The sequence below is a fragment of the Janthinobacterium sp. 1L-D-8-B-C4 genome, from assembly GCF_057291295.1.
In genome coordinates, this window is sequence record NZ_JBXAVX010000013.1 from 57,672 (window position 1) to 115,342 (window position 57,671).

At 62.8% G+C, this 57,671-nt stretch carries 47 protein-coding genes and 1 tRNA gene (2 of these 48 cut by a window edge); 9 read left to right on the top strand and 39 right to left on the bottom strand.

Features of this window, described 5'->3' with window-relative positions; all coding sequences use genetic code 11:
- From AC0Z42_RS20855 to AC0Z42_RS20915, 13 genes are all read right to left on the bottom strand, one after another.
- On the bottom strand, positions 1-1,376 hold the 5' portion of the coding sequence (locus AC0Z42_RS20855) for a heparinase II/III domain-containing protein (protein WP_485470099.1). Its footprint begins 880 nt before the window's first position; only the first 1,376 of its 2,256 coding nucleotides appear in the window; it begins with the start codon at positions 1,374-1,376; the stop codon falls past the left edge of the window.
- A gap of 184 nt (positions 1,377-1,560) precedes the next feature.
- A complete protein-coding gene (locus tag AC0Z42_RS20860; RefSeq protein WP_485470100.1) occupies positions 1,561-2,505 on the bottom strand; it encodes a glycosyltransferase family 2 protein in 945 nt (314 codons plus the stop codon).
- Entirely contained in the window at positions 2,505-3,923 is a 1,419-nt protein-coding gene (locus tag AC0Z42_RS20865; RefSeq protein ID WP_485470101.1) for an O-antigen ligase family protein, read from the bottom strand. The genes AC0Z42_RS20860 and AC0Z42_RS20865 overlap by 1 nt, the downstream gene beginning before the upstream one ends.
- Complete coding sequence (locus AC0Z42_RS20870) at positions 3,920-5,467, bottom strand: lipopolysaccharide biosynthesis protein (protein WP_485470102.1); 1,548 nt, start codon at positions 5,465-5,467, stop codon at positions 3,920-3,922. Before AC0Z42_RS20870 ends, AC0Z42_RS20865 begins: the two co-directional genes overlap by 4 nt.
- Positions 5,468-5,513: 46 nt before the next feature.
- Positions 5,514-6,200, bottom strand: coding sequence for an exosortase-associated protein EpsI, B-type (gene epsI, locus AC0Z42_RS20875; RefSeq protein ID WP_485470103.1), 687 nt, complete (start codon positions 6,198-6,200; stop codon positions 5,514-5,516).
- Positions 6,197-7,105, bottom strand: coding sequence for an exosortase B (xrtB, locus tag AC0Z42_RS20880; protein ID WP_485470104.1), 909 nt, complete (start codon positions 7,103-7,105; stop codon positions 6,197-6,199). Before xrtB ends, epsI begins: the two co-directional genes overlap by 4 nt.
- Positions 7,105-7,980, bottom strand: a complete 876-nt coding sequence (gene epsG, locus AC0Z42_RS20885; protein ID WP_485470105.1) for a chain length determinant protein tyrosine kinase EpsG — start codon at positions 7,978-7,980, stop codon at positions 7,105-7,107. The genes xrtB and epsG overlap by 1 nt, the downstream gene beginning before the upstream one ends.
- A 13-nt stretch (positions 7,981-7,993) precedes the next feature.
- The gene (gene epsF, locus AC0Z42_RS20890) at positions 7,994-9,400 is read right to left on the bottom strand and encodes a chain length determinant protein EpsF (protein ID WP_485470106.1); all 1,407 of its coding nucleotides are present in this window, start codon (positions 9,398-9,400) and stop codon (positions 7,994-7,996) included.
- A 41-nt stretch (positions 9,401-9,441) separates the two neighbouring features.
- Positions 9,442-10,230, bottom strand: coding sequence for a polysaccharide export protein EpsE (epsE, locus tag AC0Z42_RS20895; RefSeq protein ID WP_485470107.1), 789 nt, complete (start codon positions 10,228-10,230; stop codon positions 9,442-9,444).
- 52 nt (positions 10,231-10,282) lie between these two features.
- Positions 10,283-11,257, bottom strand: a complete 975-nt coding sequence (locus AC0Z42_RS20900; RefSeq protein WP_485470108.1) for an EpsD family peptidyl-prolyl cis-trans isomerase — start codon at positions 11,255-11,257, stop codon at positions 10,283-10,285.
- A gap of 551 nt (positions 11,258-11,808) precedes the next feature.
- Positions 11,809-13,191, bottom strand: coding sequence for an undecaprenyl-phosphate glucose phosphotransferase (locus tag AC0Z42_RS20905; protein WP_485470242.1), 1,383 nt, complete (start codon positions 13,189-13,191; stop codon positions 11,809-11,811).
- A gap of 9 nt (positions 13,192-13,200) precedes the next feature.
- The gene (gene epsL, locus AC0Z42_RS20910) at positions 13,201-14,370 is read right to left on the bottom strand and encodes an XrtB/PEP-CTERM-associated polysaccharide biosynthesis outer membrane protein EpsL (protein WP_485470109.1); all 1,170 of its coding nucleotides are present in this window, start codon (positions 14,368-14,370) and stop codon (positions 13,201-13,203) included.
- 527 nt (positions 14,371-14,897) lie between these two features.
- On the bottom strand, positions 14,898-16,787 hold the full coding sequence (locus AC0Z42_RS20915; RefSeq protein ID WP_485470110.1) for an ATP-binding cassette domain-containing protein: 1,890 nt from the start codon (positions 16,785-16,787) through the stop codon (positions 14,898-14,900).
- Between the two features lie 174 nt (positions 16,788-16,961).
- Here AC0Z42_RS20915 and AC0Z42_RS20920 point away from each other — a divergent pair.
- A tRNA-Arg gene (locus AC0Z42_RS20920) sits at positions 16,962-17,036 on the top strand.
- Positions 17,037-17,050: 14 nt separating this feature from the next.
- Here AC0Z42_RS20920 and AC0Z42_RS20925 read toward each other — a convergent pair.
- From AC0Z42_RS20925 to AC0Z42_RS20965, 9 genes are all read right to left on the bottom strand, one after another.
- Positions 17,051-18,205 (bottom strand): acyltransferase family protein, encoded by a 1,155-nt coding sequence (locus AC0Z42_RS20925; protein WP_485470111.1) that lies wholly within the window; start codon positions 18,203-18,205, stop codon positions 17,051-17,053.
- Entirely contained in the window at positions 18,202-18,924 is a 723-nt protein-coding gene (locus AC0Z42_RS20930) for a PEP_CTERM-anchored TLD domain-containing protein (RefSeq protein WP_485470112.1), read from the bottom strand. The genes AC0Z42_RS20925 and AC0Z42_RS20930 overlap by 4 nt, the downstream gene beginning before the upstream one ends.
- Positions 18,925-19,026: 102 nt before the next feature.
- Entirely contained in the window at positions 19,027-19,734 is a 708-nt protein-coding gene (locus AC0Z42_RS20935) for a response regulator (protein WP_485470113.1), read from the bottom strand.
- An 89-nt stretch (positions 19,735-19,823) separates the two neighbouring features.
- A complete protein-coding gene (locus AC0Z42_RS20940; protein WP_485470114.1) occupies positions 19,824-24,041 on the bottom strand; it encodes a hybrid sensor histidine kinase/response regulator in 4,218 nt (1,405 codons plus the stop codon).
- A 74-nt stretch (positions 24,042-24,115) separates the two neighbouring features.
- Complete coding sequence (locus AC0Z42_RS20945) at positions 24,116-25,285, bottom strand: patatin-like phospholipase family protein (protein WP_485470115.1); 1,170 nt, start codon at positions 25,283-25,285, stop codon at positions 24,116-24,118.
- Positions 25,286-25,372: 87 nt separating this feature from the next.
- Positions 25,373-26,602, bottom strand: coding sequence for an FkbM family methyltransferase (locus AC0Z42_RS20950; RefSeq protein WP_485470116.1), 1,230 nt, complete (start codon positions 26,600-26,602; stop codon positions 25,373-25,375).
- Between the two features lie 32 nt (positions 26,603-26,634).
- Positions 26,635-28,410, bottom strand: coding sequence for a gamma-glutamyltransferase (gene ggt, locus AC0Z42_RS20955; protein ID WP_485470117.1), 1,776 nt, complete (start codon positions 28,408-28,410; stop codon positions 26,635-26,637).
- A 62-nt stretch (positions 28,411-28,472) separates the two neighbouring features.
- Positions 28,473-29,231, bottom strand: coding sequence for a 3-hydroxyacyl-CoA dehydrogenase (locus AC0Z42_RS20960; RefSeq protein WP_485470118.1), 759 nt, complete (start codon positions 29,229-29,231; stop codon positions 28,473-28,475).
- 106 nt (positions 29,232-29,337) lie between these two features.
- Positions 29,338-29,751, bottom strand: coding sequence for a hypothetical protein (locus AC0Z42_RS20965; protein ID WP_485470119.1), 414 nt, complete (start codon positions 29,749-29,751; stop codon positions 29,338-29,340).
- A 291-nt stretch (positions 29,752-30,042) separates the two neighbouring features.
- On the opposite strand from AC0Z42_RS20965, the gene AC0Z42_RS20970 reads away from it, so the two are divergent.
- The gene (locus AC0Z42_RS20970; RefSeq protein ID WP_485470120.1) at positions 30,043-32,094 is read left to right on the top strand and encodes a TonB-dependent receptor domain-containing protein; all 2,052 of its coding nucleotides are present in this window, start codon (positions 30,043-30,045) and stop codon (positions 32,092-32,094) included.
- Here the strand turns inward: AC0Z42_RS20970 and AC0Z42_RS20975 are convergent, their stop codons facing one another.
- From AC0Z42_RS20975 to AC0Z42_RS21005, 7 genes are all read right to left on the bottom strand, one after another.
- A complete protein-coding gene (locus tag AC0Z42_RS20975; protein WP_485470121.1) occupies positions 32,095-34,218 on the bottom strand; it encodes a sodium-translocating pyrophosphatase in 2,124 nt (707 codons plus the stop codon). It abuts the gene before it with no gap.
- Positions 34,219-34,374: 156 nt separating this feature from the next.
- Positions 34,375-35,031 (bottom strand): adenylate kinase, encoded by a 657-nt coding sequence (gene adk, locus AC0Z42_RS20980; protein ID WP_485470122.1) that lies wholly within the window; start codon positions 35,029-35,031, stop codon positions 34,375-34,377.
- A 239-nt stretch (positions 35,032-35,270) separates the two neighbouring features.
- Positions 35,271-36,020, bottom strand: coding sequence for a 3-deoxy-manno-octulosonate cytidylyltransferase (kdsB, locus tag AC0Z42_RS20985; protein ID WP_485470123.1), 750 nt, complete (start codon positions 36,018-36,020; stop codon positions 35,271-35,273).
- Positions 36,021-36,023: 3 nt separating this feature from the next.
- The gene (locus tag AC0Z42_RS20990) at positions 36,024-36,200 is read right to left on the bottom strand and encodes a Trm112 family protein (protein WP_082988760.1); all 177 of its coding nucleotides are present in this window, start codon (positions 36,198-36,200) and stop codon (positions 36,024-36,026) included.
- A complete protein-coding gene (lpxK, locus tag AC0Z42_RS20995; protein WP_485470124.1) occupies positions 36,181-37,233 on the bottom strand; it encodes a tetraacyldisaccharide 4'-kinase in 1,053 nt (350 codons plus the stop codon). The genes AC0Z42_RS20990 and lpxK overlap by 20 nt, the downstream gene beginning before the upstream one ends.
- Positions 37,234-37,366: 133 nt before the next feature.
- Complete coding sequence (locus tag AC0Z42_RS21000; RefSeq protein ID WP_485470125.1) at positions 37,367-37,810, bottom strand: ExbD/TolR family protein; 444 nt, start codon at positions 37,808-37,810, stop codon at positions 37,367-37,369.
- A complete protein-coding gene (locus AC0Z42_RS21005; protein ID WP_485470126.1) occupies positions 37,807-38,409 on the bottom strand; it encodes a MotA/TolQ/ExbB proton channel family protein in 603 nt (200 codons plus the stop codon). Before AC0Z42_RS21005 ends, AC0Z42_RS21000 begins: the two co-directional genes overlap by 4 nt.
- Before the next feature lie 1,282 nt (positions 38,410-39,691).
- Between AC0Z42_RS21005 and xseA the strand changes: the two genes are divergently transcribed.
- Positions 39,692-41,053, top strand: a complete 1,362-nt coding sequence (gene xseA, locus AC0Z42_RS21010; protein ID WP_485470127.1) for an exodeoxyribonuclease VII large subunit — start codon at positions 39,692-39,694, stop codon at positions 41,051-41,053.
- A 12-nt stretch (positions 41,054-41,065) separates the two neighbouring features.
- Here xseA and AC0Z42_RS21015 read toward each other — a convergent pair whose 3' ends face one another.
- The gene (locus AC0Z42_RS21015) at positions 41,066-42,265 is read right to left on the bottom strand and encodes a benzoate/H(+) symporter BenE family transporter (RefSeq protein WP_485470128.1); all 1,200 of its coding nucleotides are present in this window, start codon (positions 42,263-42,265) and stop codon (positions 41,066-41,068) included.
- Between the two features lie 100 nt (positions 42,266-42,365).
- Between AC0Z42_RS21015 and pdxR the strand changes: the two genes are divergently transcribed.
- Positions 42,366-43,907, top strand: a complete 1,542-nt coding sequence (pdxR, locus tag AC0Z42_RS21020; RefSeq protein WP_485470129.1) for a MocR-like pyridoxine biosynthesis transcription factor PdxR — start codon at positions 42,366-42,368, stop codon at positions 43,905-43,907.
- 16 nt (positions 43,908-43,923) lie between these two features.
- Here the strand turns inward: pdxR and AC0Z42_RS21025 are convergent, their stop codons facing one another.
- From AC0Z42_RS21025 to AC0Z42_RS21050, 6 genes are all read right to left on the bottom strand, one after another.
- Positions 43,924-46,410: a TonB-dependent receptor gene (locus AC0Z42_RS21025; protein ID WP_485470130.1), complete on the bottom strand. Its 2,487-nt coding sequence runs from the start codon at positions 46,408-46,410 to the stop codon at positions 43,924-43,926.
- A gap of 111 nt (positions 46,411-46,521) precedes the next feature.
- Positions 46,522-47,562 (bottom strand): ABC transporter ATP-binding protein, encoded by a 1,041-nt coding sequence (locus AC0Z42_RS21030; protein ID WP_485470131.1) that lies wholly within the window; start codon positions 47,560-47,562, stop codon positions 46,522-46,524.
- A 1-nt stretch (position 47,563) separates the two neighbouring features.
- Positions 47,564-48,940: a GH1 family beta-glucosidase gene (locus tag AC0Z42_RS21035; protein ID WP_485470132.1), complete on the bottom strand. Its 1,377-nt coding sequence runs from the start codon at positions 48,938-48,940 to the stop codon at positions 47,564-47,566.
- A 35-nt stretch (positions 48,941-48,975) separates the two neighbouring features.
- Positions 48,976-49,818, bottom strand: coding sequence for a carbohydrate ABC transporter permease (locus AC0Z42_RS21040; RefSeq protein ID WP_485470133.1), 843 nt, complete (start codon positions 49,816-49,818; stop codon positions 48,976-48,978).
- A complete protein-coding gene (locus AC0Z42_RS21045; RefSeq protein ID WP_485470134.1) occupies positions 49,815-50,807 on the bottom strand; it encodes a carbohydrate ABC transporter permease in 993 nt (330 codons plus the stop codon). Before AC0Z42_RS21045 ends, AC0Z42_RS21040 begins: the two co-directional genes overlap by 4 nt.
- Before the next feature lie 8 nt (positions 50,808-50,815).
- Positions 50,816-52,108 (bottom strand): ABC transporter substrate-binding protein, encoded by a 1,293-nt coding sequence (locus tag AC0Z42_RS21050; protein WP_485470135.1) that lies wholly within the window; start codon positions 52,106-52,108, stop codon positions 50,816-50,818.
- A gap of 311 nt (positions 52,109-52,419) precedes the next feature.
- Between AC0Z42_RS21050 and AC0Z42_RS21055 the strand changes: the two genes are divergently transcribed.
- The 3 genes from AC0Z42_RS21055 to AC0Z42_RS21065 all read left to right on the top strand — a co-directional run bounded on the left by AC0Z42_RS21055 (position 52,420) and on the right by AC0Z42_RS21065 (position 54,442).
- Positions 52,420-53,439 carry a LacI family DNA-binding transcriptional regulator gene (locus AC0Z42_RS21055; RefSeq protein ID WP_485470136.1) on the top strand — a complete coding sequence of 340 codons (1,020 nt, stop codon included), beginning with the start codon at positions 52,420-52,422 and terminating at the stop codon, positions 53,437-53,439.
- Positions 53,440-53,572: 133 nt separating this feature from the next.
- Positions 53,573-54,151, top strand: a complete 579-nt coding sequence (gene sodB, locus AC0Z42_RS21060) for a superoxide dismutase [Fe] (protein WP_485470137.1) — start codon at positions 53,573-53,575, stop codon at positions 54,149-54,151.
- 48 nt (positions 54,152-54,199) lie between these two features.
- Complete coding sequence (locus AC0Z42_RS21065) at positions 54,200-54,442, top strand: hypothetical protein (RefSeq protein WP_485470138.1); 243 nt, start codon at positions 54,200-54,202, stop codon at positions 54,440-54,442.
- 71 nt (positions 54,443-54,513) lie between these two features.
- On the opposite strand, the gene AC0Z42_RS21070 is transcribed toward AC0Z42_RS21065, so the two are convergent.
- Positions 54,514-54,900, bottom strand: coding sequence for a hypothetical protein (locus AC0Z42_RS21070; RefSeq protein ID WP_485470139.1), 387 nt, complete (start codon positions 54,898-54,900; stop codon positions 54,514-54,516).
- A gap of 13 nt (positions 54,901-54,913) precedes the next feature.
- On the opposite strand from AC0Z42_RS21070, the gene fos reads away from it, so the two are divergent.
- Positions 54,914-55,324 carry a fosfomycin resistance glutathione transferase gene (gene fos / locus AC0Z42_RS21075; protein ID WP_485470140.1) on the top strand — a complete coding sequence of 137 codons (411 nt, stop codon included), beginning with the start codon at positions 54,914-54,916 and terminating at the stop codon, positions 55,322-55,324.
- Between the two features lie 178 nt (positions 55,325-55,502).
- On the opposite strand, the gene AC0Z42_RS21080 is transcribed toward fos, so the two are convergent.
- On the bottom strand, positions 55,503-56,054 hold the full coding sequence (locus AC0Z42_RS21080) for a hypothetical protein (RefSeq protein ID WP_485470141.1): 552 nt from the start codon (positions 56,052-56,054) through the stop codon (positions 55,503-55,505).
- 93 nt (positions 56,055-56,147) lie between these two features.
- The gene (locus tag AC0Z42_RS21085; RefSeq protein ID WP_485470142.1) at positions 56,148-56,438 is read right to left on the bottom strand and encodes a hypothetical protein; all 291 of its coding nucleotides are present in this window, start codon (positions 56,436-56,438) and stop codon (positions 56,148-56,150) included.
- Positions 56,439-56,618: 180 nt separating this feature from the next.
- Here AC0Z42_RS21085 and AC0Z42_RS21090 point away from each other — a divergent pair, with 180 nt between their 5' ends.
- Positions 56,619-57,671, top strand: the start of a protein-coding gene (locus AC0Z42_RS21090; RefSeq protein ID WP_485470143.1) for a sensor histidine kinase. 1,935 nt of this gene lie beyond the right edge of the window; only the first 1,053 of its 2,988 coding nucleotides appear in the window; the start codon lies at positions 56,619-56,621; its stop codon lies off the right edge, out of view.

A 57,671-nucleotide genomic window follows, 5' to 3' on the forward strand; every position in this document is an offset into this window, starting at 1 on the left:
CGCGTCAGGTTTTTCACATACCAGGCCGCCTGCGGCGTGGCGTAGCGCGACGCGAAGCCCTTCATGAAGCGATATTCAGGCGCCGTCTCGTGGCCGTCGCCGAACACGTGGGTCTGCTGGCCGGGCGGCACGAAATGCATCAGGAACTGCGCAAAACCGCGCGACCAGGGTTTGTCGAACATGTTTACGCCGGTCGCCTGCGCCAGCGCGGGCCAGATCTGCAGCGCAAAGTCGGCTTCATATTCGGCATATGCGGTACCGTTGGCAAAACCGCCTTCCGGGCCGCTCCACACGCTGAACGAACTGACAAAGGCGCGGAACGAGAAATCGAACCAGGCCTGGGCTTCCGGAATATCGCCCAGCGCCAGGGTCGACGTCAGCGTCAGGTAAGCCATGCTGGTGGCCGCATGCGAATCATAGGGCATCTGGTCGAGGCGGCCGCCGCCGGCCGACAAGTCCGCATACAGGGCGCTGGTGCGCGTCGACACCACCGACAGCCACTTGGCGCGGCGCGTGGTGTCGCCGTTGACCACCAGCGCGTCGCCCAGGAAGTCGATTGCCTTCATCAGGCTTTGCGCGATCACGCGGCTGCCCATGTCCTGGTTGGCGTAGCTGGTGGGGCCGTTCACGTCCAGCGCCGCGAACTGGTCGCCGCGGCGGATCGCTTCATCGAGGTAGATCTTGTTGCCCGTCAGGCGGTACAGCAGCGCAGCGCCTTCGAGCTGGCGCGCATTCGGGTTGACACGCTGCATGATGTTCGATTGCTGCGCCACCAGTGCTGCCGTGCGCACCTTGCTTGGCGGCAGTGGCCATTCCTTGTCGGCCACGGTGGCCAGCGACGAGACATAGTAATTGACTTCATTGGTCAGGCCCGTCAGCGCCAGCTGGCGGTCGGCGCGCATGGCGGCGCTCCACGACGCGAACGGCTTGACGCCGCTCGGCAGCGAACGCGGACGCACCTTGCGCAAGATGGTGTTGCGCAGATAGACATTTTCGCCGACTTCGAACACCGTCGAGCCAGTACCAAGAACGAAGCTGCGTGGCGTCGACCACTCCTGCGAAGTCGAGGGACGCACACGCCACGTGTAGTTACCAACAGGCAATGCTTTTGCTGGCAAATACCAGTTGCGATCGGTCTTGAATGTACGGTTCAGCACGCCGTTCAGATGGACCTGGATAATGTATTCCGGCGGCGCCGACGGGTGGCGCGACCACGAGAACGTGGGCGGGTTCTGCACCTGTGTCTGCATGTTGTCGGGCAGCGCGCGGATGGCCAGCGGATCGGTCGCCTGCACCCAGTCTGCCCGGGCAGCACCGCACAATGGCAGCAATAATAGCAATCCAGCGCGCAGCAGGGGGCGTTTGCTTGAATTCATGGAGGAAGTTCCTTGGACGGGTGTCAGGTTGAGCGCTGCTCGGACCTCACGGCGGCGTCGCGCGGGGCGATGGCAACGCAAGCGGGGGGTCTTTTCGCAATGGCATAGGTGCAGGATTTTGTAACCAAGAAGAACTTGGGCAATTGTGTCAATTATACCGAAATGCCCACAGGCAACGTCGACATTAAGCGCCGATGCGTGATTTTCGCCACAGAGTCCAGCGCTGCGTCATGCCTGATGTAAACAACAAGCACATGGCCGCCGTGCTCCACCAGTGGCGCGTGATGCCGTTGCGCGTGGCGCGCGCCAGTTCGGCCAGCGCGGCGCCGCGGCGCCCTGCTTCGAGTAATTCGCGCGCCACCACCACGCGTGCATTCGACACCAGCAGCAAGGCGTGCCGGCGGGCCGGATTGTCGCGTGGCCAGCTGCGTGCGCGCAACTCCAGGCGGGCAAATACGGGCAGCACCTGGTCGCGACCATGGGTGGCACTCAGGCTGCCGCCCACTTCCAGCCGGTAAGCCACAAGCGGTGCTGCCGCCAGCACCAGGCGGTGCCGTTCCGCCAGCCTGAACCACAGGTCGAGATCTTCACCGAACTGCTCGCCCTCCGGGAAACACGGCTGCAAGGCCCACAGCGCGGCGCGCCTGACGGCAACCGAACTGGTAAAGAAGGATATCCAGACACGATTGCAACGCGCAAAGAAATCATCGACCAGCGTGACCTGCTCCGGCGTGGCCGGGGCATCGGCCAGCGCCGCATCGCCACCGGGCGTGACGCGCTTGAAACTGGTGGCGAAGTAGGATTCGGCCGGATAGGCTTGCGCCAGGGCGACCTGCGTGCGCAGATAGTCTGGCGCGTACCAGTCATCAGCATCGAGGAAACACACCAGCTCGCCTCGCGCCTCGGCAATGCCGCGGTTGCGCGCGCGCGACACGCCGCCGTTGGCCTGGCGCACCAGGCGCACGCGCGGATCAGCACAGGCCAGCACGCGCGCCGCGCCATCGTCGGTGGAGCCATCGTCGACCACCACCACTTCCCAGTCGGCGTGCGTCTGCGCCAGCACCGACGCCAGTGTCGCCTCGATATAGGGCGCCTTGTTATACAGCGGAACAATGACTGAGCACAGCATCACGCCATCCCCGGTATGCGCGCCTTGCGCGCCCTCACCGCCTGCCTGTCGGCCACCGGATAATTGGCCGTGATAATGATCAGCAACAGCACATGGGTCAGCGCCTCGGCAGCAAAGCCCGTCATCACCAGCGGCACCTCACTGAAGGAACGGCTGGCGATCAGCACGAACAGCGCCATCGACAAGCCCTGGCTGGCGCTGGCCGTGCGCGCCGAAGCGTACAGCAGCACCACCACATACAGCACCAGGCCGATGGCGCCGATGGTGCCGGCGCTGGCCAGGCTCTGGTAAAACTGGCTGTGCGCGTGCGTGGCATACGGCATGCCGATGCTGGCGCGGAAGGCGTCATCCCACAACAGCAAGCCGTAGCCGAAAACCGGACTCTTGTGCCACTCCTGCAGCGCCACCTGCCAGATCACGTCGCGGCCCGTCAGGCTCATCAGTTCAAATCCCTCATCGCTGGTGGCAAAGCGCGCCAGCTTGGCGTCGAGACCGCCGAACATCAAGACCAGCACGACCGTCGTGCACAGCAGGATGAAACACAAGATGGCGACGATCGACAATTGCGGCCGGCGGTAATCGAACAGGCGCAGCTTGATCTGCGCGCGAAAGCCGAAATACCCGATACAGGCAAAGCACAGGATGCAGGCGATCCAGTTGGTCTTCGATTGCGCCAGCAGCAGGCTGGCCAGGCCCACGACCCAGGCGAACACATTCAGCGCACGCCATGCAAACGGCTTGCGCCACAGGCACAGCAGGAATACCACCACCATCGGCCCGAGCACGTTGGCATGGCTGGCCAGCCCCGCGTAGCGGATATTCAGGAACGGCAGCAGGCCATGGTAATTCTTCATGATGACCATGTTCGGTTTCCAGGACACCATGGCCGCACTCAGCAACAGGAACAGCAGGTTGGCGTTGCGCATCGCCACCACGCTCATGTCCACTTCGCGCGACGTCATCAGCAGGGCGGCACAGCCGGCCAGGAACATGTACAGGTATTCATGCGACAGTTCCGTATGGCGGCCAAACAGGGCCGGGCTGACGATATTGCTCAGGAAATACAAGGTGAAGGCCCAGAACAGCAGCATCGGTATGGGCTGCGTTTTTTCGCGGGTTGTCAGTCGGTGCAGGATGCGCTCGCCGCAGGCAAAGATCACGAACAGGGAAGTGAGGCGGCCGGCCCAGACACTGGCCGGATGGCGCGCCACGGCCTCGACTCTCAACAAGACCTCGCTGACCGAAAAATCACGGCCGGACAACATGGCGGTGATGGCGATCGACAGCAGCACCGGATAAAACACATAGGGCACCAGACCGGTCGCGCGCTTGTTACCCCAGTGAATGCTCAAGGCGATGACGAACACCACCACCAGCGCGGCCATCAACACAACCAGGCCAAACAGTATTTCACTCATGTCGTTTCACTCATGTCATTCTCGGGTTTGATCAGATGGTCGTCCGCGCCGCAGCGTGCGCGCAAACGGCGGATGGCGCTGGCCGGCAGCGGCGGACTGAAACGGCCCAGCATGCCAACCACGCGGTTGCCCAGCAACGCCGGCCAGGCCAGCACGGCGGCCAGCAGCACCACGCCACCGAGCGAGGCGCCGCCCAGGAAAGCGGCCAGCGGATGGCTGCCGGCCATGGCGCCCAGCAGGGTGCCGACCCAGCTGCCGGCACCGGCCAGCAACCCCATGCCGATGCCGCGCGCCGCCAGCGGCACCAGCTCGCGCAGGCCCACCTTCAGGCGCCAGCAGGCCGCCGTGCCGATCACCAGTGCGCGCGCCAGCAAAGTGGTGGCGGCGATCAGCGCCACCATCGCCGCGCCCTGCCCCGCCAGCAGGAACAGCGCGGCGCCGGCGGCCACGATCAGCGGCAGCTGCAGCAGGCTTTCCAGGTGCTTGCCGCCGGTATTCCACAAGATCGGCGTCGACATGCCCCAGGTGATATAGGCCGGCATGGCCAGCGCCAGGATCGCCAGCACGATGCCGGACTCTTGCCAGATCTTGCCGTACAACACGCCGATCAGGGCCGGCGCCGTCACGGCCAGCAGCACGAACAGCGGCAGGATGACGATCCAGATCGTCGCCAGCACCGACACATACATGTCGCGCAGGCGCGGCAGGTCGTCCTGCAGCTTGGCGCCGGTGGCGAGAAACGCCGGCTGCAAGGCGTTCAGGAACAGCCCGTTGGGGGTATTGGCCAGGTTGTAGCCGACCGCGTACACGCCAACCGCATGGGCAGTGAGAAAGCGGCCCAGGAAGACCCGGTCCAGGTTGTTCAGGAACCAGTTGCACAGATTGGTCACGAACACCGTCAGGCCCACATGGGTCGAGCGGCGCGCGCCCTCGTACCACAGCAGCGGACGCAGTGAAAAGCGCGTGCGCGCATAGGTCAGCAGCAAGGCCGTGGCTGCCTGGCCCAGCCATGCCGCCACCAGCGTCCACACGCCGGCGCCGGCGTACGCCATCGACAGGCCGATCATCAGATAGCCGACGATGTAACTGGTCAGCTGGATGATGTTGAGGGCGCGGAAATCGAGCTGGCGGCGCAGCAGGCCGCTGCCGGTGGCCGTCAGTGCATTGAGCACGCAGGTCAGGCTCATCCAGGCGACCACGGGACCGATGCGCGGCTCCTTGAAGTAGAGTGCAACCAATGGCGCGACGAAGTACAGCAGCAGCATCGCCGCCAGCCCCGTCAGCGCCTGCCAGGTCACGGTGAAGCGCACATCTTCCTCGCTCAGGGTCTGGTTCTGCACCAGGCCCCAGGAAAAGCCGAAGTCGGCGAGAAAATTGCTGAACGTCATGACGAGCAAGCCCATCGCGAACAAGCCGTAGCTTTCCGGTCCCAGCAGGCGCGCCAGCAGCACTTGCGTGACCAGCTGCAGGCCGAACATCGCGACCGTACCCATTGCCGCCCATTTGACGGCGCTGACGCTTTTTTGATTGATATCGCTGCCCATGATTCTCACTATCTGCCCGGTGCGCAGCGCGCATCCGGGTCATGCCTCAACCCGGCGGTGTGCCGATCAGGCGGCTGCGCTCGGCCACTGGCATGCTGGCCAGCAGGCTGTTGACGAAATTGGCCTGCAACTGATACGAGTGCGGCAAGTCGGTGTCGATATTGGAGACGCGAAACAGCATGGCATCGGCAACCGTGCCCGTCAGTCCGTAGCGCAACTGCTCCAGGCGCTGCTGCAGGCCGACCTTGCTGATCTTGTTGCCAACCGTGATCCAGTACGTGATCGGTTCGCTGCGGTTGCCGGTCACCGCCAGCAGGCGCTTGACGGGCAGCTTGCCGTACGAGGTAGCGAGTTCGCCGTATTCGTCGCGCTCGACCTGGAAGCCCTGCGCGGCGTAGCACACTTCGGGCTTGTGCACGCTCATGTTGTCGCTCTGGTCGCCGCCATAGGCGATCGACAGCATCACCCGTTCGCCGCGCGCATTGACGTAGGTGCGCGACAGGGTCTGGTTATAGATCTTGTTCAGGCGCGACTGGGTGTCCGGATCGACCTGCAGCGGCACCAGCGTATTGTCGAGGCGCCATTCGCCAAACGCCTGCGGTATCGCCGTTTCCAGCGAAAAGCTGGGGCGCTGGTCCGACATTTTTACGCCCGGCGCCACCGCGCGGCTGAGGATCGCCGCGCCCAGCATCAAGGCGCCCAGCAGCAAGTTCATGCGTAGCGCAGCATTCATGGCGCCACTCCTTTTGCTGGCGCCGGTCCGCCGCCGCGCCTGCGCACGATCCATTGCAGCAGGGAATCAACGGCGAGGATCAGCAGCAGCGCGCTGATGAACAGCACCATGCCGGCAAAGCCGTGCAAAAAGCCCTGGCCGGCGGCGTCGCCGAAATAATAGGTGATCAGGGTCAGCGTCATGACGCGGATGACGTTGGCGGTAAACGAAATCGGCACGATCAGCAGCGCCAGCACGATATTGCGAAATGGCGAAGTGTGGCGTACCAGGTTCAGGTAGAACAGCCCCAGCGCTTCGAGCGTCAGCAAGGTCTGCAGGCCGGCGCAGGCATCGGCCACCAGCAGCTGGTACTGGCCGATCTGCAGGATCACGCCGGTGCGCGCGATCGGATAACCGGCCAGGAACAGCAGGTGTTCGGTGACATACGACACGGCCATCTTCATCGGCATGGTCAGGGTGGTCACCAGCGGCAGCGGCAGCGGCACCATGAACAGCATGAAAAAGAACGGAAACCACAGCATGCGGGCGGCAGGACGGCCGCGCTTCCTCAACAACAGCGCCAGGCCGGTGCCGATCAGGGCCAGGATTTCAAGCGACAATATCTGTTGCGAACGGCCCAGCACGTACAGCAGCAGGGACACTACCAGCAGCGGCCAGCCGGCGCGGCTGCCGGGCGCGCCGGCGCTGCCGGCCAGCATCTCGGGCCACTTGCGGTAGATCAGCCACAGCGACAGGGCCAGGATGATCGGGCCGTGGGCCTGCTCTTCGGTCGACCAGATGCCGCGAAACAGGCCGACCAGGCTGGGCACCAGCATGGCCAGGAAGCCGAGCGCCAGCGGCAGCCAGTCGGGCAGCACGAAGCGGCCGGTGCGGGCCGGCGGCATGGCGTGGCCGTGCGCAGCCATCAAAAATCAACCATCACGGAGCCGACCACCTGGGCGCCGCTTTGCGTCATCTGTTCGGACATGGCGGCCACTTCCGCCATCGGCGTCTTGTTCTTGCGCGCCACCAGCAGCACGCCACCGGCGCGCGCGGCCACCGCGATCGCGTCCGAGCCGGTGGCATAGGCCGGCACGTCATACAGCACCGCGTCGTAGCGGCTTTCCAGCTGCTTGTTGAGCGTGACGAAGGAACTACGGCTGAGCAATTCCTGCGGATTCGGCGGCAAGGTGCCCGCCGCCAGCACCGACAGGGCGACAAACGATTCCACCTTGGCGATGATGTCGAGCTCGGCGCGCCCGGCCAGCACGTCGGACAGGCCCTGGCGTGTTTTCAGGTCGAAGATTTCCTGCTGGCGCGGCTTGCGCAGGTTGGCGTCGACCAGCAAGGTGTGTTCGCCCAACTGGGAAAACACCACCGCCAGGTTGGCCGCGAACAGGCTGGCGCCGTCGCCCGGCTCCATGCCCAGCACCACCAGCGACTTGCTGCCGCGGGCAAACCAGCGCAGCATCAGCTGGCTGCGCACGGCGCGCAGGGTTTCCACCTGCGGGCTGAACGGTTGATAAGCCGCCACCAGTTCCTGCGGATACTTGCCGGCGCCCGGCTGCAAATAGGGATAGTCGAACTGGCGCGCCAGCACCTGCTGGATGTCCGCTTCCGTGATCAGGCCCAGGCGCTGGGCCGCTTCGCCGAAGCGGATGCCCAGTTCCTTTTGCATGCGCAGCACGCGCTCGGCATTTTCAGGCGTGATCTTGCCCGATTCGAGCAGCAGGCCGCCGATGCTGGAATCGGCGCCACGTGGCTGGGGTGTGCTGTTTGACAGAGGTGCAGTTGATGTCATCTTCGTTTCCATCTCAATTGAGTCGCAGGCGGCGCGGCAACAGGCCACGCAAGCCGCGCGGGCGGCGCTGTTTCTGCTTCCAGTCGACCACGCCGAACACCGGGATCTGCAGCACGTCGCTCAGGTCCTGGTCAGAACGGATGCGGCGGTCCAGCAGTTCAGCCAGCAAGGCGATACCGCAGCCGAGCATGATGCCAAGGAAGATCGACAGCAGCACATTGCGCGCAATATTCGGGCTGTCCGGCTGGATCGGCGCGACGGCCGGGTTGAGCATGGCGATATCGGACTGCTCGGCCTGGCCTTCGATGCGCGTTTGCGACAGGCGCTGCGACGTCACGTCAAAGGCGCGCTGCGCGCTTTCCACATCCTTGCTCATGACGCCCATTTCATCGCGCGTGCGGTTCAGTTCCAGTACCTTGGCCTTTTGCGCGGCCAGGGCGGCGCGGATCGACGCTTCGCGCTGCTGCAAGATTTGCGCATTGTTGCCCACGCTTTGCGAGGTGGCGCGGGTCTGCTCGGCCAGGTCGCGGCGCAGCTTGTCGACTTCGGCCTTGGCGCTCTGGTACTGCGGGTGGTTGCGGTCCAGGCGCTGGCCCAGTTCAGCCAGCTTGCCTTCGGCATTGCCCAGGCCCAGCTTCAGGCTCTGGATCAGCGGATTCGAGGCCACGTCGGGCGACTCGGACAAGTTGCCGCCGGAGGCCATGCGCTGGCGCGAGGTCGCTTCCATCGATTGTCCCTGGGCGATCACCAGCTGGGCCGACAAGTCGTTCAGGCGGTTCGATTCCACATCGAGGCGATTGTCGAGGCTGACGATGCCATTGTCCTGCTGATACTTCGACAAACGGCTTTGCGCCTGTTCGACATTGTCGCGCAGCAGTTTGGTCTGGTCGTCGAAATAGGTGGTCGCCTTGCGCATCGGATCGACCTTCAGCTGGATGCTGACTTTCTGGTATTGCTCGGCGAACGCATTCGACACGGCCGCCACGAATTGCGGGTCGGCGCCCTTGAAGCTGATGTCGACCACGCTGCTTTCGCGCGATGGCATCACTTCGAGTTTTTTCAGCAGCAGGTCGGCCAGCCAGTCGCGCACCGTGCCCTTGCCTTTCGCCGCTTCGTTGAACTGGGCGATGACGGCCGGACTACGGGCCAGTTCGAGCTGGTCGACCACGCGCAGCGCCACGTTCTTGCTGCCGATGATGTCGACCTGGGTCGCCATGTAGCCAGGCAGCAGCTGGCCCGGCAGGGTGACGCCGGTCAGGGGATCGATCCCCTTGTAGTTCATCAGCAAGGTGCTGGTGGCCTTGTAAGTCTTGGGCAGGACCAGGCTGACGCCAAGCGCCAGGGCGACGGTGATCAGCAAGGCCAGCAAGACAATTTTCTTGCGCGCCCGAAGGATCAGCAATAGTTGGGACAGATTCATGGCGAGACTTTCAATACTTGACAATAGGCGCAGGCGCGCGCTTAGAAGAGGCTTTCCTGTACATACACGACATCGTCGACCAGCAGCAGGTCGTCGTGCCTGGCCTGGATCACTTCGACCTGGCCGGCCGCATTGCGGCGCTTGATGCGCACGCCACGCTCGGTGCCGCGCTGGGTCAGGCCGCCGCCGACGGCCAGCGCTTGCACCACGGTCATGTTGCGTTCCAGGCGAAAGGCGCCCGGGCGCTGCACTTCGCCATAGATATAGAAGCGCGGCGCGCGCTCGACGTAGATGATATCGTTGCCCGACACCTCCATGTCACCCTTCAGGTCGCCACTGCGCACGATGTCGAGGATGTCGATCACTTCACGCGACGTGCTGCCGGCGCGCTTGCGGATCAGGCTGACCTGGTCGGATCCTTCGGGATTCATGCCGCCGGCCATCGCCAGCATGTCCATCACGGTACGCTTGCCTTCCAGCGGATAGCGGCCCGGGCGGTTGACCTGTCCCAGCACCGAAGCCTGCTGGCTTTGCAGGCTGGTGACGATGATGTTCACTTGCGCCTTGCGCAGGTAGCCGCCGCTCTCCAGCAGGCCACCGAGTTTCTTTTCCGCTGCCGAGGCCGACAGGCCGCCGACCTCGACTGCCCCCACCAGCGGGAAGGTGATCTGGCCCGCCTCGCTCACGCGCGTTTCCAGACCCAGGTCCGGGTTGCCGTAGACGGAGATTTTCAGCACATCACCGGCGCCGAGCGGCACGTCGGCAGCCAAAGCCATGCCTGCGGCCAGGGTCAGCAAGGCCGCCATCATCCAGTTTGCGAGTCGTTTCATGATTACTGATATCCCTTGGTTATTGCTGATGTAGAACGACGAATGGCCACGCTTATTTCAAACCGGCCACGCCGCGTTCAGTCGATTCGTTCGTGCTGCCGGCCGGCGCTGCCGTGGCGGCGGGCGCCGCTGGCGCGCCAGCCGGGGCTGTGGCGGCAGCGGCCGGGGCCGGGACCGGGACCGGGACCGCGTCCTTGTTGAAATACTCGATCTTGGCGCTGGCGCGCAGGCGTTTCAATTCGGCGTCGGCGGCGTCCTTGCTTTTCTTGTTGGCGAGAAATTGCTCGATTTGCGGCGTGGCCACATCCAGGCCGACCGGACTGTCCTTTACATCGGCCAGCGACACGAGCAGGCTGCGCTCGCCTTCGCGCACGATGAACAACTGCCCTTTCGTCATCGACGCGAGCTTGCTGCTCAGTTCAGGTGCCAGGTCGGCGCTGGTGCGCGACACCTGGCTGCGGGCATAGGCAACCTTGTGGCCGTCGAGCCATTGCGCCACCTCTTCGAGCGACCTGGCGCCATCGATCACGGCTTTCAGTTCATCGTTGAGCGCGCTGGTGGGCAGGATCAGCTGGCGCATGTCGAACTGCTTGCGCTGGGTGAAAAACTGCGGATTTTGCGTGAAATAGGCCTCGACTTCCGGCTTGCCCGGATGCACGGCGGCGCCGATGCGCTTCTGCATGTAAGCCTGCGCCAGGATCAGGGCCTTGGCCCGTTCGATCGCCTGCATGACTTTCGGATCGCGATCGACTTTTTCCTTTTCCGCTTCATTTTGCAACAACTGGCGGTCGATCAGCGACTCGAGCAGCTGCTTGCTGGCAGCGGCCTGCTGCGTCGACTGCACGCCGGCGCGCTGCAGCTCTTCATTGAGCTGCAAGATGGTGATTTCCTTGCCATTGACGCTGGCCAGCGACTGGCCAGGCTTTTTTTCCTTGTCGCCGCAGGCGGACAGGCCTGCCGCAGCCAGCAGGACCAGCGCAGCGCACAGCAGGCGTGGTGCAGGACGGGAATGGATAAAATGACTCAAGCGTGCTCCTTAGCAATAACCAGCAGGAAAATGCCTATCTCGCTGCGGAGATCAGGTGGCGGCCCGGCGCTGGCATGCGCGGTCATCGCCAGATGTTTTCCACAATTTATAGATATGCATCAACAAATTAACAATCTTGCAAATATAATACAGCTGACATAACTCAACAAGTGAAATATTTGCCTAAATATCTACTAATAAGATAAAAAAACAACTTTTTCCAGCGTCTGTTGATTGCAAATGATTATGCATCAGACACGGCGATAATGCTTGTTGATGATGAGTCGAGTTGCCTTGCAAGTTACCATTTACGGTAACGCAAGGCCGGCAGGGGCAAGGCCGTAAGAGGAAGAACATGACTGCGGCCTTTCCACAAGGAAGGCAAACTGCCGCAGCAGGCGGCCAGGCAATCACGCGCCTGGCGCACCTGTCGCGATCGGACGGCGCGCTCGGAAGCACGATGCGCCATTTTAACGCGTATTAATACCGCGCAACGTTTATTCAACCGTATTTTTAGCATGGGTGCGATGGTGCAACGGCCGAAGCAGGCGTCAATGCGCATTATCGCGCGCCAGCACCACTTTCACGGTGCGGATAATAATCCACAAATCGAGCCACAGCGACCAGTTGCGCAGGTAGTCGAGGTCGAAATGGATGCGCGCTTCCATCTTGTCGAGCGTCTCGGTTTCTCCGCGCAAACCGTTCACCTGCGCCCAGCCGGTGATGCCGGGCTTGACCTTGTGGCGCAGCATGTAGCCTTTGATCAATTTGCGGTATTGCTCGTTATGCACCACCGCATGCGGGCGCGGGCCGACGATGCTCATGCGCCCTTGCAAGACGTTGAGAAACTGCGGCAGTTCGTCGAGCGAGCTGCGGCGCAGGAAAGCGCCGACCCGGGTCACCCGCTGGTCATCCCTGGTCGCCTGTACCACCTTGTCGCCATCCTCGTGCACCGTCATCGAACGGAACTTGTAGACCACGATTTCTTCGCCGTACAGGCCATAGCGGCGCTGGCGGAAAATCACCGGCCCTTTCGAGCTGACCTTGACGGCGATGGCGATCAGCAGCATTACCGGTAGCAACAAAACCTGGATCAGCAAACCCAGCAGGATATCGCTGCCGCGCTTGATCATGCTGTTATAGCCCGTAAAGGGCGACTCGCGGATGGCGATCACGGGCATGCCGCCCACATTGTCGAAACGCGCCTGCATCAGGTCGAAGATATAAATATCGGGCAAGAAATACACCGACGCCGTCGTGTCTTCGAGGTCGTCGAGCATCTTGCGGATGCGCGGCTGCGCCGAAATCGGCTGGCTGATGAAAATCATCTTGATCTGGTGTTCGCGCACGTAAGCGGCGATGTCATCCATGCGCCCCAGCATCGGTTCGCGCATTTTCTCGGGCCATCGGTCGTCGGTACGGTCGTCGAAAAAACCATGCACGTTCATGAACAGGTTCGGATTGCGCGCGACGGTGGCGGCAAACTTCAGGCTGGCGTCATTGGCGCCGATGATCACCACCGAGCGCACTTCGCTCTCGCCATCGGGGCGCAGGCTGAACTTGCGCGCCGCCAGATGGCAGGTCAGCAACACGAACGGCGTCAGGACGAACCAGGCCAGCACCACCTCGGTATCGAAATGATAGGCCAGGCCGGTGGCCGAGCCGAGGAAGGTCAGGATCAGGACGGTAAGGCTCCAGCCGATCAGGATGTCGCGCGCATACGCCAGCATGCGCCCGCTGCGCCAGGTACGGTAGGGGTCGATATGTTGAAACACGGTCGACGAAATGAAGATGGCCAGTATCATCAGCACCAGCATATAGCCGGTAAATGGCGAACCGGAGGCGAACGCCAGCAGGTAAAGCAGGCCCATGATCACCAAAGGATCGAGGACCCGCTGAAAGAAAGAGATCAGGGGAATATCGTTGACCGTCATGTCCATGGTTTAAAACTGTATGCTGCCATTGAAAGAAACGCCTTTGGCGCGGTAGTTGCCGCTATCGATGATGGCCACGCCGCTGCGTTGCTCACGGAACACGCGGGCGCCCAGTTGCACCTTGGGATGCGGGGCATAGGTCAGCCCCAGCGATGCGGTGTTGGTGCTGTCGCGGCCATCGCCGGGCAGGGTCAGGCCGCTGGCGGCGGCAAAATCGCGCCGGACGCGGCGCAGCTGCGCTTCGGCGCGCACCTTGGCCGAAGCCGTCCATACGCCGCCCAGGCTGGCGCCCGTATTGAGGCTGCTGGTGACCAGCGAGTTGTCGACCGAACCGAATTCGCGCCAGAGCATGCCGGTAAAGCGCACCTTGCCCAGCGGCTGCCAGTACACGCTGAGGCGTCCGTTGCGTCCGCTGGTGTCGCGGCCGGACAACAGCTTGTTGCTGCGGCGTACCCAGCCCCCCAGGAACTCGAGCTGCGTCATGCCGCTCAGAGTCCAATAGATATTGGCCTTGATCTCGTCCTGGCGATAGCCGTTGCCATAAGTGCCAGCCGCAGCGCCAACGCGGTCAGGGTAATCGCCGTCGAGATGGCGCAGCTGCAGGCCAACCCGGCTTTCGCTGGGCGCCAGGTAATCGAGTCCCAGCTCGGCGGCGTTTTCGATCCAGTTGGAAAACGCCTGCTGTGGCAGGTCATACGAATAACGGTCACGCGTGTAGCCGCTGCGCACGCGCCAGCTGGGATGAAAGCGCCAGGCGCCGTCGACATACTCGCGGCGCTCGGTGCGCAAATTGCGTACCGAGCTCTGGAAATCGCTGAACGGCGTCAGCGTTTGCGAATAGCTGGCGCCCACATGGCCTTCCAGATGATTGCCCAGATGCCATTCAAGATCGGCCAGGAAATCCTTGCCGTCGTAATCGAACTGGCTGAAACGGTTGAAGCTCACCTTCGACCACTTGGCCTGGCCGGTGAGGATCTGCCGGCCGATCGGGCGGTTGAACAGAAAGCCGGCCTGCAGCATGCGCGAGGTATCGGAACGGGCTCCCGTAAAGCCGGGCACCTCGTCCGGCAGGCGCATCAGATTGTCATCATAGGAATAGGCAGCAGCGGCAAACGGCTTGACCGTATCACTGATATCGGCCAGCGCAGCACTGCTGGAAAGCGTTACGGCTAAAAACATCAACGCCCGCAGATCCGGCCTGACCGAGAGCGATTTGGCAAATGACTTTTTTTGCAAAAAATTCAACATGGATTTAGTCTTTGACAAGGCAAACAGTTGACAGGGCAATACTACCAGCAATTCCAGTGCCCACCAGAAATTATCCTGAAGCCAGGCAAGCGCTTCGCTACGCCAGGCACAAGGATTGGCGAGCACAGCCACTGGCGGGCGCAACAGCATCAGGCTGCAGTCGATTGGTCACAGCAGAAAAACAACAACCCCCGTCACAATGGCCGCGGCCAGTCCGCCAGAAATATGAAGTAGAGGTAGGCCAGGAATGGCGCTACCCTGGGCATGCCGTGCGGTCAGGCATGTGGCCGCGTGCAAGGAGGGGCTGGCAGCGCGGGACGCACCGGCCCGGAGTGCGAGATTTCAATAATAAACATGCATCTCTCGATGTAAAAAATATAATCAATTGATTATATCAAGCACGACCGTTTCCGTGGGAAACAATCGTGCTTTGAATGACAACAAGCGATGAAGAAGCATCAACTATTGGCGCGCGCCTCGATCAGTTCCCATTTCTCCAGCGCGTCCAGCAGTTCGCTTTCGATCTCGGCCACGCGCGCGTTCAGGCGCTTGCCCTCGGCCGGCGTCTTCTTGTAGAAGTCGGGATGCGACAACTCGGCGGCCAGCACCGATTGCTCGTCTTCCAGTTTGGCAATCAGCTTCGGCAATTCATCGAGTTCGCGCTGCTCCTTGTAGCTGAGCTTTTTCTTGGCGGCAAGTGCGGCGGCCTCGGCCTTGACGGCAGGCTTGCTGGCAGGGGCGGCGGCCACCGGCAAGGTGCGCACGCGCTCCCAGTCGGTATAGCCGCCAACGAATTCGCGCCACTTGCCGGCACCTTCGGCGACCACCACCTGCGTGACGACGTTGTCGAGGAAGGTGCGGTCGTGGCTGACCAGGAACACGGTGCCCTTGTAGTCTTCCAGCAACTCTTCCAGCAATTCCAGCGTATCGATATCCAGATCGTTGGTCGGTTCATCGAGCACCAGGCAGTTGGCCGGCTTGGCGAACAGGCGCGCCAGCAGCAAGCGGTTGCGCTCGCCACCGGACAGGGTCTTGACCGGCGAGCGTGCACGCTCGGGCGAGAACAGGAAATCGTTCAGATAGCTCATCGAGTGCTTGCGCTGGCCGTTCACTTCCACCCAGTCGCTGCCCGGCGAAATCGTTTCGATCAGGCTTGCTTCTTCATTGAGCTGGGTGCGCATCTGGTCGAAGTACGCCACTTGCAGCTTGGTGCCGAGCTTGGCCGTGCCGGTATCGGGCGCCAGCTCGCCAAGTATCATCTTGAGCAAAGTGGTCTTGCCGGCACCGTTGGCGCCGATCAGGCCGACCTTGTCGCCGCGCAGGATGGTGCCGGTGAAGTTGTCGATGATCACGCGGTCGCCAAAGCGCTTGCTGACATTTTCCAGCTCGGCCACGATCTTGCCCGAGCGTTCGCTCGAACCGACTTCCAGCTTGACCTGGCCCTGCTGGTCACGGCGCGCAACACGCGTCAGGCGCAACGCTTCGAGGCGGCGCACGCGGCCTTCGTCGCGCACGCGGCGTGCCTTGACGCCCTTGCGTATCCACACTTCTTCCTGCGCCAGGAATTTGTCGAACTTGGCGTTTTCCACTTCTTCGTTTTCCAGCTGCTCGGCCTTGCGGGTCTGGTAGGTGGTGAAGTTGCCCGGGTACGACAGCAGTCGGCCACGGTCGAGCTCGATAATCCGCGTCGACACATTGTCGAGGAAGGAGCGATCGTGGGTAATGAACAACACGCTGCCACGGAAGTCGCGCAGCAGGCCTTCGAGCCACAAAATCGAGGTGAAATCAAGATGGTTGGTCGGCTCATCGAGCAGCAGCACGTCGGGCGCCGAGACCAGCGCGCGCGCCAGCGCGACGCGCTTTTGCATGCCGCCAGACAGGGTTTTCATCAGCATGTCGCCGGTCAGGTTCAATCGGTCGAGCACGGTTTCAACCTTGTTCGGCAAGCTCCACGCATCGGCCGCGTCGAGCTTGACCTGAATGTCGTGCATGCGCTCCATCAGTTCGTCGTCGTTGCCCTGGCCAAACTGGCCCGTCAGCGCGTCGTATTCCTTCAGCCACGCCTGCGACTCGCCCATGCCCGACGCCACCGCGTCGAACACGGACATTTCCGGATCGAACTGCGGCTCCTGCTCGACATACGCAATCTTGATGCCTTGCTGCATCACCAACAAGCCATCGTCGAGCTTGAACTTGCCCGAGATGACCTTCAGCAGCGACGATTTGCCAGTGCCGTTGCGGCCGATCAGGCCGACCCGTTCCGACGTTTCCAGTGAAAATTCCGCGTGATCGAGCAGCGCGACGTGACCGAACGCAAGTTGCGCCGATGAAAGAGAAATGACAGCCATAATGAGTAAAGGTGCTCGGGCGCCGTCGCCTGCCTGCCGTCAAGCAGACAAAACAGCCGCCGATGTGGATGAATGAAGCACGCATTGTACCGATAGTCGCGCAAGCATAGGCATATCTTGCAAACTCTCGGCTATAATTGCGCTCGCTTCGCCACATCGGGCGAAGCCAGCGTCCTCCCCGTAGCACAATGGATAGTGCACATGCCTCCTAAGCGTGGGATACTGGTTCGATTCCAGTCGGGGGGACCAAGCATCAGCACGCTCTATGGCTGCTTTATCCTGAAGCCCTCGCGCAGCACCTCGCCGCGCCTGCAAGCAGTCCGCCGATTGAACCAGTCACGCCCGGGCTGTTCCACCCACGCCAGCGTACGGCCGGAAACATACACCAATACCAGCACATAGATAACCATCAGCGCCAGGCTGGCCGGCACGCCATGGCTGCGGCGCAGCAGCGGCTCCATTGCCAGCAGCAGCACCGGATGCAGCATGTAGATCGAATACGAGCGTTCGCCCAGCATCTGGAATGGTCGCCGCGCCAGCAAGCGCGCCAGTGCGCCACGGTCGCGGCAAAGCGACAGGATCAGCATTGCAAACAGCGGCGCAAAGGCAAAGCCCAGTGCCGGACGGTGCTCGACGAGCATGAAGCCGGCACCCAGCAGCGCCAGCAGCAGCAGTTGCAGCGGCGTGCCGTCGATGCCATCGCGCAACCCGCCGCCCTTGCCGTCCAGGTACTGGCGCAGATGGACCATCAGCGCGCCCAGCATGAAGGCGGCGACGCAGCGGGCAAAGCCGAAATCATGGGTCACGTCGAGGCAGGCGCCGCGCTGGAGGCAATCGCGCCAGACGATGCTGGTCCAGGCCACCAGCGCGGCGGCAAGAACGCCGAGCAGCAGAAACATTGCCAGGCGCAGCCGCGCGCGGAACAGCACGCACAGCAGCGCAAACAGCACATAGGCATAAAATTCGACGCTGATGCTCCAGCTGACAGGATTGAGGATCAGGTGGTCGAACACGCCCATGCCGTGCGTCAGCGTCAGCGTCGACAGGACCTCGGCCGGCGTGGGCCAGTCATAGGCCAGTATCGCCGCATCACCCTGGCTGGCAAGGTAGCCGGAGCCGACGGCCAGGTTGCGCAGCACGCTTTTCAGGTTCAGCGCCAGCACATAGGCGACGGTGGCAAACAGCAGCAACGGAAACAGGCGGCCGAAGCGGCGCACCAGAAATGCCGGCACGGCTGCGGGCCGCTGCAGTGTTTCACGATACAGCAGGCACATCAGAAAGCCGCTCATGACAAAGAACAGGTCGACCAGCAGATAGCCGTTACGGATCAGTGCAATCTGGCCGGCAAACAGCTTCAGGTGGAATAGCGCCACCAGCAAGGCAGCCACGCCGCGGCTGCCCTCGAATGATTTGATCATGCAGCCGAGCGCTTGAAGACGCCGGCAATTGCCAGCGACACCAGGCCCAGCAGCAACAAACTGGCCGCAGACGGTTCCGGCACGGCGCTGATGGCAAAGACCTGCATGGCGCCGTAGGTAACGTTGGGATAGCTGGCGTAGGGCTTGCCGTCGAGCAGGCTGGCGCCAAACGTGCCGGTGACCGGATCGATATACGAGTAGCGGTAGGAAATGCCGTTCGTGGCAAGGTCAGCCGAGACGCCCAGGTCGAAACCGATGCCGAACGATGGCCCGGCATCGATGTCGTTGTAGGTCTGGTTGGCGCCGACGGTGCCGAGCGCATAGCTGTCCGGCGCCTGCAAGAAGAACTGGTTGCTGGTCAGGTTGAAAATGAAGGCGGTACGGTCAGCCTGCTTCGGCGTCAGGTTGTAGCCGCTGGTGGAACTCCAGCTTTGCGGATTGTAGCCGCCCACCAGCCAGGTCTGGCCGCTGTCGTTGCTCGCTTCCATCACCGAAAACGTGCGGCCCTTGCCGTCGCTGGCCAGGTGGAAGTCGCGCGAGGTATCGCCGGGCACCTTGGTATAAATCGGCGTCAAAGCCAGCGGCCCTTCGCCAAGCCAGCCGGCGAGCTGGTTCTGGTGTGCACTGCCGAGCAGCGACTGCGCCAGGGCAGACGGCGCGGCGGCGCACAGCAGCAGGCTGGCCACGGTGCGCAGGACTATCTTGTTTGCTTGTTGCATTATTGATCCCTGTGGAAATACCGTACACGCTGCGGCATGACAATATAGCACAAGGTGATGCATTAATTACATCAATGATAGTGCATCGATGTGGATGAGATACTACGACGCCCCGTCCGACAGCAGCCGCATCTGGCCGGTCGTGCTGCTTATCACGGCGGCCAGCGCCTCCTGTACCGCAGCGCCATCGAGCGCAGTCGTTTGCAGCAAGGCGGCCAGGCCAACGGCCGCACCATGCAGGCCCAGCGTGGTGCAGCCCAGGTGCAGGCGTTCAAGCTGCTGGCGCGCCAGCGCCGGTTCGCCGCGCGCCAGCAGCACCTCGATATGGCTGGCGGCGGCGCCGGCCTGCTGCCGGAAGCCGGTCAGGTAAGCCAGCAACCGCTCGCCATCCACGCCCAGCCGTTGCAAGGTCTGCTGCGGTGCTTCGGCCGGCAGCGCCACGCCAGGATTGACACAGGCGTCGAGATACTCGCGCACCTGCTCCTGCTGGAACGGCTTGACGATGTAGCCGGCGGCGCCGGCGCGCACCGCGTCGCGCACGGTGTCCTGGTCGTTGGCCGACGACACCAGCACCAGCGGCATGGCGTCAAGCGTGCTGTCGGCGCGTACTTTTTGCAGCAGCTCCATGCCCGACAGGCGCGGCATGCGCAGGTCGCAGAAACACAGGGCCGGGCGCAGCCCGCCTTCGAGCTGTTCCCAGGCGGCGGCGCCGTCCTCCGCTTCCACGATATCGTGCACGCCGCAACTGTCGATCAGGTGCATCAACACCATGCGCGAGACCACATCATCATCGACCACCAGTACTTTCATTGCCGCCTCCATCGCTGGCGCCTGCAACGCGCCTCTGCCTTATTCTACCGAACTTCACCGCCGCCGCCGCGCCAATTGTCTTTTATATATCAGCCTTGACGGGCGCCGATGTCGGCCAGCAGGGCGTGCAGGCGCGGCAGTTCCAGCGCCACGCGCGCCCAGTGCCCGCCATCGGCGGCCTCTTCCAGTTCGGTGCACAGCAGGTGCAAGGCGGCTTCGTCGAGATAGGCGGCGCTGCCCTTGAAACCATGCAGCAGGCGGCCGGCGCCGTCGCTGTCGCGCGCAGCTATGGCGGCGTCCAGTTCGGCCAACCGGCCAGCCAGGTCCAGCGCAAAGGCGCTGCGCAGGCGGCGCTGCAACTCATCGCCGCGCGCTGCCGGCGCCACCAGCAAGCCCGGCGCGGCCGGCGCCAGGCCGAACAGCGCATCGAGTTCGGCCTGGCCGCGCGCCAGCAGGCGTGGCGGCTCGGAAGGCAGGCGCGGCAGCAGATGGCCGCGCGCCAGCTGGCGCTCAATGGCGCGCCCCAGCAGGCAGTGCAGCGCCGTCTCGTCGATCGGTTTGCTGAGGAAGTCGTCCATGCCGGCGCCCAGGTAGCGGCTGCGGTCTTCCTCGCTGGCGTTGGCCGTCAGCGCGACGATCATCACATGCTGGTCGCAGACCGGCTGGTCCGGCAGGCCGCCGGCGCGGATCACGCGCGTGGCCGTGGCGCCGTCCATCTCGGGCATGCGCCCGTCCATCAGCACCAGGTCGTAGCGCGTCTGGGTGCAGGCGGCCACCGCCAGCGCACCGTTGGCCACCACCTCGACCCGGTGCCCGAGGTCTTCGAGCATCACGCGGATGATGATCTGGTTGGTCGGGAAATCCTCGGCGCACAGCACGCGCAACTGGTGGCTGTGCGGCGCCAGCGCCAGCTGCGGCACCAAAGGCGGCGCCACGCCGTCGGCCAGCGGCACGGTAAACATGAAGGTGCTGCCCTGCCCCGGCGCGCTGGCCACGGCGATTTCGCCGCCCATCAGCTCGACCAGCTGGCGGCAGATCGCCAGGCACAGCCCGGTGCCGCCATAGCGGCGCGTGGTACTGGCGTCGGCCTGCTCGAATTTCTGGAACAGGCGCTCCATCGCATCGGCTTCGATGCCGATGCCGCTGTCGCTGACGATGAAGCGGATCAGGTTGGCCTGGCGCGCGCCGTCCATGGCCGGCGCCAGGCCGGCCCGCTCGACGCGCACGCGCACCCCACCGCGCTGGGTGAACTTGAAGGCGTTGCCGACCAGGTTGACCAGCACCTGGCGCAGGCGCGTCGGGTCGCCCACCACGAAGCCTGGCAAATCCGGCGCCAGCTCGATGGCAAAGCCGATGCTGCGCGCGGCGGCCTGCTCTTCGAACAGGCTGACCACGTTTTCAATCGCCGCGCGCAGCGCGAAATCGATGTTTTCCATCGTCAGCTTGCCCGCTTCGATCTTCGAAAAATCAAGCAGGTCATTGATGATCGCCAGCAGCGACTGGGCGTTGGCCTGGCCGCGCAGTATCTGTTCGCGCGTCGCCTCGTGCAGCTGGGCGTCGCGCAGGGCAAAGCCCAGCATGCCGATCACGCCGGCCAGCGGGGTGCGCATCTCGTGGCTCATGTTGGCCAAAAATTCCGATTTCTGGCGCGTCGCGTCTTCCGCCTTGCGCTTGGCCAGGCGCAGGCTTTCCTCGTTCTGCGTCAGGCTGGCGTTGGCCAGCGCCAGCTCGTCGGCCTGGGCCCGCACCTCGATCTCCTTGCCTTGCAGTTCCAGGTTTTTTTGCGACACTTCGGCCGTACGTTCACTGACCAGCTTTTCAAGCTTGCTCTGCTGGCGCCGCACGATGCGCATGCGCTGGCGGTAGGCGCCGTAGATGGCGCCTGCCGCCAGCGCCAGGACCAGGCTGCGGAACCACCAGGTCTTCCATACCGGCGGCAGGATGGTAATAGCGAGGGTGGTGCCTGCCTCGTTCCACACGCCGTCCTTGTTGGCGGCCTTGACGCGAAACACATATTCGCCCGGATCGAGATTGGTGTAGGTCGCAAAGCGCCGGCCGGCGTCGGTCATGACCCAGTCCTGGTCGAAGCCTTCGAGCCGGTAGGCGAACATGTTACGTTGCGGCGCGGCGAAATGCAGGGCTGCGAACTCCAGCGAAAACACGCTGTCGCGGCTGGTCAGGGTCAGGCTGCGCGCATGGTCAATGGCGGTGTGCAGCAGGTGCGCAAACTCGCCGCGCCCGACCAGCACCGGCTTGTTGAACACTTGCAGTTCCGTGATAGCCACCAGCGGCGGCACGCGGTTGTCGTGGATCTCGGCCGGCACGAAGGCCGTCATGCCGTTGAAGCCGCCAAAGTACATGGTGCCGTCATCGGCGCGCAGCGCGGCGCCGTCAAAGTACGAGCCCTCGGAGGTGCCGTCGGCGCTGTCGTAATTGCGGAACTGCCCGCTGCGCATGTCGAGCCGGGTAATGCCGCTGTTGGTGCTCAGCCACAGCTGGTCCCGGTCGTCGCCGAGGATGCTGGCAACCGCGTCGTCGGCCATGCCGTCCTTGCGCAGGAAACGCCGGAAGCGGATGTTGCCCTGGTCGTCGACCTCCATGCGGTTCAGGCCATTGGCCGTGGCCACCCACAGCACGCCGCGCTTGTCTTCATGCAGGAAATGCACTTCGTCGTGGCTGAGGCTGGACGCATCTTTCGCATCGTGGCGGTAATGGCGGAAAGTGCCTTTGGTCCGGTCGAACAGGTCCAGGCCGTGGAAAGTGCCTATCCACAGCCGGCCCTGGCGGTCTTCCAGCACCGGGCGCACGGTATTGTCGGACAGGCTGTCCGGGTTGGCCGGATCGTGGCGGTAGGTGGTGAACTTGCCGCTGGCCGGATCGAAGCGGTGCACGCCGCCGCGCGTGGAGACCCACAGCATGCCGCTGCGCTCGCCGGCCACGTTGCGGACGGTGTCGCTGTTCGGGTCGCCCACGCCAAAGCGGGTGGTGGAAAAGCGCCGGGTGGCCAGGTCGAAGCGGTGCAGGCCCGAGCTGCCGCCCACCCACAGCGCACCATCGCCGCGCGCATACAGGGACGTGACCTGCTCGTCGCGCGATACGCCGGGCGTGGACTGGAAATCGAACAGCTCGGTGGCGCCGTCGCGCGTGTCGTACAGCTTCAGGCCACGGCTGGTGGCCAGCCACAGCTTGCTAGCGCCCGCATCGGCCAGCGCGCGCACTTTTTTATCGGCCAGCGCGGCCATGTCATCGGGCGCGCGCACCATGCGCGAAAAACCGCCGCTGCCCAGGTCGACGCGGCTCACGCCGTTATACCAGGTGCCCACCCACAAGGTGCCGGCGCGGTCGCGGAACAGCGATGCCAGCTGGTTGTCGGCGACGCTGACCTTGTCGCCCGTCTGGTGGCGGAACTGCAGGAAGGTGTCGCTGTCGGGCTGCCAGCGCAGCAGGCCGTCGGCATTGCTGCCCAGCCAGACGGTGCCCTCGACGTCCTGGTACAGGCTCGCCACGCGCAGGGCCGAAAAGCCCTGCTGCGGCCCCATGCGCTGGCGCAAGACGGGCGGCTGGCCCTTGGCGCCCAGGCGCCAGCGTTCGGCGCCGGCGCGCGTGCCGATCCACAGGTTCTGCTCGCGGTCGACCATCAGCGCATGGATCAGATTGTATTTCGAGGCCGGCGACGGGTCGATCACGAAATGTTCAAAGCGCGCGGCGCCCGCCTGGGCCGGCGCCAGCATGCCCAGCCCCGTCACCGTGCCAATCCACAGGCGGCCCTGGGCATCGAGCGCCAGGCTCTTGATGTCGTTGTCGCCCAGGCTGTCGGGATTGCCCTCCTCATGGTGCCAGCTGCGAAAGGTGCCGCTGGCGCGGTCGAAATGCTGCAAGCCGTCATTGGTGGCGATCCAGAAGCCCTGCGCGCCGTCGTCGAGGATGGCATTGACATGCCGGCTGCCGTTGCCGCGCTTGCCCTTGCCCGGGGCCCGGTAGTGGATGAAGGTCTGGCTGGCCGAATCGAAACGGTCCAGGCCATTGTCGGTGCCGATCCACAGCTGGCCATCGCGGTCGACATGCAGCACGCCGACCCAGTTGTCGGCCAGGCTGGTCTCGTCGCCCTCGATATTCTTGTAGACCACCACCCGGTAGCCGTCGAAACGGCTCAGGCCGGACTGGCTGCCGAACCACATGAAGCCCTGCGCATCCTGGGCGATCGCCAGCACCGATTCCTGCGCCAGGCCCTGTTCGACACTGAGCTGGTCGAAGCGCAAGGTACGCGCCGGCGCAGCCTGCGCCCAGCCGCCCACCAGCAGGCACAAACACCACGCTACAGCGCAAACCCGTCCAAATACCCGCACGATCGTCCATTCAAAAAAAACGCGCCACATGCGCGTCAGGCGGCGAAAAACGCCAGTACATCGTCTTTGCGGGCCTGCGTGTCGCGCTGTCCAAGACGAATCAGCTCGTTAGTATACGTCGATTCGAACAATAAATACGAAGCCAGCGCCGCCCCCCGCGCTTCAGCCGCGCCGATGCCCGACAACATGGTGCGGATCGGCCGCGGCAGGCTGCCGATATGGCGGCTGGCGATCGCGTCGAGCCGCTCGGACGGCGCAATCACCAATAGTTCCACCGGCCGCAAGGCGGTTTTGCCCAATAATTCAGGCGGCAGCATCGACAAGGTCAGGTTGATGCGGTTCAGGCGCTCGATATCGACCGCCAGGCCGTCGAGGAAGATCGACGACAGCGCATGGCCGGCGATCTGCGCCAGGCTCGGGTAGCGCGCCGACTCGGCCTTGCCCGGCGCCGGCTCCGTCATGCGCCCGGCGCCCACCACCAGCACCTTGCTCGCGCCCAGGTGGATGGCCGGCGAAATCGGCGCCAGCTGGCGCATCGAACCATCGCCGCAATATTCCTTCTGGCCGCCGATAAACAAAGGCACGGCCGGGAAGATGAACGGAATCGCGGCCGAGGCCAGCAGGTGCTCGACGCCGATCTGGTCCTGCAGCGCCAGGCGCTGGGTGCGCACCCATGGTGCGATCTCGGCGCCGGTCTGGTAGAACGTCATGTGCCGGCTGCCCGAGTACGACGAGGCAGTAACGGCCAGCGCATGCAGGCGGCCATCGGCCAGCGCCGCGTCCAGGCGCGGCAGGTCGAGCATGCGGTGCAGCAGGCTGACCAGCGGCGTGTTGTCGAGCAGCGAACTCGGTGGCACCGCATGCCACTGGCGCAGCAGCCAGCCGAACGACAGCAAGGAGAGCCAGCGCGCGCCCGAGCGGATCACGCCCAGCGAATCGGCGCGGTAGACCTGCTCGACCTCGATATGCTGCCATACGTCGAGCAGCTTTTGCACGCCCTCGCCGAAATGGTCGGCGCGGCAGGCCAGCGCGGTGGCGTTGATGGCGCCGGCCGAGGTGCCGCAGATGATGTCGAAGGGATTGCGCTGGGGTGCCCAGCCGGCTTCCAGCAGAATCGCCGAAATCGATTGCAGCACCCCTACCTGATAGGCCGCGCGCGCGCCGCCGCCCGTCAGTATCAAGCCTGTTTTGAGTGTTGTACCCATGACCGCCGATCAAGGATAAAGAGGCACAATGGAAGGCCATACAGCCAGCGGGGGCGGCAGGTCATACGTGGAGCGGGCCGAAGGTTACTAGCCGACGGCCTGACCGGTGCTATCAGGCAGGAAGAACATGACGGTTTCCGTCCAGCTTTCAGTGTAGTGGCGCAAATAGATACGGTAACCAGGCGCATAACTGTCAACCAGATTGAAAATGCCCCACATGTCGGAAGGCCTGTGATATACAGCGATGGCCAGCTTGGGCCGTTCTCTGGCGATATGCTGCGCCGCACCTTTGAGAGCATTGATTTCCCATCCTTCAAGGTCCATTTTGATGAATGACACCTCGCTGGCGATACAGGCGTCGATGGTAGTGACATGGATGGCGCTGTCGCCCTCCAGAGTGACGGCGCTGGACGAACCTTCGTTGGCGTTGAAGTACAGCGTCCCTTCGCTGTCGGACACGCCTTTCTCAATAAACTCGATGTGCTCAAAGCCTGCCAACCGCTGCCGGGCCAGCGCAATGTTCTGCGGTGATGGCTCGAACAGATAAACCTGGCGGTAGTCGGGATAACGGCGGCAAAACTGCTCGGTGGTGTCGCCGTCAAAGCCGCCTGCGTCGACAAACACTTCCCGTTCGAAGTCCATGAAGTCTTCAAAATACTGCTCTTGCGGCCGAAAGCTATAGTTCGCCAGCACAGTATGGTCACCGGTGAGGCGGTAGTGCAGCACGTCGTTGAAGACTTGGCGCGACTCGTCGTCAGCCAGGCGGTCGAACACCGCGCGCCATTGCTGCGCGTGGAGCGTCACATCGGCGCGCGTCTCGCGTACGAAATCAGGCAACGGTATCGTCTCAGGCATGGCCTTGCACAGGCTCGCATATGAAACGAGCTGAGAAAAACCTGCCGCCTGCAGGCGGGCAAACGCGGTCCTCGGCTTGGCATTGATGACGCAGTTGACGATGATATCGTCGCGCCCCACCTGTTCCAGCGTCAGTACCGGCTTGCCATACCAGGTCGACCCTGGCGGCGCGAAATCATCGATATAGGCATCGGCACGTATCAGGTCGCTCAAGGCAAGGGACAGCGCATTGCGTCCGAAGCAGTAGCGCAACGCGCGGTTTTCCGGATCGACCAGCGACAGCGCAAGCTTACGCTGCGCCAGCGACAGTGTATGCGGGTACGTATCCAATACTTTATTGCAATCCAACATTACCGAAATCACCTTCATCAGATTATAAAATGCCGTCTGCAGCGCGCGTCCATGCCGCAACAATAGCAGGGTCTTGATGCTTTGTGAAAAAGTTTGATACATGTTGCGCATCTTGCGGCGTCGCCTTGCAAGTGCCTTTACCCTCAGTCTCCCCGCACCATGCCCTCGCGGCGCGGATCGGCGCCACCGAACCAGAAATCCTGGCCGTGCGCGTGCAGCCGCATGATGCCCTGCAAGCCGGAATTCTGTTCACTCACGCGCACCTCGTGGCCCATGGCGCGCAGCGCATCGATTTGCGCGGCCGGGATGCGGCCCTGTTCCAGCTCGGTGGGGCCATTGCGGCTGCCAAAGTTCGGCAGGCTGATCGCCTGCTGCACGTTCAGGCCCCAGTCCATGGTGCCGACCAGTACCTTGGCCACGTAGTTGATGATGGCCGAGCCGCCCGGCGAACCGGTGGCCAGCACCAGCTTCTGCGTGCCCTTTTCAAACACCAGCGTGGGCGACATGGCGCTGCGCGGCCGCTTGCCCGCCTGCACGCGGTTGGCGATCGGGCCGTTCGCATCGCGCGAGTCGAACGAGAAATCGGTCAGCTGGTTGTTCAGCAAAAAGCCGTCGACCATCTGGCGCGCGCCGAACGCGTCTTCCACGCTGGTAGTCATCGACAGGCCGCCGCCAAACGCATCGACCGCCACCAGGTGCGAGGTCGACGGGCGCTGCAAGGCGTTGTCCTGGCCCCACGCCACCTGCATGCCGGGCGGCGTGCCGGCTGCGGCGCGGCCCATGGAACGCTCGCCGATCAGCGCGGCGCGCTGCGCCAGATAGCCTTTGTCAAGCAGCGCGGCGATGCCGGCGCCCGGCAGCGGCACGAAATCCGTATCGGCCACATAGCGGTTGCGGTCGGCGTAGGCCAGGCGGCCCGCTTCGGCAAACAGATGAATCGCGCGCGCGTCTGGCACGCCGTCAACCGGCGGATACGCGCTGAGGTCTTTTGTCTCCAGTATGCCCAGCATCTGCGCGATCGCGATGCCGCCGGAAGACGGCGGCGGCATGCCGCACACGGTCCAGGCCTTGTAGTCGCTGCACACCGGCGTGCGCACCTTGGCCTGGTAAGCGGCGATATCGCGCGCCGTCAGCTTGCCCGGATTGGTCGGATGCGAGGCCACCTTGGCGGCGATGTCGCGCGCGATGCGTCCGTTATAAAACACGTCGGCGCCGCCAGCGGCAATCTCGCGCAGGGTGCGCGCCAGCTCGGGGTTTTTGAGCACGTGGCCGACCGGCCGGGGCTGGCCATCCTTGTCATAAAAGTAGCTGGCGGCGACCGGGTCGCGTTTCAGGGCCTGGTCCCATTTCAAGAGGCCATTCAAGCGCTGGCTGACGGCAAAGCCGTCCTGCGACAATTTGATGGCCGGGCCGAACAAGGTGGCCCAGGCCAGCTTGCCATGCTGCTTGTGCGCCAGTTCCAGCATGCGAAGCACGCCGGGCGCGCCGACGGAACGCCCGCCGACCACGCCAGTGGCGCGCGACACGGGGCTGCCGTCACGGTTCTGGAACAGGGTTTCGTCGGCGCTGGAGGGCGCCGTTTCACGGCCGTCATACGCCTGCACCTGCCTGCCGTCGGCATACAGCAAAAAGGCGCCGCCGCCGATGCCCGACGATTGCGGCTCGACCAGGGTCAGCACGAGCTGGGTGGCAATCGCCGCGTCGATCGCGCTGCCGCCCTGCTTCAACATGGTGTAGCCGGCGTCGGCGGCCAGCGGATTGGCGGCCGCCACCATGAATTGTTGCGCCGCCCAGCCCGGTTTTTCCGCATACGCGGTGGCGATCTCGGGCGCCTTTTGCGGCACTTCGGCGTGGACAGGGCCGGCGCACAAGGCGGCCAGCAGGGCAAGGCGCAAGGCCAGCGGCTTGAAACTGTTCATGGATGCTCCGATAACAAAACACCGGATATCCTACAGCACCGTGGCATTTCGAAGCAGGCAGCTTATTTCGGCTGCATGCGGATCGCACCATCGAGGCGGATGGTTTCGCCATTGAGCATGACGTTTTCAACGATGGCTTTTACCAGCTGCGCATATTCGCCCGGCTTGCCCAGGCGCGAAGGAAACGGCACCATCTTGCCCAGCGCATCCTGCACTTCGGCCGGCATGCCCAGCAACATAGGCGTTTCGAAAATGCCGGGCGCCACCGTCATCACGCGGATGCCGCTGCGCGACAGGTCGCGTGCCATCGGCAAGGTCAATCCCGCCACCGCCGCCTTCGACGAGGCGTACGCCGCCTGGCCGATCTGGCCGTCAAACGCCGCCACCGAGGCGGTATTGATAATGATGCCGCGCTCGCCTTCCGCCGTGGCATCGAGCTTGCCCATCGCGTCGGCCGCCAGGCGGCACATGTTGAAGGTGCCCACCAGATTGATATTGACCACTTTCTGGAACAGCGCCAGCGGATGCGGGCCGTCCTTGCCGACGGTTTTCACGGCCGGCGCCACGCCGGCGCAGTTGACCAGGCCACGCAAGGTGCCCAGCTTGCTTGCCGCCGCCACCACCGCCAGGCCATCCTCTTCCGAGGTGACGTCGCACTGCACGAATACGCCGTTCAATTCGGCCGCCAGCGCCTGCCCCGCCTCGACCTGCACGTCGGCCAGCACCACCTTGCCGCCGGCGGCCGTGAGCATGCGCGCGGTAGCCGCGCCCAGGCCCGAAGCGCCACCGGTGATGATGAAAACATTGTCCTGTATTTGCATGAAGTCTCCTGTTGAATTGATACCAATTGACGTTTACGTAAACGTCATGTCATAGTCAATTGTAGCCAGTTTCTGGCTGCTGCGGCAACAACTTGCCCGGCTCAGCTCAAAAACACTGCAGGAAAGCACCGTTGCGGTGGCAAACGCGGCCATTCGCGTCCAGCGTGGCGTTGCCGATGCCGCCGTCATGGCGCATGCCCGAGGCATCGCGGCAGCCGCCACTGTCGCAGGAATTGACCGGCAGCGGCGCGCCCGGCACCGGCGCGTGCGTTGCCGGCGGCACGGTCTGGTAGCGGATAACAGGCGGCGGCAGTTGCGTGGCCGGCATGCGGCCGATCACCTGCGGCACGGCGCGCCGCGCTGTTACCGGCGGCGCGGTGGCGCACGGCTCGACCGCCAGCCTGGTGTTGTCTTGCGGATCGAGCCGGCAGACCGGCAGCGGCTCGTCAGGAACCGGGTCCTGCGCCGAGGCCCAGCTGGCGCTGCCAGCGAACAGCAACAGCAATAGTGCGGATTTCATAGGATGCTCCCGCAAACAATGATGGTGTCAGTATTGGCCTGCATGGCGCCAGATGCCAGCGACAGTAACGTTTTTTTACGTTTTCGGGCGCGGGCCAGCGCGCCTGCGGCAGAAAATCGCTGCCGCAAGAATCGGCAACAGTGTTTTTATTTCTTGCGTTCACTTTCTTTATTATCACGATGGCATTACAATAAGAACGATTCTTATTCGCATTCATTGAGTGCGGCAACACATCGATCTCCAAGCCACCCGCAGGCAGCCAGGAATAACTCTCTCCTGGAAAGCCTCCATATGCTCAAGCGCAGTGCCGTTTTACCGATTGTACGTTCTCCCGCCCCCCTTTCCCTGCTACCCGGTCTGCTGCCCTGCCTGCTGTCGCTGGCCGTTAGCAGCGCCTGGGCCGAAGGCAATCTTGCCGCAGATCCCATCCTGACGACCGTGGTCGTTACCGCCTCTGGCACGGCCATCGATATCAAGGATGCGCCGGCCAGCATCAGCGTCATCACGCGCGAGGAAATCGAGCGCCAGCCCGTGATTGACCTCAATACCCTGCTGCGCCGGATCCCCGGCGTGACCGGCGGCACCAGCCCGGTCGGCGAAGAGTCGAAAATCAAGCTGCGCGGCCTGCCCGACAAATACACCCTGATCCTGGTCGACGGCAAGCGCATGGGCAGTTCGGCCGACACCGCCTACCGTCCCGACCTGGGCCGCCAGGACCTGAACTGGATTGCGCCCGAGATGATCGAACGCATCGAAGTGGTACGCGGCCCGATGTCGTCGCTGTACGGCTCGGACGCGATGGGCGGCGTGATCAATATCATCACGCGCAAGGTGCCGGGCAAATGGAACGGTTCGGCCACCGCCAACTATATCGAACCGCAGAACAGCGGCCGCGGCGCGGCGCACCAGTTGGGCCTGAACCTGGCCGGGCCGCTGTCGGACACCATCGGCATGCGCCTGGGCGTGGCGCAATCGAAGCAGAACGCCGACGAAAAAATCATCAGGAACGCTGGCGGCATCGGCGGCGAACGCAACCAGAGCATCACGGGCCAGCTGAACTGGGCCCTGAACCAGCGCCACAGCCTGTCGCTCGACGCCAGTTATGGCCGCCAGGAAGCTTCCGATTCGCCGGCGCTCGATGCCGATGGCGAACCGCTGTTCTACGCCTGGGGCGCGAGCAAACTGATACGCAAGAGCATCAGCCTTGGATATGAGGGCAAGCTGGAGTTCGGCAAGGCGCGCATCAATCTGTACCACAATGACTTTGACAACCAGGTCACCGGCGTGGTGGCGAAATCAAAAGACAGCACGCTCGACGCGACACTGGAAAAACGCCTGGGCTGGGGTGTCGAGCAATTGCTGGTGATAGGCGGCCAGTGGAAGCACCAGGAACTGACCAATACCGATACCATCGGCACCATCCCGCTCGACTACCTGGGCAATCCGGTGACGGGCGCGTCATTGTCGGGTACCACCTCGGCGCTGTTCGCCGAAGACCAGCTGTTCTTGCGTGACGACCTGACCGCCACGGCCGGCCTGCGCCTCGATCACCACAGCAAGTTCGGCAACCACTACAGCCCACGCCTCTACCTGGTGTACCACCCGCTTCCTGCCTGGACCGTCAAGGGCGGCATGTCGCAAGGCTTCCGCGCGCCCAGCCTGAAGGAAAACTCGCCCTCGGCCGCCACCAATTCGGGCGGACGCGGCTGCACCAGCCTGCGCCCGCTCGGTTATATCAGCGGCACATGCTACATGGCCGGCAATGCCGATCTGAAACCGGAAACCAGCACCGCCGGCGAGATCGGCGTGGCGTATGAACACAATGGCTGGGATGCCGGGCTGACGTATTTCCACACCGACTTCAAGAACAAGATCGACTATGCGCCGCTGGGCAAGTTCCAGGGTATCTGGTGGACCCGCATGACGAATATCCAGAAGGCGCGCACCAGCGGCCTGGAAGCGACCGTCACCGTGCCGTTGACAAAAAACCTCAACTGGCGCAACAACCTCACTTACATGCGCGAAGCGAAAAACCTGACCACCGGCGCCAACCTGCTGTCAACGCCGAAACTGTCGTGGTATTCGGCGCTGGGCTGGCAGGTCAACGACCAGCTGTTCGGCGAAGTGTCTGCGCAATACACGGGCAAGGAACTCGACGCGGGCAGCCTGGCCAACAAGGCCTATACCATCGTCGACGCGGTGCTGTCGTACAAGCTCACGCGCAACTGGACCGTGCGCGGCGGCGTGGAAAACCTGCTCAAGAAGGGACCGACGGCCGACGGCCAGGTCGACTACTATGTGCCGGGGCGGCGCATGTTTGTCGGCCTGACCTCGCGCTTTTAACTAGTTTGGCGGTGTCGCTGGCGCGGGCGTGGCCGGCGTCAGTATCAGGGGCGCGGCGGCGCTGATCGGCGCCGGCGCGCTGACGGCCAGCCAGCCGGTGGCCGGCAGCAGCGGCACCAGCAGCAGCGCGACGATATTGATGATCTTGATCAGGGGATTGACGGCCGGCCCGGCCGTATCCTTGTACGGGTCGCCCACTGTGTCGCCGGTGACGGCCGCCTTGTGCGCTTCGGAACCCTTGCCGCCGAAATGGCCGTCCTCGATATATTTCTTGGCATTGTCCCAGGCGCCGCCGCCGGTGGTCATGGAGATCGCCACGAACAGCCCGGTGACGATCGTACCCATCAGGAGGCCACCCAAGGCGGCCGGCCCCAACAGCATGCCGACCACCACCGGCACCACCACCGGCAACAGCGAGGGCACGATCATTTCGCGGATCGCCGACGCCGTCAGCATATCGACTGCCTTGTCGTATTCGGGCTTGGCCGTGCCTTCCATGATGCCCTTGATGTCGCGGAACTGGCGCCGCACTTCGACCACCACGGCGCCGGCCGCGCGCCCCACCGCTTCCATCGCCATCGCGCCGAACAAATAGGGAATCAGGCCGCCGATAAACAGGCCGACGATCACCATCGGGTTCGACAGATCAAACGTGATGTGCTGGCCCACCGATTCAAGCGCATGCGTGTAGTCGGCAAACAGCACCAGCGCGGCCAGGCCGGCCGAGCCGATCGCATAGCCCTTGGTGACCGCCTTGGTGGTATTGCCGACCGCGTCGAGCGGATCGGTAATCGCGCGTACCGACTCGGGCAGGCCCGACATTTCGGCGATGCCGCCGGCATTGTCGGTGATCGGGCCATAGGCGTCGAGCGCAACGATAATGCCGGCCATCGACAGCATGGACGTCGCCGCGATGGCAATCCCGTACAGGCCGCCCAATTGATACGACACCAGGATCGCCACGCAGACGGCCAGCACCGGATAGGCGGTCGACTTCATCGATACGCCCAGGCCGGCAATGATATTGGTGCCGTGGCCGGTGGTCGACGCTTCGGCGATATGGCGCACCGGCTTGAAATCGGTGCCCGTGTAGTATTCGGTGATGTAGACCATCAAGCCCGTGAGCACGATGCCGACCACGCTGGAACCCATCATCTTGTAGCGCATCGCGTCATCCGGCCACAGCAGCCAGGTGACCACCGCAAAGCCCACCAGCGACAGCCCGGCCGCCCACCACAGGCCGGTGTACAGGGCCGACATGATCTTCTTGCCGGGCGCGGTTTTCACCATCGAACAGCCGACGATCGACGCCAGGATCGACACCGCCCCCAGCAGCAGCGGATAGACGATGGCGGTGCTGGAGGCTTCGCCCAGTAGCAGCGCACCCAGCAGCATGGTGGCGATCAGGGTCACCACATAGGTTTCAAACAGGTCGGCCGCCATGCCGGCGCAATCACCCACATTGTCGCCGACGTTGTCGGCAATCACGGCCGGGTTGCGCGGGTCGTCCTCGGGAATGCCCGCTTCGACCTTGCCGACCAGGTCCGCGCCGACATCGGCGCCCTTGGTAAAGATGCCGCCGCCCAGGCGCGCAAAGATGGAAATGAGCGAGGCGCCGAAGGCCAGGCCAATCAAAGGCTTGATCAGGTCATGCTGCGACAGCCCGGCCGCGCCGGTCGACGCCAGCAGCCAGTAGAACAGGGTGACGCCCAGCAGGCCCAGGCCGACCACCAGCATGCCGGTAATGGCGCCACCCTTGAAGGCCACGTTCAGGGCCTGGTTGATGCCGAGGGTAGCGGCCTGCGCCGTGCGTACATTGGCGCGCACCGAGACGTTCATGCCGATAAAGCCGCAGGCGCCCGACAGCACCGCGCCGATCAGAAAACCCAGTGCCGTATGCACGCCCAACAAGGCATAGATGGCGATCAGGAGGACCACGCCAACGATGGCGATGGTGCGGTACTGGCGCGCCAGGTAGGCGGCTGCGCCCTGCTGGATCGCCAGCGCGATTTCCTGCATGCGCGCATTGCCCGGATCCTGGCGCAAGATCCAGCTGCGCGAGAGCAAACCGTAAATGACTGCGACCACGCCGCAGGCTACCGCAAACCACAGACTGGCTGCCATATCGTCTCCTTCTGTTTTTATACGACGTTATTGCCTACAGCTGCGGGCAACAACCCGCAGCCAGGAAAACACGACCTGCAAAAAAACACTACTGAAAACGAGGGCAGCTCATCAATATAAAAAAAGCGGACACTCGTGTCCGCTTTCTGTGCTGCCTTATTCCGCCAGGGCGGCAAATGCGCTGTCGCGGATTTGCTCGACCGGGCCGACGCCGGCGATGCGGCGGTATTTCGGTGCACCGGCCAGGCCGGACTGCGCCCACTCGTTGTAGTAGCCGAGCAGAACCTTGGTCTGGTTGTGGTACACGTCCAGGCGCTTCTTGACCGTTTCGGCCTTGTCGTCGTCGCGCTGGATCAGCGCTTCGCCGGTAACGTCATCGACGCCGTCGACCTTGGGCGGGTTGAACTTGACGTGGTAGACGCGGCCCGAACCCGGGTGGCTGCGGCGGCCATCCATGCGCTCGATGATCGATTCGTCCGGCACGTCGATTTCCAGCACATAGTCGACATTGATGCCTGCGTCTTTCATGGCATCCGCTTGCGCGATGGTGCGCGGGAAGCCGTCGAACAGATAGCCATTGGCGCAATCGGCGTCCTGCAGGCGGTTCTTGACCAGGCCGATCATGATGTCATCCGACACCAGGCCGCCCGCATCCATGACTTTTTTCGCAGCCAGGCCCAGTTCGGTGCCGGCCTTGATCGCCGCGCGCAGCATGTCGCCCGTGGAGATTTGCGGAATATTGTATTTTTCTTTGATGAAGTTAGCTTGGGTGCCCTTGCCGGCACCGGGTGCTCCTAACAGTATGAGACGCATTGAAGTTCCTAAAAAACAGATTTTGGATGGGTATGTGTAATTATTTTTAGATGGTGCCGTCTTGACTATCTTTCCCTACGAAACTTACCACAAAAAATCGCCGGAACGCCAGTTTGGTGTCGATTTGGCATGGACCGATTGATCAAAGCCAGCAATTATGAAAGTTGGCGTTTGAAAATGTGGTATTTGCCGCAAACGCACAAATTATATTTGCGCGCATGCCGTTTTGCGGGTAGTACCTAGCGATAGTGCGCCTGCACGCGCGCCAGGTCTTCCGGCGTATCGACGCCGGCCGCTGGCGCCGTCTCGGTCACATGCACGGCGATCGCATGGCCATGCCACAGCACCCGCAGCTGCTCCAGCGCTTCGATCTGTTCCAGCGGCGACGCTTCCAGCGTGGGATATTCCTGCAGGAAGGCATTGCTGTAGGCATACAAGCCGATATGGCGCAGCGGCGCGTAATCTGGCGGCAGGCTGTCGCGCGACTGCGCAAAGCCGTCGCGGTGCCACGGTATCGTCGCACGTGAAAAATACAGCGCGCGGTTGGCCTTGTCGAGCACCACTTTCACCACGTTCGGATTGAAGGCATCGACGATGTCGTGCAGCCGATGGGCGCAGGTGGCCATCGGCACGCCGGGGCGTATCTGCGCGGCGCAGGCGGCCAGCAGGCCTGGATCGATCAGCGGCTCGTCGCCCTGCAGGTTGACCACCACCGCATCCATCGGCAAGGCCAGCGCGCGCGCCACTTCGGCGATGCGGTCGGTGCCCGACGGATGTTCGGCACGCGTCATGCATGCCTCCACCCCATGCGCGGCGCAGGCGGCGCGGATGTCCTCATGGTCGGTGGCGACGATCACGCGCGCGGCGCCCGAGAGCAGCGCCTGCTCGGCCACGCGCACCACCATCGGCTTGCCGCCCAGGTCGGCCAGCGGCTTGTTGGGCAGGCGCGTCGAGGCCAGGCGGGCCGGGATGATGACGATGAAGGCCATCGCTTATTCCACGGCGTCTTGCAAGGTGCGCGCTTCGTCGGCCCACATGATGGGGATGCCGTCACGAATCGGATAGGCAAGGCGGTCAGGGCGGCAGATCAGTTCCTGCGCCTTTTTATCGTGTTCAAGCGGGCCCTTGCAAACAGGGCAGACCAGGATATCAAGCAGTCGAGCGTCCACGACATTTCTCCACAATTTGTTGGGCCAGCGCGCTATCTATTTGCGCGCTGACCGGGACCACCCACAGTCTCGGGTCGTCTTTGAGATGTTCAATTTGCGCACATTTTACTGCATCCTTCTCGGTGATCAAGATCACATCGGTGTCGAGTGCGGCAAAGGGCTGGTCGAGGAAATCATGATGGTCGGGCAAGGGCAGCTCGTCAAAGCGTAATCCGGCCTGGCGCAGCATCGTGAAAAAGCGCTGCGGATTGCCGATGCCGGCGGCCGCCACGATACGCTGGCCACTGTTTGCCAGCTGCGCCAGCGGCAACTGTTCGCTGCGCTCGATCAGCTGTTCGGCCACGCCGCCGGCCAGGCGCATCGGCACCACCAGCCCCTTGCCTGGAACGACGCTGGCCGCCAGCGCGGGCGAAATCGCGGCCGCATTGATCACCGTCACGTCGCGGCGCCGGCGCGGCGGTTCGCGCAGGGGGCCAGCCGGCAGCAGCCAGCCATTGCCCACGCCACGGCTGTCGAACAGCACGATTTCCACGTCGCGCTGCAAGGCGTAATGCTGCAGTCCGTCGTCGGTGACGAGCACGTCGACCTCGGGGTGCGCCGCCAGCAGCGCCCGGCCCGCTTGCGCGCGGTCGCGCCCCACCATCACCGGGCAGCCGCCGTGCTGAAAGATCAGCAGCGGCTCGTCGCCCACCTGCTGCGGCGTCGAACTGGCGGTAACAGTGCGCGCAGAACGGTCGGCGCTGCCATGCCCGCGTGAAATCACGCCAGGGTGCATGCCGGCCTCGCGCAAGGCTTGCACCAGCCAGATCGTCAGCGGCGTCTTGCCGGTGCCGCCGATAAAGATATTGCCGACCACGACGACCGGCACCGGCAGGCGCTGCGATTTCAATATATTGGCCCGGTACAGGCCGCGCCGCACCGAGCCCAGCGCGCCGAACAGCAGCGAGACAGGCCACAAGGCGCAGGCCAGCGGGCCGCGTTTGAGCCAGGCGCGGGTAAGAGTGGTTTCAAGCTGGGAGGGGGATGTGGGCATGCGGTGTCGACTGAAATTGGAAACCCAAAATCGACACCTGGGGTCGGACCCTGAGGGGGAATGCTTTCCAGTGGAACGCATTCCGACTCCAAAGGAACCGACCCCGGCACTTCGGTTGGGGTTGAATGTGAAGTTACTTGTTGCCACCAGCCTGGGCCGCGAACGTCAGCTTTTCATAGCCGGCCAGGCGCGCCGCTTCCATCACGTGGATCACCATCTGGTGCATGGCGAGCTGGTCGGCGTTGACCACCACCACCGGCGTTTGCGCGGGCGCCTTGCCGCCATTGGCGGCCTTGGCCGCGTCCTGCAGCGCGTCGGCCAGGCCGGCCACGTCGCGGAACGATACCGGTTGCAGATTGACCGTGTAATTGCCCTTGGCGTCGATGGTGACGTCGATCTGCTGCGGCTTGTCTTTTGCCTGTTCGGCATTGGCCGTCGGCAAGGTGATCTGCAGTTCCGTAAACTTGCTGTAGGTGGTGCTGACCATCAGGAAGATCAGGATTACCAGCAACACGTCGATAAACGGGATCAGATTGATTTCGGGGTCTTCCCTGCCCTTGCCTTTACGAAAATTCATTGGCGGCCACTGTGAACGAGATCGACGAACTTGACCGCCTGCTGCTCCATGTCGATGACAAAACTGTCGACCAGCGCGCGGAAGTGGCGGTAGAAGATGAGGGCCGGCATCGCGATCGCCAGGCCGAACGCGGTGTTATACAGGGCCACCGAAATGCCGTGCGACAGGGCCGAATTCGAGGCGGTGGCGCCGGGCGAGGCAAAAATCTCGATCATGCCGATCACCGTGCCGAACAGGCCCATCAGCGGCGCCAGGGTGGCAATGGTGCCCAGAGTAGTCAGGAAACGTTCCAGCGTGTGGGCCACGCCGCTGCCGGCTTCCTCGATCGATTCCTTCATCACCTCGCGCGGCGCGTCGACATTGCGTAGCGCGGCGGCCAGCACCACGCCCAGCGGCGAATTGGCTTCCAGCTTGGCGATCGTGTCGGGGGTAATCTTGCCGCTGCGATACACCTGCACCACTTCATCGAACAGCTTGCGCGGCAGGATGCGCGGACGGCGCAGGTACAGCAAACGCTCGATGATCAGGGCCAGCGCAACGATGGAAGCGATCAACAACAGCCAGATGGGCCAGCCGGCGGCTTGGAAAATAGCGAGCAAAGGAACTCCCGGAATAATGAAAAGGCGAAACGCCGACGACGAATGGCGCAATGTAGCGCGTTGCAGCGCTGGCGGCAAGTGGTGCTCGCCGCATGCCTGCCAGCGCCCCGCATCACAGGGCTCCGACCAAATGCTCGCCTTTTGCACAGTTTGTGTGGATAAGATTGTGCGCAAGCCGTGGCAACAACATTCAAGTGATTGATTTCATTGATTATTCCAACCATGCGCAAAATACAGGCATAGCAGCTATTCAAAGTTAGTCAATATAAAACAAGCAATGAAATCAAAGTTCTGCACATTTACTGTGGACAAGATTGTGCGCAAAGCCCGCAATTTTCATCAAGCCATTGATTCCAAAGGAAAAATTAATCCTGCGCAAAAAAGTGGCAGCGCCAGGCTGGAGCGGACAATACAGCCTCGACAAGTTCTGCACACAATCTGTGGACAAGATTGTGCGCAAGCGCAAAGTTAGCAGCTAAGTACCTTGATTTATATCGTTTTTATTTGATTGATTAAAATTCGGGCAGAAGCTGAAAAGACAGGTTTTCAGGACCTGAAACAGCGTGCAGGCTGGCTTTTTCCACATGCGAGAAAGTTCCGCACAAAAAATGTGGATAAGATTGTGAGCAAGCGGCCTGGCTTCATGCAAGCCCGTTGATTTTAAAGGGATTTTTCTTGATGCTTAAAAATAGTGCAGCAAATTTCTATCGTGCGACGGCAAAAATCCGTCATATTCGTGCAAACGATTTAGCTGGTTCTGCACATATTCTGTGGATAAGATTGTGTGCAAGCATGGCGTCCCATGTTTATGTCCTTGTTTTGTAAGACTATTCTTACATCGCACAAAAAGCAGGCAATGGGAAAGATCGCGCCCGCAGGGGATAAAATGGCAGGCCGCCATGAGTTCTGCACATTTTTTGTGGATAAGATTGTGCGCAAGGCCATACATGGCCTACCAAGCCATTGATTTATAATGACTTTACGCCCATGCGCAAAAATACGGCAGCGGCGTTTTTGCCATGCCAACGCGACGTTTATCCGCAGCAAATAGTTCCACACAATTTCTGTGGATAACTTTGTGCGTAAGTACCGCCGGTATTGCTGATGTGCTTGATACATAAGGGCTTTTTCCCGCTGCACGCAAATCAGGCATGGTTAAAACCATCATCAAATCAATGACTTGGAAATAAGACTTGTTGTTTTACCTGATATATGACATAAGCATGACCTCGCCGATAATATGTGGACAGATACCCCTTCTTCCCCTGTGGAACGCCCGACCATGATCAACGAAACCGCTGTAGACAACGGCTTTGCCGCCCCGCCCGTGCTGACCGTAACCGCCCTGAACCAGGCTGTCGCGCGCCTGCTCGAACGTTCGTTTCCGCTGACCTGGATCGCGGGCGAAATTTCCAACTTCACGCGCGCCAGTTCCGGCCACTGGTATTTCACCCTGAAAGACGACGCGGCCCAGGTGCGCGCCGTCATGTTCCGTGGCCGCGCCCAGTACGCCGGCTTTACGCCGCGCGAAGGCGACAAGGTCGAAGTGCGCGCCCTGGTGACGCTGTACGGCGCGCGCGGCGACTACCAGATCAATGTCGAAGCGATACGCCGCGCCGGCGTCGGCGCGCTGTACGAAGCGTTCCAGCGCCTGAAAGACAAATTGTCGGCGCAAGGCCTGTTCGATGCGGAGCGCAAGCGCGCCATTCCCATGTTCGCGCGCACCATCGGCATCGTCACCAGCCCCCAGGCCGCCGCCCTGCGCGACGTGCTGACAGCCTTGCAGAGGCGTGCGCCGCATGTTTCCATCATCCTGTATCCGACGCCGGTGCAGGGCCAGCAGGCGCCGGAAAAAATCGCCCAGGCGATCCGCACCGCCTCGAGGCGCGCCGAGTGCGATGTGCTGCTGGTGTGCCGTGGCGGCGGCAGCATCGAGGATTTATGGTCGTTCAACGATGAAGCCGTCGCTTTTGCCATCGCCGACTGCTCGATGCCGGTGATCAGCGGTGTCGGCCACGAGACCGATTTCACGATTGCCGATTTCGCGGCCGACCTGCGCGCCGCCACGCCGACAGCCGCCGCCGAATTGGCCGCCACGCCGCGCGCCGACTGGCTGGCCTCGCTGCGCGCCGACGCCACCGATTTGCGCCGCGCCATGCGCCGGCGCCTCGACGACGCGGCGCAAACGCTGGACCGCCACAGCCGCCGCCTGCTCAACCCGAAAGCGCAATTGCAACAACAACGCTTGCAGCTGCTGGCGCTGTCGACCGCCATGACGCACGCCACGCGCGCACCGTTGAACCGGTCTATCCACGCGCTGGACCGCCTGCGCCACCGCTGGGCCGCGCTGCGCCCCGACGTGACGGTGCCGCGCGCGCGGCTGCAGGAAGCACAGCGCAGGAGCGGCGCGGCGATGGAACAACTGGTGACACGGCGGCGCCATCAACTGGGCGCGCTGGCGGCGCAGCTGGAACTGCTGAACCCGCAGCGCACCCTGGAACGCGGCTACGCCATCGTGCGCGACGAAAAGGGCGCCATCGTGCGCTCACCGGCGCAACTGCAGGTGCGCCAGAATCTCAATCTGCGCCTGGCCGAAGGCAGCGCGCAAGTGGGTATCGCCAGCGTGCAAACCACGCTGGAGTAATTGTCACGGCTGTTACGCTTTGCGCGGCAGCCGGCCATGCAGCACCGCATGCGCCGCCAGTCCGATCACCAGCCCCCAGAACGCGCCGCCGACGCCCAGCAGGGTGATATTGGCGGCGGCGGCCAGGAAGGTGATCAGCGACGCCTCGCGCGTGCGCACGTCCTGCATGGCGTTGGCCAGGCTGCTGCCGATGGTGCCCAGCAGCGCCAGCCCCGCCAGCGTGCTGATGAACGTGGCGGGAAAGGCCATGAAGACGGCCGCCAGAGTCACCCCAAAGATACCCACCAGGATATACAACACGCCTGCTGCCACGCCGGCGATCCAGCGCCTGGACGGATCCTCATGCGCTTCGCGGCCGGTGCAGATGGCCGCCGTGATGGCGGCCAGGTTAAAGGCGTGCGAACCGAACGGCGCCATCAATAGCGAGCCCAGGGCGGTGATAGTGACGATCGGATTGGCGCTGGTTTGGTAGCCGTCATTGCGCAGCACCAGCATGCCAGGCATGTATTGGCCGCTCAGGGTGATCAGGAACAAGGGCAAGGCCACGCTGAACAGCGCATGCAGCGAAAACACCGGCATGGTGAATACCGGCGCGGCCAGTTGCAGGCGCAGGCCCGACAGATCGAGGCGCTCCTGCAGCAGCAAATACGCCAGTCCCAGCACCAGCACGCCCACTACCGCATAGCGCGCCGAACAGCGCTTGAACAGCAGGTAGGCGGCAATCAGCAGCCCGGCCAGCAGCGGCTCGACACGCATGCCGCCAAAGGCGCCGATACCGAATTGCAGCAGGATGCCCGCCAGCAGCCCGGCCGCCACGCCGGGTGGTATCAGGCGGATCACGCGCTCGAACCAGCCAGACAGGCCCAGCACAAAAAAGGCGGCGGCCGAAACAAAATAGGCGCCGACAGCCTGCTCGTAAGGCGTGTTGGCCAGCGCCGTGACCAGGAAGGCGGCCGCCGGCGTCGACCAGGCGGTGATGATGGGCGCACGCGACAACACGCTCAGGAAAATGCCTGTCACGCCCACGCCGATCGAGATCGACCAGACCCAGGAGGCCGTCAATTCGGCACTCAGGCCGGCGACCCTGGCGGCCTGGAAGACGAGGATGAACGTGCCGCCGTAATTGACGATGACGGAAATGAGGCCGGCCACCACCGGAGGAAGCAGATCGCGCCAGCGAAGGGAAAGTGAAAAAGAGGCGTTGGATGACATGGGCGATGGTGCTCCTGAAAGAATGAATACGGCAAACCATCGTTATAGTTTTAAAATGGCCGGTTGTGCCCCACCATTTTTCGATGGAGATACAGACCAATTGTTCAAGCATGCCCAACTCGAATCCGTCAAGGCCTGGGTCAGCGACCCGGCCCATGGCGCGCTGCCGCTGCATGCGCGCGTACAGCGCGCCGTGCGCCAGCTGATCCTTGACGGCGTGCTCGATGTCGGCAAGCCGCTGCCGGCATCACGCGCGCTGGCGCAATCGCTGGGCGTGTCGCGCGACACGGTGGAAGCGGCCTACGGCCAGTTGCATGCGCAGGGCTTCATCGAACGGCGCGTCGGCAGCGGCAGCTTTGTATCGGCGCGCACACGGCGCCTGCCGGGCAGCGGCAAGCCGGTCCACGCCGATGCCGGCCAGCAGGCGCCGGCACGCCTCAGTGCGCGCGGCAGCGCCATGTTTCGCGGCGGCGGCCTGCGCGACTTCCAGGCGCCGCGCGCGTTTGCCCCGGGCGTGCCGGAAACACGCAGCTTTCCGCTGGCAACCTGGGAGCGGCTGCAACGGCAGGTTTCGAAGGAGTACGGCACGCGGGCGCTGCTGCATGGCGCGCCGCAGGGCATGGCGGCGCTGCGGCGCGCGATTGCCGATTACGTCAACCTGGAACGCGGCGCGCGCGCCAGCGCCGAGCGCGTGCTGGTGCTGACCAGCTCACAACAGGCACTGACCCTGTGCGCCCAGGTGCTGCTCGACCCTGGCGAATCGATCTTCGTCGAAGACCCGATGTACCACGGCGCACGCAAGGCATTCGACGCGGCGGGCCTTGCCTGCGTGCCGGTACCGCTCGACGCTGATGGCATGCGGGTCGGGCAGTTGCCGGAACTGACGGCCACCTTGCAGGCAGCCGGTGCGCCAGCCAGGGCGGTATTCCTGACGCCTTCGCACCAGTTTCCCACCGGCGCGACGCTGTCGCTGGAACGGCGGCTGGCTGTCATCGAGTGGGCCAGGCACCAGCAAGGCTGGATCATCGAAGACGACTACGACAGCGAATTTCATTATGCGGGCAAGCCCACCGCCTGCGTGCAGGGACTGGACCGGCATGAGCGCACGCTCTATATCGGCACCTTCAGCAAGTCGCTGTTCCCCGGCCTGCGCCTGGCCTACATGGTGCTGCCGCCATCACTGGTGGCGCCCATGACCGTGGCGCGCACCCTGCTCGACGGGCACAGCGCACCGATCCCGCAACTGACACTGGCGCGTTTTATCGAAGGCGGCCACCTCGGCGCCCATGTGCGCACCATGCGCACGGTGTATGCGCAGCGGCGCGACGTGCTGGCGCAGCTGGTGCGCCAGCACCTGGCCGGCTTTCTGGAACCACGGGTGCCGGACGGCGGCATGCAAATGGCCTGCCTGTTGATCAACGATATTTGCGAAGCCGACGCGGTGGACGCCGCGCACCGGGCCGGCATCGACCTGCTGGGGCTGAGCGCGCTGCATGCGCCCGGGCGGCGGCAGCCAGGTTTTCTGATGGGCTTTGCGGCCCACGCGCCGCATGAACTGGAACTGGGCGTTCTGGCACTGGCAGACGTGCTGCGCAGATTAAAAAAGGCCGGGTGTCGCCACCCGGCCAAAACATGCTACTGAAGACCTGCCCTGCCCCTTAAAACTTCATCGACACCCGTGCGCCAAACGTGCGTGGCGCGTTATAGAAAGCGCCGTAGATCTGCTGTGTCGGCTGGCACGGCATGCCGACGTCGGTGCAGATTTCATTGACGTCGAGCTTGACCGCCTTGTCGGTGGCGTTCTGCACGAACGCTTCGACCGTGTAGGCCTTGTTGGCCGGCTGGTAGCGCAGGCTCAGGTCCAGTGTCGTATAGGCTTCCTGGCGCTTGACGCCGGCGTGGCCCGGCACGTCGCCATTGAACGCCCCGGCGCCGACATAGGTCATGGTTTCGTAGTGCACCGAGGCGCGCGGCGTCAGCTGGCCGCCGGCGACAGCAAAGTCATGCTCGTACTGCACCGTGGTAGCGAACTTCGGTGCGTGCTTCATGGTGCTGCCACCCACATTCACCAGCGGTGCGGTGCTGCCGCAAGCGAGGCCATTGGCGCGCGCCGCATCGACGTCGCACGACAGAAAATCGTCATACACGGCTTTCAGCCAGGTGGCGTTGCCGGTCAGGCGATCAACTGCCGTTGGCCGCCAGACCCATTCCGCTTCCAGGCCCTTGACGGTGGCGCCGGCCGCATTGAAGTTGGCCAGCACGCTGTTGACCACTTGCGATTCAAGCTTGTCCTTGTACTTCATCAAAAAAGCGTCGAGGTTCAACGTCAGCTGGCGGTTCAGCAAATCGGATTTAAAACCGATTTCATAACTGGTCAATTTTTCAGGCTTGGTGGTCTCGCCACCGTCGCCCATCGCTGGCGAATGGAAACCCGTGGTCACCGAACCGAACAGCAGAATATCGGAGCGCAGCTTGTACTCGATGCGACCGAGCCAGGTGGCCTGGCCGTATTTCAGGTCGGCCGTATTGTCGGCCGGCGTATTGCCGCAACTCGCTGCCGTGATGGCGCCGCCCGGTCCGATATTGTGGGTGTTGGCCAGGCCGGTGCCCGGCCTGACCAGCTGCGCCATCTGGTCGGGCGTCAGCACGGTGGTGCCCAGCGGGGTATTGGCCGGCCAGTTCGGGCAGGCCCAGTTCTGGCCGCCGATATCGAACTTGTGGTCCTTGGTGTAGCGCGCGCCGGCCGTCAGCTTGATCTGGTCCGTCACCTGCTGGCTGACCTGGCCAAACACGGCTTTCGATTTCAGTTGCCGGTCGCCCTGGATAAACGACATCGACGAGGCGTACTGGCCCACCGTCGGCTGCACGAAAATCACGGCGCCGTTGGCGAGATCCTGCTGCACTGCGGCCTGCGAAATCTGACTGCGGTCGATATCGAAGCGCACCTTGTTCTTCTCATTGAACAGGAATACGCCGGCCACCCACTGGAACGGCGCCTCATCGTCCGAGCGCGCCTGCAGCTCGTGCGAATAGCTGTCGAACTGCGCCCAATCGGTGCGGTTTTCCGACTTGAAGCCGGGGAACAGGCCGGCGTCGGCATCGTTGCTGTTCTGGCGCTTGTAGCGGCTCCAGCTGCCCAGGTAGGTAAAGTCCAGCGCGTCGGTCGGCTTGTAATTGAGCTTGCCCTTGTAGGTCAAAATCGATTGATCGAGCGTGCCGGGCGTATCGATCAGCGCCGAGCGCAGCTTTTCACCGGGCTTCGGTTCGGCCGCCAGGTACACATTGCCGGCGCCCTGGTCAAGGAAATAGTCGGCAATCAAGGTGGCGCGCAAGTGTGGCGTGATCTTCCACAACAGCGAGGCGCGCGCGCCCATCTGGTCGCCGGCGCCATACTTGGCCGCGCCCGGCATCACGTTCGAGCCGCGGCGGAAATCCACGGTGCCGTCGTGGCTGTCCTTGATGGCGGCAATCCTCAGTGCCACATCGTCGGAAAACGGGATATTGATCATGCCCTGCGTTTGCAGGTGGCGGTTCTCGCCGATGGTCACGCCGGCCGAGCCGAACAGCTTGGCGGTGCTGGGCGCGCCCGACACCAGGTTGACGGCGCCGGCGGTCGAATTGCGGCCGTTCAAAGTGCCCTGCGGGCCGCGCGCCACTTCCACGTGCGACAGGTCATACATCAGCGCCGTGGCGCCTTGCGGGCGCGGCGAATACACGCCGTCGACATAGAAAGCGACGGCCGGGTCGCCCAGTTCCGTGTGGTTGGCCGAACCCACGCCGCGCATGTAGACGTGCACGCCGCCCGAGTCGCCATGCTGCTCGACCACCAGGCTCGGCACCATGGTGGCCAGCGAAGCGAGGTCCTTGACCTGGTTGTTCTGCAAGGTGTCCTGGTTGAAGGCCGTGACGGCCAGCGGCGTGTCCTGCACAAAGGTGTTGCGGCGCGTGGCCGTGACGACGATGCGGTCCATCGCGCCTGCCGCCGGTGCGGCCTCGGGCGCCGCCGCTGCGGCGCTGTCCGCTGCCACGGGTGCGCTCGTATCGGCCTGCTGCGCCATGGCCGCGCCGCTGCCCAATAAAATCAGCTGGGCGAATGTGACGTGGGCCAGGCTGCTGGCGATGGTGTTGCGTGTTGGTTGTTTCATGATGTGTCTCCTCTACCTGCCACTGGTTAGATAATGATGGCATGGCTCTGCGGCCATTGCCTTTCTTTTCAAAGCTGCTTCTCAGCTTGAATTCATGACGCCTCCATCGCTTCAGTGCCTGGCCACGGCACGGCCGCTGGCATCGAACAGAAAGGCGTGGCCTTCTTCCGGCGCAAAGCCGATGGCGCTGCCTTGTGCCAGTGCATGGCGCGTCTCGCCATGCAGCTTGATGGCCAGTGCATGCCCACCGCCATCGACCATGGCGTGGACAATCTGCGCGTCGCCCAGCTGTTCGATCAGGGTCACGGTGGCGCCGTAGCCCTCGCCATGCGCCACCAGCCGCAGGTGTTCGGGGCGGATGCCGACCAGCATGCCAGGCTCGCCGCCCAGCTGTGCGCTGAGGGCCGGCACGGCGGCGCACGGCAGAAAATTCATGCGCAGCGCGCCGATAAAACCGGCCACGAACTGGCTGGCCGGATGGCGGTACAGTTCCAGGGGCGCACCGACCTGCTCCAGGTGGCCGCCGTGGAATACGGCCACCCGGTCGCCCAGGGTCATCGCTTCGACCTGGTCGTGGGTGACGTAAATCATGGTCGTGCCCAGCTCTTGGTGCAGCTTGGCCAGCTCAATGCGGGTCTGCACGCGCAAGGATGCATCGAGGTTGGACAGCGGCTCGTCGAACAAAAACACCTTGGGCTGGCGCACGATGGAGCGGCCGATCGCCACGCGCTGGCGCTCGCCCCCCGACAGGGCCTTGGGTTTGCGCTCCAGCAGGTGCGTGATCTGCAAAATCTCCGCCACCTTGCCGACCGCCGCGCGCACTTCGCTGTCCGGCTTGCCGGCCATCTTCAGCGCAAAGCCCATGTTGTCGCGCGCCGTCATGTGCGGGTACAGCGCATAGCTCTGGAACACCATGGCGATGCCGCGTTCGGCAGGCGGCACGTCGTTGGCCAGCATGTCGCCGATGCGCAGCTGGCCCGCGCTGATGTCTTCCAGGCCGGCGATCATGCGCAGCAGGGTCGACTTGCCGCAGCCGGACGGCCCGACAAAGACCATGAATTCGCCGTCGTGGATATCGAGGTCGAGGCCCTTGACGATTTCCGGGCCGTCGCCATACGTCTTGCGGATGCCGCGCAGCGAGATGGCGGCCATCTCAGCGCCCTCCTGCCATCGCCATCGTCAGCTGCGGCGTATCTGCATGCAGTGCGCGCTGGGCGGCGATAAAGTCGCGGTACCACAGGGCGCTGTCCTTCAGGCTGCGCTGCTGGGTGGCGTAATCGACATACACCATGCCGAAGCGCTTGGCATAGCCCGAATTCCATTCGAAGTTGTCCATCAGGCTCCAGTAAAAATAGCCGCGCACGTCGATGCCCTGGGCGATCACGGCACGCAGCGCGTCCAGGTGCAGCTGCACGTATTCGATGCGCGGCTGGTCATGGACCTGGCCGCCATCGAGCTTGTCGGCGACCGCCATGCCGTTTTCGGTGATATAGACCGGCGGCAGTGGGTATTCGCGGTGCAGGCCCACCAGCAGCTCCGTCAGCCCCTGCGGATAGGTTTCCCAGCCCATGTCGTTCACGCCCAGCTTGCATTCGGGCTTGCGCGGCGGCGTCTCGCCGCTGACAAAGGCGCGCGTGTAATAGTTCACGCCAAGGAAATCGATGGGCTGCCTGATCTCTGTGAAATCGTTTTCAAAGATGGACAAAGCTGAAGCGTCGACGTGTTTCAGGGCCAGGGCCGGGTAGCGGCCCTTGAAGATGGCATCCATATACCACTGCACCGAGCGCGCATATTCAAGTTCTGCGAGCTCCTTGTCACGGGCGCTGTCGGTAGCCGGCGTGGCGGTCCACTGATTGAGCACGATGCCGAGTTTTGCCGACGGCGCCACGGCGCGCATCGCCTGCATCGCCAGGCCGTGCGACAACAGCAGATGGTGCGACACCTGCACCGCGGCGGCCGGGTCGGCCATGCCGGGCGCGAACTGGCCCGTGCCGTGGCCGAGCACCGCCGTGCACCACGGCTCGTTATGGGTGGCGATGCTGGTCACGCGGTGACCGAAGCGGCGCGCCACTTCGGCGGCGTAGGCGGCAAAGTGATAGCAGGTGGCGCGATTGAGCCAGCCGCCTTCGTCCTGCAAGGCTTGCGGCAAATCCCAGTGGTACAGGGTCAGGTGGGCGTCGAGACCCTTGGTCGCCAGCGCATCGAGCAGGCGGGCATAGAAATCGAAGCCGGCCTCGTTCCAGGCGCCGGAACCGGCGGGCTGCACGCGCGACCAGGACATCGAAAAGCGGTAGGCGTTCACGCCCAGGTTGGCGATCAGCTCGACGTCGTCGGCGTAGCGGTGGTAATGATCGCAGGCCACGTCGCCATTGCTGCCGTCGGTGATCTTGCCCTCGGTGTGGCTGAAGGTGTCCCAGATCGACGGCCCGCGGCCATCGATGGCGGCCGCGCCCTCGATCTGGTAGGCGCTGGTGGCCACGCCCCAGGTGAAAGTGGCAGGAAATTGCGTTTCGGTTTCGTCGTTATGCATGGTGGATGGTGTCGTGTTGGTGGTTTAAAAATGGACTAACCCTTGACTGCGCCCTGGGTCAGCCCTTCGATCAGGCGTTTTGAAGCGACAAAGAACATCAGCAGCAGCGGCAGCACGGCAATCGCCGCACCCGTCATCAGCGCGCCCCACTCCGTGTTGTTCGGCGCCTGCATGCTGCGCAGCGCCAGCGGTATGGTGTAGTTTTCGACCGAGCGCATCACCACCAGCGGCGTGATGAAGTTGTTCCAGGAATTGATGAAAGTGATCAGGCCCAGGGTGCCCATGGCCGGCCCGATCAGCGGCAGCACCACGCGCCAGTAGATGGCGAATTCGCCGCAGCCGTCAATGCGCGCCGCTTCGATCAGGTCCTTCGGGATCGCCGTGCCGATATACTGGCGCATCAAAAAGATGCCCAGCGCACCGGCCGCACCCGGCACATACAGCGCCCGCGGCTGGTCCAGCCAGCCGAGGAAATCCATCAGCATGAAGGTCGGAATCATGTTCATGAACGACGGAATGATCATCGACGCCATCACCAGGGTGAACAGCGGGCGCTTGAAACGGAATTCGTACATGGCAAACGCATAACCGGCCAGCGAACAGAAAAACAGGGTCAGCGCGGTCGTCATCAGGGCCACGTACAGGCTGATGCCGATATTGCGCCAGAACGGCAGGCGTTCCTGCAGCAGTTCCAGGTTGTTCAGCAGCGCCGTGCCGAACCAGCGCGGCGGCGGCAGGCTGTAGATCTCGGCGCTGGTATGCGTGGCGAACACGAACATGAAGTAGAACGGCGCGACCATGATCAGGGCCCCGATCGCCACCATGGCATAGGCCGACCAGCGCGCGCTGGTGGCGGCAGAATGTGCTGCGGTGCTCATCGCTGTGCCTCTTTACGTTCATTGCGGCTGAAGATGCGGTTGTTGACCCAGGTGGTGCTGGCAATGATCAGAAACAGCAGCCAGGAAATCGCCGACGCGGTGCCGAAGTCGCCCGAGGAAAACGCCGTCTTGTAGACGAAAATGGCGGTCGTCATCACCGACTGGCTGACGCCACTGGACTCGGCCACCAGCACGAACGGTTCTTCGAACAGCTGCAGATTGCCCATGATGGTGAGCGTCACGGCCAGGTAGATCATCGGTTTCAATTGCGGCAGAGTGATATGCCAGAACTGCTGGCGTTTCGACGCGCCATCGATGGTGGCTGCCTCGTACAGGTCCTTCGGGATCACCTGCAGCGCCGACAGGTACAGCACCAGGTTCCAGCCCAGGTAGCGCCAGAAAATCACAAAGGCGACGGCCGGCTTGATGAACAGCGAGCTGCCCAGCCAGTCGATCGATTCGCTTGGGAACAGGCCGCCGACCAGCGGCAGGCTGGCGCACCAGGCGATCAGCACATTGATCTGGCCATAGTCGCGCGAGAACAGAGTATTGAACACCATGGCAATGGCCACGCTGGAGGTAATGAACGGCAAAAAGTAGATGCCGATCACCAGGTTGCGCGAGCGCTTGAAGCTGTTGTGGATGAACGCCGCCAGCGGGATGGCCACCAGGTGCTGCGGCACGCCGGAGGCCAGCGCCAGCCACGCGGTGTTGCCCAGCGAGCGCAAAAACCATGGGTCGCTCAGCGCATATTTGTAGTTGTCCAGTCCCACCCATTCCATCGCCTCGACGCCGCTGGCCGCTTCCCACTGGTTGAACGACAGGTAGATCGAAAACAGCAGTGGAAACAGACTGAAAATGGCGAACAGAATGAAGAAGGGGCTGATGAAAATATACGGCGCCCACTTTTTCATGTTGAAGCGTTTGGGGTGCGGCCGCATTGCCGGTGCGCTTTGCGCCAGCATGGCCGATGATGTAGGAATACTCATGACGGCTCCTAGCGGCGCGCGCGGTGCGTGATCAGGGCCTTGGCGTCGGCCAGCGCGGTCTTGATATCCTTGTTCTGCGCCAGCACGCTTTCGAGCTCCATGTTGACGATATCGCGCGCCACGGCGTCGAATTTGTCGACCCGGATGACGGGGATTTTCGCTGCCGTTTCGCGCGCCAGCAGCCGCGTTTTCTGGCCCCCGAAATACGCCTGCGGCTCGTCCATCATCGGATCCAGGTAGGCCGCCTTCAGGGCCGGGAACGCGCCGATCTCTTTCAATGAATGCAGCTGGATATCCTTGTTCACCGTCATGAACTTGATGAACTCCCAGGCCTGGGCTTTGTTCGCCGCTTTTTTCGGGATGCCATAGAACGAGCCGCCGTAGGAGGCCAGCGCGCCGGCCGGCAGGCTGGCCGCGCGCCACTGGCCTTTCGAATCTGGCGCCAGCCACTTGGCCAAGTGGCCGCTGAGCCACGACCCCATCATCTGGCTGGCCACCTTGTCGCGCTTGAAGCCTTCGGCCCATTCGCCGGTCCAGGCAACGGTGCGCGCATCGATGCCGGCTACCCTGGCCGCCTTCGCCAGTTCGAACGCCTTGACGAAGCGGGGCGAGTCGACCAGCACCTGGCCCTTCTCGCCAAAGTAAATCCCTTCGCCGTCCTTCAGGTTGGCGCGGATAACAATGTCGGCCAGGTCGCTGGCGCCGGCCAGCAGATACGTGCCGGTGGCGGCCTTGAGCTTCTTGCCGGCGGCGATATACGATTCCCACGATTGCGTCAGGTCGGCTTCCTTGATGCCGGCCTTGTCCATCAGGTCCTTGCGGTAGAACAACGTGCCCGGACCCAGGTCGGCCGGCATCGCGCCCAGGGTACCGCGCGAGCTGGTCGCCTGCACGAAAGTGAACGGCACGAACCTGTCGCGGTACTGCCCTGCCCCGTATGGTGGCTGCAACAGGTCTTCCATGCCTTTCGATTCGGCAAAGCTGCCCACGTAGCGAAAGTCGATCGCCATCACGTCGGGCAGGCGCGCGCCGGCTGCCAGCGCCGTCGTCATGGAATTATGATGGTCGTCGATCTGCAGGCTGACCAGCTTGACTTTCACTTGCGGGTACAGCTTTTCCCACAGCGGCAAGGCGGTTTTCACGGCGCGGTCCAGGTCGGGAAAGGACGCGACGGTGATGGTGGCGGGTGCCAGCGCGGGCATGGTGGCGGCAGGAACCGTCGCTGCCAGCGATGCCGCTATGGCGCAGGTGCCCGACAGTGACGCGGCCAGTACGGCCACGCCAAGGGTGATTGACTTCATTGTTTCGTCTCCGTTTATTGAGCGTCTTCTATCTTGAAAACGTTTTCACAACATGCGTTCATTTAACACCGCAAAGAAAATGAAGTCAACCGAAAAAGTTGTCATTTATTTTAAGCCGGGCGATGGGAGGGCCGCCATCGTCCCCGTTTTCCCTATGAAAAATCGAAAAAAACCGCGCTGATGATGATTGTGGTTTTTTATGAAAACGTTTTCATATCGCCAGTCGCAATCCAGTCGCCGGTTTATGGTAATCTTTCGTTGAAAAGGTTTTCAGAGCACTGAAGGCCGGCATCTTTGATCCAGGATTGATCTTGAACGACACCCACCACGCCGCCCCTCCCTCCACCCTGCTCGACGTGGCGCGCCAGGCCGGCGTGTCGCCCAGCACCGTCTCGCGCATCCTCAACGGCACGGCCCGGGTCTCGGACGACAAGCGCGACGCGGTGCTGGCGGCGATTGCCAAGATGAAGTTCGCACCCAACCAGATGGCGCAGGGCCTGAAAAAGGGCCGCTCGATGACGATCGGCATCGTGGTGCAGGATATTTCCAGTCCGTTCTTCGACGAGAGCCTGCGCGGAGTCGACGATGGCCTGAAGGATACCGGCTACGCCTCGGTGATCGTCAGCGGCCACTGGAACGCCCAGGAAGAGGCAGACCGCATCCGCTTGCTGCTGGCGCGGAAAGTCGATGGCATCATCTTGCTGTCGGGGCGCATTTCGGACCAGAGCGTGCTCGATTTTTCCCAGCAGCGCCCGATCGTCTCGACCGGCCGCCAGATCGCCACGCACAATGCGATCGGATTCAAGCTCGACAACGAATATGGCGCCTGGCTGGCGGTGCGCCACCTGATCGAACTGGGCCACCGCCGCATCGCCTTTGTCTCCGGTCCGGCCAACAACAGCGACGCCGCCGAACGTCTGACCGGCTACCAAAGAGCGCTGCGCGAGGCCGATATCGCGCTCGACCCGAAACTGATGGCCGAAGGCGATTACCACGAAGCGAGCGGCATGCTGGCCGTCAATCACCTGTTCGACACGCAGCAGCAATTCACGGCCGTATTTGCCGCCAACGATTTGTCCGCCTACGGCGTGCGCCTGTGCCTGTATCGCAAGGGCATCCGCGTGCCCGACGATATTTCGCTGGTGGGTTTCGATGACCTGCCCGGCTCGTCGTATACCACGCCGCCATTGACCACCATCCGCCAGCCGCTGTACGACATCGGCCGCATCGCCACCGGGGCGCTGCTGGGCCTGATCAATGGCGAAGCCGTGCACGCCGCCATTCCACCGCTCGAACTTGTCGTGCGCGAAACCACGCGCCGGGTGCGCTGATACACCTTTACGGTGTGGCCGGCAGCAGCAAAGGCGCATCCGCTTTACAATAGTGGCTCGTTCAGCAAGAATAACTGGCTCGACTGTCCGGCTGCGGCCGGATACCCCGAACAACCACCATAAAGGACATCACATGGAACATACCCTGCCACCACTGCCATACGCAATGGACGCTCTGGCGCCGCACATCTCGAAAGAAACGCTGGAATACCATTACGCCAAGCACCACCAGACGTATGTGACGAACCTGAACAACCTGATCAAGGGTACCGAGTTCGAGAACCTGTCGCTGGAAGAAATCATCAAGAAATCGTCGGGCGGCATCTTCAACAATGCGGCGCAAGTATGGAACCACACCTTCTACTGGAACGGCATGAAGCCGGCCGGCGGCGGCGCACCTACCGGTGCCGTGGCTGACGCGATCAACGCAAAATGGTCGTCGTTCGACAAATTCAAGGAAGAATTCACCAAGTCCTGCGTCGGCAACTTCGGTTCCGGCTGGACCTGGCTGGTGCAAAAAGCCGACGGCTCGGTCGATATCGTCAACACTTCGAACGCCGGCTGCCCGTTGACCACTGGCGACAAGCCACTGCTGACCTGCGACGTTTGGGAACATGCTTACTATATCGACTACCGCAACCTGCGCGCCAAATACGTGGAAACGTTCTGGGGCCTGGTCAACTGGGAATTCGTTGCCGGGAACTTCGCGTAAGCGCGGGTTTTTGACAACGTAGAACGTCCGTAGCAGCAAGCATCGTAGTTGATCGCTGTTGCTGTTACTCAAAAAGAAGTCGCTGCCTCTGGCACTGGCTTCTTTTTTTATTTCGTCGTGAAAGATTACAAGACTAAAAACGGCGGGCCGGAGACGCGGGCCCGAGAAAATGCCGATGGCGGCGTTGCGGCTTCCTTGCCGTACATGCGTACTGTCTGCGTCGCCGCGCCTTGCCCTCGACATTTTTCAGGCCCGCTTGGCCCGGAAAGCCTCGGCTGGCGACTTGGGTGATAACATATTTCGTTGGCGTGCTCATGAAGCAGGAAAACTCCTGCTCCATTGACGAATGGCAGCTTTCGCCCCTAAGGAGCCCCTCGCCTGGCTTCGAACTCACGAACATAGCGCTCGGTAGGAAGAGCAGTTCCAGCTTGTTTGATCTCCCCAGTCACCTTACTCACCATGAGTGGCCCATTGCCTACTAACGCATGGATGTAGTTACCACTAGCAAGGAAATCCGCCGTGTTATACCCATAAGCGAAAGTAGCCGCTGTTTCCAATGGAGAAGGCAGCAGCACTAACTCCTCGCCCCACTCTTGTGCTAACCGAAGCAGATACTGTTCGGCAAGCGCGCGGCATTCTATATCGCTAAGCATTTTGGGGCTCCTTAGGAATGACTGCTTCTGGCTGAAAGGAGCCAAGTATTCACTGAAGCTGCCATCTTGGTAAGATAGCATTTTTTCATAGTTCACAGGAAGGTTTCCAATGCTCACTGGTTTCAACCACCTGACCCTCTCTGTCAGCAACCTGTCGCGCAGTTTCGATTTTTACTCAAATTTACTTGGATTGAAACCAGAGGCCATCTGGACTACTGGAGCTTACCTGTCTCTGGCCGAGCTTTGGTTATGCCTGTCATTGTCCCGGGAAGCGATCTCGGAGCGTGCCACGACATATACCCACTATGCGTTTTCAATCAATCCTGAAGACTTCGAGCAATTCAAAAACAGGCTTCTGGAGCACGGTGTGCGTGTATGGCAGAAAGATAGCAGCGAAGGGGATTCCTTTTATTTCCTCGACCCTGACGGCCACCAATTGGAGGCACATGTCGGCTCGCTCGCGTCCCGATTGGCCGCATGTAAACGACAACCCTACGACGGAATGAAATTTTTCAGCTGACCGCCTCTTGCCGATAACACCCACTCCGCAGACCACCCCACTGCGCCGCCAGGAAGTTTTGCGCGTCATCCGCTCAATCACCTTCACCACGCCCATGAACAGTGCGACATACCTCAGCGCACAGATACCCCAGACGATCAGCGCTGTCAGGAACTCCATCGCCATCCAGTAATAAATTTCAGCCCAGCTTATTGAACTCTGCCCGCACGCCGCTTTCTCCAATGCGCTCAAAGCTCTCTTCGTAATAGGATTTCCCCCAGTCGATAAACGCTTCCGCATCCATCTGCACCATGCCCAGCAGCCGGGATGAGCCATCATCGATGTCGTCAGGAATGACGGCCTGTCCGGTTTGCCACGACAGACCATCCACGCTCCAGCAGCAGAATGTCACGTGCTCGTGTTCGACCGCTTCGTCCTGCAGCCAGCGCCACAGCTCCGGCGGCAGGCCATCGTAGATTCCGGGCCAGATGCCGTACTCTTCGCGGGCATGGGGGCTGACCGCCGATTCATGATCAAAGCCCTTGAGCACGACTTTTCCATCCGAGCCAAAGAAGCCGACGACGTGATCGCCAGCCCCATTGTCATATCTGGCCATCGCCACGCCGTTGGCCCAGTCCGATTCATGCCAGAATGCCCGCAGCCAGTCTTCCGACGTGACGGCCGCGTCGCAACGGGCCGCGCATTGCCAGGCATGCTGGAGTCGGAACGGTGAGAGTGTTGGCAGTTTCATTGATTGATCATCCTTGAAATTTACAGACAAATACGCGCCAGGCAAGCCGGCACTCGGATCAGCGGAACTGGCCGGCGCAGTAGCCCATCGGCGTCAGGAAGGCTTGCGCAGCAGCTTGTCGATCAGGTGCGCCATGGCGTAAAACAGCGCGGCATACACTGCGGCGCCTATTCCCCAGACGATAAAGGCCGTCAACAGATCGACCCAGATCCAGGTGACGATAAACAAAACGGGGCTGCTCAAGACGGTCAGGCAGGCGCTGGTAAACAGAATAAAGCCGTTCGCCCCCTGGAAACCATTGCGCGCGCCGCTCACTTCCATGTAGCTGACAAGCAAAAGAAGGCCGACGACGACGCAAGCCCAGATGGTCCAGAAAAGCGGCATGTTTTCTTCCTTGAATGGTTGGGCCGGGCGCAAACTCGTGCGCCTTGTCATCCATACATGATATTGCGTTATGGTAATGCGAACAAGTCCCTGCCCGCCTTCTGTTCCAGCAGACCACCATCTTGTTACTCGTCTATAATCATTTTCCAGCCCAACTGCTTCCACTCCTGCGTCCACCCCATGCTTTTTCGCCTGCCGCGCCGCCTGCTTGCCGTTTGCCTGGCGGCGTTCCATCTGTCTTGCGTGGCGGCCGCGCCGGCCCCGGTGCCGGCGCCGCTATTGTCCGATTACAGCCATAGCGCCTGGGGCGCGGTACAGGGGGCGCCGGTCGACGTGCTGAAGTTTGCGCAGGGCAAGGACGGCTGGCTGTGGATCGCCACCGCGACCGGCTTGTACCGCTATGACGGCGTGCATTTCGAGCGTACCGACAGCGTGTATGGCTACCCCCTGCCCTCGTCGAATGTGCTGGGGCTGGCGATCGAACCGGACGGCGCCATCTGGCTCGGCTACCGGCTGGGCGGCGTGACGGTGTTTCGCCCGGACGGTGCGCGCAACTATGGCCAGGCGCAAGGGCTGCCGACGGGGGCCGTGCTGCATATCGAACGTGCGCCCGATGGCGCCATCTGGGTCGGGACGCGTGACGGCGCGGCGCGGTTGGCGCCGGGGGCGCAGCGCTTCGAGGCGCAGGGCGAGAACGTGGGGCTGCCGACGCGGCGCGTCTATCAGGTACTGTTCGGGCGCGACGGCACGCAGTGGATGGGCACCATGTATGGCGTGTTTTTCCGCAAGCCCGGCCAGGCGCGTTTTTCGCACGCCTGGCCGCGCACCATGCTGACCAGCATGGCCGAAGCGCCCGACGGCGCGATCTGGGCGGTCGACAACCAGAACCGCTATTTCCGCGTGCGTACAACTGAACCGCAGGGCAAGGCGCCGCTCAAGCCCGACGCCATCGGCAACGGCATGCGTTTTGACCGCGACGGCACCATGTGGCTGTTCCAGCCGGACGGCATCGAGCGCAAGTTCGTGCCGGGCGGGCCCAGCCTGCCGGCGCAGCGATTGACGCGGCAGAACGGCATCAGCGGCCCGCTGCCGCAATCGAGTTTCCAGGACCGCGAAGGCAATCTGTGGTTCGGCACCTCGGCCGGGCTGGACCGCTTGCGGCCGAACCGCCTGAAGACCCTGCCGGTCGAGGTACCCTTCGATCATCCGGGCATGCTGCCGGGGCCGGACGGC

Coding starts and splice junctions, on each gene's coding strand:
- AC0Z42_RS21040 (WP_485470133.1), bottom strand. CDS start 49,818: ATGAGCACCGCAGCACATTCTGCCGCCACCAGCGCGCGCTGGTCGGCC.
- adk (WP_485470122.1), bottom strand. CDS start 35,031: ATGCGTCTCATACTGTTAGGAGCACCCGGTGCCGGCAAGGGCACCCAA.
- AC0Z42_RS21000 (WP_485470125.1), bottom strand. CDS start 37,810: ATGAATTTTCGTAAAGGCAAGGGCAGGGAAGACCCCGAAATCAATCTG.
- AC0Z42_RS20915 (WP_485470110.1), bottom strand. CDS start 16,787: ATGGCTGTCATTTCTCTTTCATCGGCGCAACTTGCGTTCGGTCACGTC.
- AC0Z42_RS20965 (WP_485470119.1), bottom strand. CDS start 29,751: ATGAAATCCGCACTATTGCTGTTGCTGTTCGCTGGCAGCGCCAGCTGG.
- epsE (WP_485470107.1), bottom strand. CDS start 10,230: ATGAAACGACTCGCAAACTGGATGATGGCGGCCTTGCTGACCCTGGCC.
- AC0Z42_RS21030 (WP_485470131.1), bottom strand. CDS start 47,562: ATGGCCGCCATCTCGCTGCGCGGCATCCGCAAGACGTATGGCGACGGC.
- AC0Z42_RS20930 (WP_485470112.1), bottom strand. CDS start 18,924: ATGCAACAAGCAAACAAGATAGTCCTGCGCACCGTGGCCAGCCTGCTG.
- AC0Z42_RS21025 (WP_485470130.1), bottom strand. CDS start 46,410: ATGAAACAACCAACACGCAACACCATCGCCAGCAGCCTGGCCCACGTC.
- AC0Z42_RS20925 (WP_485470111.1), bottom strand. CDS start 18,205: ATGATCAAATCATTCGAGGGCAGCCGCGGCGTGGCTGCCTTGCTGGTG.
- AC0Z42_RS21045 (WP_485470134.1), bottom strand. CDS start 50,807: ATGAGTATTCCTACATCATCGGCCATGCTGGCGCAAAGCGCACCGGCA.
- lpxK (WP_485470124.1), bottom strand. CDS start 37,233: ATGCCCACATCCCCCTCCCAGCTTGAAACCACTCTTACCCGCGCCTGG.
- AC0Z42_RS21080 (WP_485470141.1), bottom strand. CDS start 56,054: ATGAAACTGCCAACACTCTCACCGTTCCGACTCCAGCATGCCTGGCAA.
- ggt (WP_485470117.1), bottom strand. CDS start 28,410: ATGAACAGTTTCAAGCCGCTGGCCTTGCGCCTTGCCCTGCTGGCCGCC.
- AC0Z42_RS20905 (WP_485470242.1), bottom strand. CDS start 13,191: ATGACGGTCAACGATATTCCCCTGATCTCTTTCTTTCAGCGGGTCCTC.
- epsF (WP_485470106.1), bottom strand. CDS start 9,400: ATGAATCTGTCCCAACTATTGCTGATCCTTCGGGCGCGCAAGAAAATT.
- kdsB (WP_485470123.1), bottom strand. CDS start 36,020: ATGGCCTTCATCGTCATCATCCCGGCCCGCCTGGCCTCGACGCGCCTG.
- epsG (WP_485470105.1), bottom strand. CDS start 7,980: ATGACATCAACTGCACCTCTGTCAAACAGCACACCCCAGCCACGTGGC.
- AC0Z42_RS20865 (WP_485470101.1), bottom strand. CDS start 3,923: ATGAGTGAAATACTGTTTGGCCTGGTTGTGTTGATGGCCGCGCTGGTG.
- epsI (WP_485470103.1), bottom strand. CDS start 6,200: ATGAATGCTGCGCTACGCATGAACTTGCTGCTGGGCGCCTTGATGCTG.
- AC0Z42_RS20950 (WP_485470116.1), bottom strand. CDS start 26,602: ATGCGCAACATGTATCAAACTTTTTCACAAAGCATCAAGACCCTGCTA.
- xseA (WP_485470127.1), top strand. CDS start 39,692: ATGATCAACGAAACCGCTGTAGACAACGGCTTTGCCGCCCCGCCCGTG.
- xrtB (WP_485470104.1), bottom strand. CDS start 7,105: ATGGCTGCGCACGGCCACGCCATGCCGCCGGCCCGCACCGGCCGCTTC.
- AC0Z42_RS20970 (WP_485470120.1), top strand. CDS start 30,043: ATGCTCAAGCGCAGTGCCGTTTTACCGATTGTACGTTCTCCCGCCCCC.
- AC0Z42_RS20975 (WP_485470121.1), bottom strand. CDS start 34,218: ATGGCAGCCAGTCTGTGGTTTGCGGTAGCCTGCGGCGTGGTCGCAGTC.
- AC0Z42_RS20935 (WP_485470113.1), bottom strand. CDS start 19,734: ATGAAAGTACTGGTGGTCGATGATGATGTGGTCTCGCGCATGGTGTTG.
- AC0Z42_RS20860 (WP_485470100.1), bottom strand. CDS start 2,505: ATGCTGTGCTCAGTCATTGTTCCGCTGTATAACAAGGCGCCCTATATC.
- AC0Z42_RS20945 (WP_485470115.1), bottom strand. CDS start 25,285: ATGGGTACAACACTCAAAACAGGCTTGATACTGACGGGCGGCGGCGCG.
- AC0Z42_RS20960 (WP_485470118.1), bottom strand. CDS start 29,231: ATGCAAATACAGGACAATGTTTTCATCATCACCGGTGGCGCTTCGGGC.
- AC0Z42_RS21085 (WP_485470142.1), bottom strand. CDS start 56,438: ATGCCGCTTTTCTGGACCATCTGGGCTTGCGTCGTCGTCGGCCTTCTT.
- AC0Z42_RS21050 (WP_485470135.1), bottom strand. CDS start 52,108: ATGAAGTCAATCACCCTTGGCGTGGCCGTACTGGCCGCGTCACTGTCG.
- fos (WP_485470140.1), top strand. CDS start 54,914: ATGCTCACTGGTTTCAACCACCTGACCCTCTCTGTCAGCAACCTGTCG.
- sodB (WP_485470137.1), top strand. CDS start 53,573: ATGGAACATACCCTGCCACCACTGCCATACGCAATGGACGCTCTGGCG.
- epsL (WP_485470109.1), bottom strand. CDS start 14,370: ATGTTTTTAGCCGTAACGCTTTCCAGCAGTGCTGCGCTGGCCGATATC.
- AC0Z42_RS21015 (WP_485470128.1), bottom strand. CDS start 42,265: ATGTCATCCAACGCCTCTTTTTCACTTTCCCTTCGCTGGCGCGATCTG.
- AC0Z42_RS20870 (WP_485470102.1), bottom strand. CDS start 5,467: ATGGGCAGCGATATCAATCAAAAAAGCGTCAGCGCCGTCAAATGGGCG.
- AC0Z42_RS21035 (WP_485470132.1), bottom strand. CDS start 48,940: ATGCATAACGACGAAACCGAAACGCAATTTCCTGCCACTTTCACCTGG.